This window comes from Cryptosporangium sp. NPDC051539 (assembly GCF_044454545.1).
In the GTDB taxonomy this organism is placed as follows: Bacteria; Actinomycetota; Actinomycetes; order Mycobacteriales; family Cryptosporangiaceae; genus Cryptosporangium.
The window spans coordinates 57672-114699 of the sequence record NZ_JBITDV010000006.1; the positions used below are offsets into that span (position 1 = coordinate 57672).

Consider the following 57028-nt stretch of genomic DNA (forward strand, 5'->3'; position numbering starts at 1 on the left):
GTCCGGCTCCGCGTCCACCGACTCGTCGATCATCTGGACGCCCGGAAGTGACCACTCGACCGTGAAGCCGGCGGGCGGGGTCGCGTCCAGCGCGGCCAGCGGGAAGACCGCGTCCGGGCCGACCAGCGTCCGGAGGTCGGCCCAGGCCTGCGGGCCGGTGTCGCCGAGGACGCCGAACGGCGAGACGTCGGGCTGGTAGCGGGCGGCCAGGCCGCAGAGGATCGCGAACTCGCGGTGCGGGCCGGTCAGCGCGGCCCAGGCCGGGTTGTCGAGCGGATGCGGAGCCGAAACGGACGGCTCCGCCGGGTCATCGAGGAGACTCACCGCAGAAGCCTAGCCACGGTCGAGGCCGAGGTGCTCCCGCAGGGTCGTGCCCTCGTACTCGGTCCGGAACACCCCGCGCTCCTGCAGCAGCGGCACGACCCGGTCGGCGAACTCGTCGAGGCCGCCCGGCGTGATGTGCGGGACCAGGATGAACCCGTCGCTGGCGTCCGCCTGCACGAGCGTGTCGATCTGCTCCGCGATCGTCTCGGCCGACCCGATGAAGTTCTGCCTGCCGGTGACCTCGACCACCACCTCGCGCAGCGAGAGCTTCTTCTCCGCGGCCAGCGCCCGCCACTGGTTCGCCACCGCGACCGGATCCCGGTTCATCCGGACGCTCGCGCGCCCCTTCGAGATCGTGCTCTCACCGACGATCGGGTCGACGCTCGGCAGCGGGCCGTCCGGGTCGTAACCCGACAGGTCCCGGTTCCAGAGCTGCTCGGCGAACTTGATCGCGGTCGCGCCGCTGACCTGCTGGCGCCGGACGACCGCCGCCTTCTCCTGGGCGTCGGCATCGGTGTCGCCGAGCACGAACGTCGCCGCCGGGAGTACGACGAGCTGGTCGTGGCGCCGTCCGTACTTCGCCAGCCGGCCCTTCACGTCGGCGTAGAACGCCTGCCCGGCTTCGAGCGTGCCGTGCCGGCTGAAGATCGCGTCGGCGGTGGCGGCGGCGAACTCCCGCCCCTCGTCCGAATCGCCGGCCTGCAGGATCACCGGACGGCCCTGCGGGGAGCGGGGGACGTTGAACCGGCCGGAGATGTCGAACTGTTCGCCGTGGTGCCGGAAAGTGCCGGCTGAGGCGTCACCCAGGAACACACCGGAGTCCTGATCGGCGACGATCTCGCCGCCGCGCCAGGAGTCGAACAGCTCGGCCGCGGTGGCCAGGAACTCCTTGGCCCGTGAGTACCGCTCGGACTCGGGCAGGAACCCGGCGCGGCGGAAGTTCTCGCCGGTGAACGCATCCCAGGACGTGACGACGTTCCACCCGGCGCGCCCGGCCGAGAGGTGGTCGAGCGACGCGAACTGGCGGGCGACCTCGTAGGGCTCGTTGAACGTCGAGTTGATCGTGCCGGTCAGGCCGAGACGATCGGTGACCGCGGCGAGCGCGGCCAGCACCGTGAACGTGTCGGGGCGGCCGACGACGTCGAGGTCGTAGATCCGGCCGCCCTGCTCGCGCAGGCGCAGCCCCTCGGCCAGGAAGAAGAAGTCGAACTTGGCCCGCTCGGCGGTCTGCGCCAGCCGGACGAACGACTCGAACTCGATGTGGCTGCCGGCCGCCGGGTCGCTCCACACCGTGGTGTTGTTGACGCCGGGGAAGTGCGCCGCCAGGTGGACCTGCTTCGTCATGAGGCTGCCCCCGCATACCGGTTGGCGGGACGGGCCAGACCGAGCAGCCCGCGGAGTGTGCCGGCCCAGGGGTCGTCCCCAGCCGGATAGGCGCGGCGGAACGCGTCCGCACGCTGAAGTTCGGGAACGAGGCCGCGGGTGATCGCGGTGAGGTCGGCCGGGATCGACCCCGGCCGGAGACGGAAGCCGGAGAGGCCGGCCGCCTGCCACTCGCGGAGCAGGTCGGCGAGGCCGGCCGGAGTGCCGGTGAAGATCCGCGCGTCGGACGTGTACTCGGCCCCGGCGCGCTCGTCCAGGCGGGCCTTGCGGTCGGCCGCCGTACGCGGGTCGGAGTCGAGGAAGACGACCAGGTCGGCGAAGACGTGCAGCGTCTCGGAGCCCCGGCCGGCCGCGGCCTGTTCGGAGCGGACTTCGTCGACGATCGCGCGGGCCGAGCCGGCGTCGGACGGGGTGACGTAGACGACGTCGGCGCTGCGGGCGGCCAGCCGGTACGGGATCGTCGCGTGCGCCAGCGCGGTGACCAGCGGCTGGCCCTGGGGCGGGCGCGGGGTGATCGACGGGCCCTTGACGCTGAAGAAGCGGCCGGCGAAGTCGATGTAGTGCAGTTTGTCGCGGTCGACGAACCGGCCGGTGGCGGCGTCGCGGATCTCGGCGTCGTCCTCCCACGAGTCCCACAGTCGGCGCAGCACCTCGACGTAGTCGGCGGCCTCGTCGAACAGGTCGGTCAGGGCGCCGGGATCGTCCAGGGAGATCGGCGGGATCGTGCGGCGTCCGAAGTGGGTGGCCTCGTGGGACCGCGCGGAGACCTGCACCCGGACGCCACCGCGGCCGGAGCTGACGTAATCGAGCGTGGCGATCGCCTTGGAGGCGTGGAACGGCTCGGTGTGGGTGACGGTCGTGGTCGGGACCAGCCCGACGTGGCGGGTCAGCGGCGCGACGCGGGCCGCGATCAGCACCGCGTCGAGACGGCCGCGGACCTCGTCGACCCGGTCGTCCGGCGGGTCGAACCCGGTCGTCTGCAGGCCGAGACCGTCTTCGATCGTGAGGAAGTCGAGCAGGCCGGTTTCGGCCTCGCGGGCCAGATCGGCCCAGTAGCCGGCGGTGAACAGCTCGGTCGGACGCGCATCGGGCTCGCGCCAGGCGGCAGGATGCCAGCCCGCACCGTCTAGCGCGACCGCTAAGTGCAGAGGTATGGACAACGGAGGAGCCCTCCTCGGCGCGGGAGTACCTGCCTCCGACACTAACCGCGGATCGGGACTTCGTCCAATCCCTATCGGTTAACTAGGTTTTGGGCGACCAGATCACGACGCCGAGGCACATCTCGTCGGCGGTGCCGTCGCCCCAGACGACGTACCGGGGCTTGAGCGACCGCAGAGCCGGCAGCTTCCGGCGGAGCGTCGCGTCGTGGGTGCAGGTGACGCGCAGCGTGTCACCCGGCTTGATCGCGGCCGGAGTCGCGAGCGGCCGGGCGGCCTGGTTGTCGAAGTCGTATTGCGGGACGTCGAGCAGCGTCTTCGCTCCGGGCGTCCCGGGGTTCAGCTCGACCCGGATCGACTTCCCGAGCAGGTGCATGTGCCCGGCGACCGCGTAGATCGTCCCGGCGGTGCGGATCTCGTGGTCGCAGCGCTGGGTCGGGTTCGGGACCGGCGGCCGCCCGGCGTTGCAGAGCGCGTTGAGGCCCGCGACCGTGCCGCCCGCGTCGTCGCCGAAACGGTGGATCACGTCGAGGACGGCCTTCTCGCGGTCGCAGAGGTTGCCGGTCTCGCCGGTCGGGCAGGCGAGCTCGATCGGTGCGGTGAGCAGCCGGGTCTTCAGCGGGACGAGCGGCGTCTTGGTATCGGCCAGCCGCAGCCGGATGCTCGAGCGGTCGGTGCCGGCGGACCGGCCGCCGGTCGCGAGCAGGCTGTAGTGGACCTGCATCACCAGGCGGCTGCCGGGGGCCAGCGGATAGCCGGTGCCGGGCGTGGTGAGGCTCTCCCCGGCGCCGGGAGCCCAGGCCGCGACCCAGGCCGCGCCGCCGGACAGCTGTGCGCCGGGGTCGTTGCCGCCGATGCCGCTGCCGCCGAAGCAGCGCCAGCCCTCGCCGGGCTCGGCGGCGTCCAGTTGCCGGGCCTCGGCCACCTGCTCGGGCGCGACCCGGAAGAAGATCGCGTGGTGGACGATGTCGGCGTTCTGCGGCAGGAACTGGCTTCCGGTGAGGTAGGCGGCCGACGTCAGCCCCGGGTCGACGAGGAAGCACCGGTACTCGTCGGTGCCGCCGCCGGTCGGCTGCGGGGTGTAAGGCGCGGGCATCGTCAGGGCCTCGAAGTGCTCCCCGGTCCGGAGCGGAGACGGCGGCGGGGCGGAGGTGGTGGCGTGGTGGGTGACCGTGGCCGGCGGCGCATCGGCCACCGACCGGGGCTCGCTGCAGGCGGCCAGCAGGAGCAGGACTGCCAGCGCGCCGATCACCCGCCGTCTCATGCCGGAGACGGTACTCGTGCGTACCGGGATAGGTCGGGTGAAGCGGGGAATCCGACGCGCCGGGTAGATTACGACCTACCCGACCAAATATAGGGTGGAATGGGTGGCGATGAGCGACAAGACCCGATTCACCGAGCGTGGCGTCGAGGAGTTCCTCACCGGGCCCGAGATCGTCTCGACGTTCACCTGGGAAAACGCCCCGCAACTGCTGCATGTCGGGCTGACCGACCTGTACTCCGGCGGGATGCACGGAGGCAAGCTGGCGACCGTGTCGACGGTCTGGCTGCCCGCGAACCGGGCCATGGGCGAGAACATCGCCGAGTACGAGACGCTCGTCAGCGGGCTGGCCGAGCACCACGACGACCTGTCGCGGATCTACCGGTGGAGAGGCCGGGCCGAGGCCGAGGTCGGTCACTCGTCGGTCGTCGAGTCGACGAGAGACCAGCTGATGGCCGCCCACTCGTACGTCGAGATCCACATCGTCGACCGGGACCACACGTACCGCATGGAAAACCCGTCGTGACCTGAGCGCCGGAAATCAGGGGATCAGGACGACCTTGCCGGTCACCGTGCCGGACTCGGCCAGGCGCAGGGCATCGGCCGCGTCGGCCAGCGGGATCCTGGCCGCGACCTGCGGGGTGATCGCGCCGTCGGCGAGCAGGCGGAACACGTGTCCGAGGTCCTCACGGACCCGCGCCTGGAACGCGGCCCGGCGGCGACGGCCGGCCCAGATGTTGAAGAACGTCGCCCGGCGGGTGTCGGGCCGCACGTTCCACCAGGCGAGTTTCCCGATCAGCAACAGCACCGGCAGCCGCGAGTTGCCCGGGTCGTCCCTGGTCGCCGCCGACCCGTACGAGACCAGCGCCCCGCCGCGTCCGAGCAGCCGGAGCGAATCGGTGAGACCCGGGCCTCCCACGTGGTCGAACACCGCGTCGACGCCGTCCGGCGCCAGCTCGCGGACCCGCGCCGGAACGTCGCCCCGGTAGTCGAGCGGCTCGGCGCCGAGCCGGGCGATCGCCTCCTGGTTGCGGGCCGAGCCGGTTCCGATCACCCGGATCCCCGCGTGCCGGGCCAGCTGCAGGAGCGTCGAGCCGACGCCGCCGTTCGCGCCGTGCACCAGGATCGTGCCGCCGCGGCGCACTTTCGCGACGCGGTGCAGCATCTGCCAGGCGGTGATGCCGTTGACCACGACGGTCTCGGCGTCGGCCGGGTCGAGGCCGTCCGGAACGACGACCAGGTCACCGGCGTCGACGATCGCGTCGCTGGCCCAGCCGCCGATCTTCGTGAGCGCGGCGACGCGACGGCCGGTCATCGCTTCCTCGACGCCCGGGCCGGTCGCGGCCACGGTGCCGACGAGGTCGTAGCCCGGGGTGAACGGGAACGGGGGCTGGTCGTAGTACTTGCCCCGGCGCATCTGCTGCTCGGCGAACGAGACGCCGCTCGCCTCGACGGCAACCCGGACCTGCCCCCGGCCGGGCGCCGGCACCGGCCGCTGCTGCACGACCAGCCCGTCCGGCTCGACGATCCCGGGCAGGATGACTTCGGTCATGGTGCGGGTGGTCCTCATCGTGTGCTCCCTCCGTGAAAGAGTGGTCGGTCACTCACCCTTCTAAGAGTGATTGAACACTCACACCTGCCGGGTGTCAACCGCGGGGCCGGGCTCGCGAATCGGTACCGGGCGCCGGGCGGGTGTCGCAGGATGGAGGCAGCCGGCACCGGGGCCTGGAGGACGCATGACGCGGACCACGACCGACACCGACCCGCTCGACGTGGGGCTCGACCCGGCACGCCTGGAGAAGCTGGACCGGCACTTCGCCCGGTACGTCGACGACGGACGGCTGCCGGGCTGGTCGATGCTGGTCAGCCGGTACGGGAAAACCGCTCACGCCTCCACGTACGGCTACCGCGACGTCGAGGCGGGCACCCCGGTCGAGGACGACACGCTCTTCCGCATCTACTCGATGACCAAACCGGTCACCACGGTCGCGGCGCTGATGCTGTACGAGGAGGGCGCGTTCGAGCTCACCGACCCGGTTTCCCGCTACCTCCCGGCGTTCCGCGACATGCGCGTCCTGGCCGGCGGAACCGCGGCCCGCCCGGTCCTCGTCCCGGCGACCGAGCCGATTCGCGTCTGGCACCTGCTCACCCACACCGCCGGGCTCACCTACGGCTTCCACCACGTCGACGTCCTTGACGAGATCTACCGCAACGCGGGCTTCGAGTGGGGGAGCCCCCGGGGCCTCGACCTCGCGGCTTGCGTCGACGCCTGGGGTGAGTTGCCGCTGGCGTTCCAGCCCGGCACCGAATGGAACTACTCGGTCGCGACCGACGTGGTCGGCCGTCTGGTCGAGGTGATCTCCGGCCAGTCGCTCGACGAGTTCTTCGCGGAGCGCATCCTGGGCCCGCTGGGCATGACCGACACCGGGTTCCGGGCGCCCGACGCCGGCCGCCTCGCCGCGCTCTACACGCCCGACGGCCAGGGTGGGAAGGCCGTCCGCAACGAGCGGATGGGCCGGGCGATCCTCGACGAGCCCCGTTTCCTGTCCGGCGGCGGCGGGCTCGTCTCCACCCGCCACGACTACCACCGCTTCGCCCGGATGCTGCTGCGCGGCGAGCTCGACGGCGTCCGCCTGCTGGGCGACCGGACCGTGCGTTTCCTGTCCTCCAACCACCTGCCCGGCGGTGCCGACCTCGCGGCCTTCGGCCGCCCGCTCTTCGCCGAGACCTCCTACCAGGGTGTCGGCTTCGGGCTCGGCGTCTCGGTCCTCCTCGACCCCGTTTCCACGCGGACGCTGGGCAGCGCCGGCGAATTCGGGTGGGGAGGAGCGGCCAGCACGGCATTCTGGGTCGACCCGGCGGAGCAGCTCGTGGTCGTGTTCCTCACGCAGTTGCTGCCGTCCAGCACGTACCCGATCCGCAGCCAGCTCCGGCAGCTCGTCTACTCCGCGCTGGTCTGAGGGGGCCGCCAGCGGGCACGGCCGAAAGCGGCGGCCAGGCCCAGCGGCACGGTCGCGACGGCGGCCACCGCGAAGATCGCCCGGTAGCGACCGTCCTGGGCCGGACCGGCCGCGAGCAGGGCGGCGATCGCGCTGCCCAGGAACAGCGAGGCGGCGAACAGCGAGACGACGGTCGCGCGCGCGGACGGCAGGACTTCGGTGGCCCAGGTCTGCATCGTCGAGTGCAGCCACGCCCAGGCGAGTCCGAGCAGGAACGCGGTGACGGCCGCCACCGCCGGTACCTGGCTCACCGACACGACGACGCAGGCGACCCCGGCGCCGGCCGCACCCAGCGCGGGCAGCTGCCAGCGTCCGAGCCGGGTCGAGAGGACGCCGGCGAGCCGGGCGAACAGCAGCACGGCCAGGCCGTAGACCGCGTTGACCGACCCGGCCAGCGCGGGCCCGACGCCGGTCGCCTCGACCGCGGCCGGCAGCAGCGTCAAAACACCGAGCAGTATGACGCCGTCGCCGAACGCGAGCAGCAGCACCAGCCCGCTCACGCGCGAACCGGCCACCTGGCGGGCGGCGGCGGCGAACCGCTGGTCGCGGCGGCTCACCCCGGGCGGTGGCAGCGTCCGGAGCACGAAGACCAGCAGGAGGGCCGCGACGCCGGTGACCAGGAAGGCCGCGCGCCACGTGAGGGCCTGCGCGATGAGGCCGGCACCGGCGGCTCCGGTCGCGATGCCGAGCGCGCTGCCGGACATGAGGTTCGTGATCTCGCGCTGCCGGTCGGCCGCGGGCACGGTGTCGCCGAGGTACACCAACCCGGCCGGGATCGCCGCGCTGAAACACGCCCCGGCCAGGCCCCGTGCCAGGGCGAGTGCGAGCGGCCCGTCGGCCAGCGCCGACACCCCGGTGGCGACCGAGGCCACACACAGCGCCACGCGCATCGTCCGGATGAGACCGAAGCGGTCGGAAGCGATGCCCCAGACCGGCTGCATCAGGCCGTAGGCCAGGAAGTAGACGCTCGCCGCCTGCACGACCTGCGCCAGCGGAGCGTGGATGTCGTGCGCGATCGCGACCAGCATCGGCGGCATCGCGAACCGGTCCAGCGTGCTGACGAACGCGGTCGCCTGTAACAACCGCCGGGTGGCGGTCGGCGACGAAGCGACGGTCAGCTCAGCCACGTCCGAATAGTACGTGTCCGGACCTCGATGGACCCCGAGCGCGCCCGGGGTCACGCTCCGGTCAGGCGTTGATCTCGTCGCGCCAGGCGACCCACTCGCGGAGCGCGGAGAGGTCGTAGTCCGGGCCGCCCAGACCGACCGTGAAGAGCGAGACGCCGAGGTCGCGGAGCTGCCCGCCGATCTCGGAAGGCTTGCCTTGCACGCCGCAGGAGATCTCGATCTCCGCCGGGTCGCGGCCGACGTCGGCGCAGTGCTGCCGGAGGATCCCGACCTTGCGCTCGATCGTGGGAACGTCACCGAAGCCGTGCCAGATGTCGGCGTGCTTCGCGACGAGACGCAGCGTCTTCTTCTCGCCGCCGCCGCCGATGAGCACCGGGATGTGCCGGGTCGGGGCCGGGTTCAGCTTCGCCAGGCGCGACTCGATCCGGGGGAGTGCCCCGGCGAGGTCGTCGAGGCGCCCGCCCGCGGTGCCGAACTCGTAGCCGTACTCGTCGTAGTCCTTTTCGAACCAACCCGAGCCGATGCCGAGGATGAGCCGGCCGTCGCTGATGTGATCGACGGTACGAGCCATGTCGGCGAGCAGCTCGGGGTTCCGGTAGCTGTTGCACGTGACCAGCGCGCCGATCTCGACGCGAGAGGTCTGCTCGGCCCAGGCCGCGAGCATCGTCCAGCACTCGAAGTGCTTGCCCTCGGGCTCGCCGTAGAGAGGGTAGAAGTGGTCCCAGTTGAACACGATGTCCGCGCCGATCTCCTCGGCCTCGGCGGCGGTGCGGCGAATGGTTTGGTAGTCAGCGTGCTGGGGCTGGAGTTGCAGCCCGACGCGAACGCGCTTGGTGCTCATGATCCGAGCCTAGACACCCGTTCTCGGTTGGCCCGGGAGCATGATGGTGCGTTTCAGCCGGCACACTCCGAGACCGCGATCCGCACCTGCTGGTTGACCGCGTCGAGGTCGAGGTCGGAGCTGGAGAGGTAGGCCTGGCGGGTGGCTTCGGCGAGCCGTTGGTACCGCGCCTCGGTCTGGGCGGCGGCTGCGCTGAGTTCGCCGGCCCGGTAGAGCCGGGAGCCGTCGGACTGCACGAAGTTCTCGGTCGTGAACGCCGGGAGGCCGCGGACGATCGTGCACGCCTCGGCGGCGTCTTTCGCCGGGCCGTCGGACGTGCCGGTGAGCAGGGAACCGCCTACCCAGACACCTCCTACGAGAAATGCGCCGCAGGCCAGGCCGATAAGTGCGGCGAGGAGTGGACGGCGCGGGGTCGGTTGCTTCAGTGGCCGCTGTGGCGGGGCGGCGGGCCACTCGATCGGCTGCAGGGGCATCGAGTCGGCTGGAGCGAGCTCCGTCGCTTCGAGGCTGGTCATGGCCGTTCTCCCCTCGTCGACGGTGGGTGGAATCAGGGACTGTTGAGTGTTCATGCGCTATCCAGAATAGGAATGCTCTGGCCTCGGTATTGCCTCGGGAGTCAGCTAATTAAGGCTCTCTTAAGTATCCTTAATGTGGAATTCCGTCGTCGGAGACAGCAAGTTTGAATGAGGTTCAAAACGCCATTCAAGGACATTCGGTAATATCTTCCACCAGCGGCCGCACCGAGCCCGGCCCAGCCGGCCGGCCCCGCCCGGGGGCGCGGCCGCGTCCGCGCACCGGGCGTCCGCGCACCGGGCGTCCGCGCACCGGGCGTCCGCGCACCGGGCGTCCGCGCACCGGGCGTCCGCGCACCCGGCGTCCGTACGGCGGGTGCGCAGACGCCCGGCGGGCGGCGGTTATTCGAAGCGGAGGACCAGACGGCCGCGGGTGCCGCCGGCCTCCAGCCGGCGGTGGGCCTCGACCGCCCGGTCGGCCGGGTACGTGTCGGCGACGCGAAGCGTCAGTGAGCCCTGCTCGGCGAGCTTCCGCAGCTCGTCGAGCTTCTCCAGCTCCTCGGCGTACTTCCGGACGACGACCGGCATGACGCGCAGGCCGCGCTCACCGTCGCCGGCATAACCCCGGACGGTCGTCACCGCACCGCCGTCGCGCACGGCGGGCAGGACGGCGGCGTTCAGGAGGGCTCCGTCGGCCAGCCCGTCGACGCCGTCCGGGTACTGGCCGCGGAGGCGTTCCGCGACGTCGGCACCGCGTGCGACCACCACGTCCGCGCCGAGTTCGCGGACCAGTGCCTCGTCGGCGGGCGAGGCGTCCGCGACGACGGTCAGGCCCGCGGCCTTGGCGAGCTGGATCACGTACCCGCCGAACGCACCGGCCGCGCCGGTCACCGCGAGCACCTGCCCGGGGCTGAGCTCCATCAGGTCGAGCGCCTGCCGCGCGGTGAGCCCGTTCATCGGCAGAGTCGCCGCCTCGGCGTCGCTCGCACCGGCCGGGACGTGGGTCACCGACCGCTCGGGCAGCACCAGGTCCTCGCGGTAGCCGCCGTGCCGGCCCGACGGGACGACGATGCCCATCACCCGGGTGCCGGGCGTGAGGTCGGCGCGTACGCCCGCACCGACCTCGGTCACGACACCGGCGACGTCCATGCCCGGCACGTCGGCGACGTCGGCCGGGCGGTCGGCGTCGGTCCGCAGCCCGGCGCGCACGCCGGTGTCGGTCGGATTGACCGCCGCCGCGGTCACCCGCACCCTCACCTGGTTCGGCCCCAGGGGTTCGGCCGGGAGGTCGAGCGTCTGCAGGACCTCGGGGCCGCCGTAGTTCGTCACACCGATTGCACGCATACCCCCTAGTACTACTAGCTCGGGATCGGCGCGGGTGCGCCCCGGGGGGCCGTCGACGTGGCCAACGCGCCGAACGACGCGACCAGCAGAACGTTGACGACCACCGCGAGCCATCCGACGTTCGCGATGTGCGCGACCGGCCACGTCACCGCGGCCAACGCCACCGCTACCGCGACCCAGGCCGCGCCGACGCGACGCAGCCGCAGGCCGACGGCGACGAGCAGCAGCGACAGCGGGAAGCACAAGCCCAGGATCTTGATCAGCACGGCCGCGCCGCTCGCGTCGTTCAGGTCGGTGTCGCCCAGCGACGTGTGGATCGTGTTGAACCCGTACCCGATGTTGCCGGCCGCGCCGAGGGCACCCACGACGAGCAGCACCACGGCGAACGCGCCCCGATTCCACTCGACCGCCCGGAACAGCACGAGCACGTAGCCGGTGGCACCGAGCACGTGCAGCACACCGGCCGCCGGGTCGTCCCAGCCCCGCAGGGCGTAGAGCAGGTCGGCGGCCAGGTAGACCACCGGGCCGGCCAGCAACAACACACGATCCTTCACGGGTCCTCCTCCGGAGCAGGTGCCCGCTACGATCGCCGCCGGCACCGGGCGCAGACATCCGGGCCGCCCCTCGCGTACCCGGGGGCCAGCCCTGATCCACGACCGCCGAACACCTGCGACGATGCCGACGTGACGAGCATCAGCACCCTGCGTACCGCGGCCGGCCTGGCCATCCTCGGGCTCGTCACGGCCGGGTTCGTGCTCGGGCCCCACCTCGGCAACCTCCACAACGGGCTGATCGCCGCGTCGTTCGGCGCGGTCGGGCTCTACGTCGTCCGGCGGCGGCCCGCGGTCCGCGAGGGCTGGCTCTTCGTGGCGACCGGCGCCGCGCACGCCTGGATGTTCGCCGCCCGCGAGTACGGGCTGGATGACCGGCCCGGGGCGACCTGGATCGGCTGGCTCGGTGTCTGGCCGCTCCCCCTGGTCCTGGTTCTGGTCGGCGTCACCGTGATGAGCTTTCCGACCGGACGCCTGCCGTCGCCGGGCTGGCGTCCAGTGCTGGGCGTTCTGACCGTGATCGGCCTGGTGCTCGCCACCGTGTCGGCGCTCTGGCCGGTGGAGTACGACCGCACGGCGCTGGTGGCCCCGCACCCGCTGGCCCTGCCCGGCGGGCCGGAAGCCCAGGCGTTCTACGACGTCGCCCGCCCGATCGGGTACCTGCTGTTCCAGCTGGTCTGGGTGGCCTCCCTGGTCGTCCGGCTGCGGCGGGCCCGCGGCGACGAGGCCAGGCAGCTCCGGCTGATCGTGTTCGTCGCCGCCGCCACGGCCGTGGTCATGGTCGGTGGCCTGCTGATCTGGGGCTCGCCGCTGCCCGGCGTGCTGGCGGTGCCGCTGGTGGCGGTCGCGGCCGGGGCGGCGATCCTGAAGTACCGGCTGTACGACCTCGATCCGGTCATCAACAAGGCGTTCGTGTTCGCGGTGATGGCCGCGGTCGTCGTACTGGGTTACTCGGTCGTCGTCACCGGCATCGGCCGGCTCGTCGACGGCTACGGCACGCTGCTGTCGCTGCTGGCCACCGCCGCGGTGGCGGTCGCGTTCGAGCCGCTGCGCCGCCGGGTGCAACGGCTGGCCGACCGCCTGGTCTACGGGCACCGCGCGACCGCGTACGAGGCCCTCGGCCGCCTCTCCGCACACCTGGCGGCGCCGGCCGGGCGTCCGCTGGACGGCATCTGCCTGACGGTCGCGGACGGCGTCGGCGCCCGCGAGGTCGTGCTCTGGGCCGGTCCCGACGACGAGCTGCGGGCGGTATCGGCCTGGCCGGACGCCGCCTTGCCGGCCGGCGTCCGGACGGCGACCGAGCTCGGTGGCGTCCGGATAGTGCACGACGGTCGCTTCCGCGGCGTCCTCAGCCTGGCGAAGGAACAGCCGCTGTCGGCGGCGGAGAGCCGCCTGGTGGGCGAACTCGCCGCGCAGGCGGGCCTGATCCTGGAGCTGCAAGGGACCGCGCAACGGCTGGTCGCCGCAGGCGACGCGGCCCGCAGACGGCTGGAACGGGACCTGCACGACGGCGCGCAGCAGCACCTGGTGACGGCCTCGCTGGAGCTCGGCCGTCTGGTCCGGCTGGCCGAGGAGTCCGGGAACCCGGACCTGACCGGGCGGGCCGAGGCCGCTCGCGCGCAGCTGCTCGCCGCGACCGCGGAGCTGCGCGAGATGGCCCGCGGCCTGCATCCCGCGGTGCTGACCCAGGACGGCATCGAGGCCGCGGTCGGCTATCTCGCCGACCGGTCCGCCGTCGCGGTGCGGGTCGCGGTCGACGTCGGCCGCCGGCTCCCGCCGGAGGTCGAGGCGACCGCCTACTTCGTGGTCAGCGAAGGCCTCACGAACGCCGCCAAGCATGCGGACGCCACGGTCGTCCACGTCCGGGTCACGCTCACCGACCCCGGCCTGCGGATCGACGTCGAGGACGACGGCGCGGGCGGCGCCGCGATCAAGCCCGGCAACGGCCTCGAAGGCCTGTCCGACCGGCTGGCGACGCTGGGCGCGCGGCTGGCCGTCGACAGCGGTCCCGGCGGTACCCGGCTCGGGACGGTGATCCCGTGCGGGTGACGCTGGCCGACGACTCGGTGCTGCTGCGCGAGGGCGTCGCGCGGATCCTCGCCGAGACCGGGTTCACGGTCGTGGGACAGGCCTCCGACGGCGACGGTCTGCTCGAGCTCGTGCGGCGCGACCCGCCGGACGTGGCGGTGATCGACCTGCGGATGCCGCCCGGGTTCTCGGCCGAGGGCATCGACGCGGCGGTGGCCATCCGGGAGGAGGCGCCGCAGGTGGGGCTGCTGCTGTTGTCGCAGTACGTGGAGGTGCACCACGCGCTGCGGCTGATCACGCAGTTCGACGGCGGGGTCGGGTACCTGCTCAAAGACCGGGTGTCGGACCTGACCTCGTTCGCCAACGACGTCCGGCGGATCGCGCACGGCGAAACCGTGATCGACCCGGAGCTCGTCACGCGGCTGGTGCGCCGGCGGCGGGAGTCCGATCCGCTCGACGACCTGACCGCGCGCGAGCGGGCGGTGCTCGCGCTGATGGCCCAGGGGATGTCGAACGCGGCGGTGGCCGCGGAACTGCACCTGTCGGTGAAGACCGTCGAATCGCACATCTCGGCGATCTTCGTGAAGCTCGACCTGGCCCCTGACGACCGCGAACACCGTCGCGTCCGCGCCGTGCTCACCTTCCTGCGCGCCTGACGGCCCGCACCGCCCCGGTCAGGTCGGCCACCGCGGCGGCCGAGACTCCGACCACCAGCACGGTGGACGCCGAGCCGCGCGCCGCCGGCGCCGCCCACGCGCTCGGGTCCCACCACGCTCGGCAGGGCGCGATCGTTCGTTCCCGGGCGAACCGTCGCCGCACTACGGTCGGGGGCATGGAGGATCGGGCCGTGGAGATCGCTGACGTGGACGTGGCGTTCGCCGCGCGGCTGTTCGCGGACCCGTCGCGGTCGGCGATGCTGACCCTGCTGCTCGACGGCCGCGCACACCCGGCCGGTGTGCTGGCCCGCGCGGCCGGGATCGGGCGTCCGGCGGCCAGCGCGCACCTCAAGCGGCTGGTCGAGGCCGGGTACGTCGAGGTGGTCCGGCAGGGACGGCACCGCTACCACCGGATCGCCCGGCCCGAGGTCGCGCTCGCGGTGGAGTCGCTCGCGGTGCTCGCGCCGCGGGTGGCGGTGCGCAGCCTCAAGCAGAGCCGGTCCGCGCGACGGCTGGCCGCCGCGCGAACCTGCTACGACCACCTGGCCGGCCGCGCCGGCGTCCGGCTGCGGGACGCGCTGGTCGACCACGGCGTGGTCGACCCCGACGGTCCGGTGCCGTCCGCGGGGGCGGCCCGCCTGGCCGAACTCCACATCGATCCGGACGCTCTGCAGCGTGGCCGCCGCGCGCTCGTGCGGGACTGCCTCGACTGGACCGAGCGCCGCCCGCACCTGGCCGGGGCGCTCCCGGCGGCGTTGCTGGTGACGTTCGTGGAGCGCGGCTGGATGGTGCGCCGGGACGGCCGCCACGTCGACGTCCCGGACGAGGGCTGGGCGGCCCTGAGCGCGTGGCTGGGCTGCACGGCCCGGTGCCACGCGCTCGTGGAGCCGCTGGCGTCGTAGCTCAGCCCGGCAGGATCTCCAGCACGGCGCCGTAGCCGTCCGCGGCCGGACGCCCGGCCAGCAGGGCGGCGAGGGACTCCCGCGGGGTGGTGCCGTGCTCGGCCGAGTGGGCGGCTACGGCGGCAGCCACCTGGGGCGCGGCGAACGACGTGCCGGTCCAGGACGCCCAGGGGTCGGCGCCGAACGCCGCCGGGCGGCCGCCGGAGATCGCGCGGTGGCCCTCGACGAACGTGGAGACCACGTCCTCGGCGACGGCCGAGCACTCCACCCAGTCGCCGTGGTTCGACCACGGGGACGGCGCGGAGGCGGCGGTGAGCCCCGCCACCGCGGCCACGTCCGGGAACGCGGCCGGCCAGCACGGGCGGTCTTCACCGTCGTTACCCGCGGCGGCGACGACCAGCGTGCCGGGGTGACGCTCGGCGAGCAGCCCGAGCGCGGCCTCGAACGCGATCGGAGGCTCGTCGCCGATCGTGCGCGTGCCCAGCGACAGGTTGAGCACGTCGGCGCCGTCGTCGGCCGCGCGGAGCATCGCGGCCGCGACCCGGGCGTCGCTGCCGGCACCGTCCGGGTCCATCACCCGGTACGCGCGGACCGTCGCGGCGGGGGCCACCTGCTGGACGAGGCCGGCCACGAACGTGCCGTGCCCGGTACCGGCGGCGAGCGTGTCCGTGGGGTCGGCGTCGCCGGAGACGCCCGCCAGCCAGCCGTCGCCGCGCGGCCGGGCGTCCACCCCGGTGTCGAGGACGGCCACCACGCACGGCGCGGACGACTCCGGCCGGAAGCGCGGCCCGCCGGAGGTGGGTAGCGGGCCGCTCAGCGCCTTGATGTGGCCGCGGCCCATCGGGCGCGGGCCGTCCAGCGCCTTGATGTAGCCGGCCATCGGGGCGACGTGATGGGCGGTGACCGGGACGCCGCGCCGGGCCGCGTCCGCGAGCACCTCGGCCAGGTGCGTACGGAGGGCGGGGCCGGTGAAGCGGACGACCCGGCCGTCCAGGCCGGGCACCAGGCCGGCGCGCAAGCCGTGTGCGGTGGCGAACCGGCGCACGGCGGGTGCGGTCAGATCCCGGTGGCGCACCAGCAGTTCGCCGGGGACGACGAGGACCTCGGAGCCGAGACCGTCGGGGAGAACCAACCGGTCGAGTGAGGGAGCAACCGTCATTTCGAGGGTGGTGGTCATGCCGCCCAGGGTCCTCGCGCGAGCCCGGCCGGGATAGGGCTCGCGGGCGGTCAGTGCCGCATGATCCAGATCGGGAGCGGATCGGCGAGCGTCGCCACGACCTCCCAGCCGCCGCGCCGGTAGAACTCGACGTTCGCGGGCTTGCTGGTCTCCAGGACGGCCGGCAGGCCGTCGGCCGCGGCCCGGTCCAGGCCGGCGCCCATGACCGCGCGCGCCCAGCCCCGGCCGCCGTGTCCCGGCCGGGTGCCCAGCACGCCGAGATACCAGAACGGCCCCGACGGCAGGGCGTCGTGCACCGCGGTGTCGTACGCGTGCATCCGGGCCGAGGTCTCCTCCGGCAGGGCCGGAGCCGTGACGGGGAGTGCGCCGCCCGGCGGCTCCCAGATCGCGGTCGCCGCACCACCGGCGACCGTCCAGATCGTGTTCCGGCCCACCCGCTTGTCGAAGAGGTGCCCGAAGAACGCCGCCGCTTGCGCCGGGTACCGCTCCGGATCAGGGAAGAGATACCGCAGCACGGGGTCGTCGCGGAACGCGGCCACCAGCGAGGCGACCACCTCCGCACGGTCGAGCGGGGTAGCGACGGTCACGGGTTCCATGCCTCCCATCCTGCGGGTGGGGGCAGTGCTGGCCCTGAGCCGCCCCACCCGAACGGACCCTTGCCGGAAACGACCGGCGACCGCACGCTGGATCGGCCACACGCGACGAGCCGGGTCGTCCAAGGGGGAAACATGCTGGTACGGGACGTCATGGCTAGATTTCCGGCGTGCATTCACCTGGGCGCCGACATCCGCCGTGCCGCCGAACTGGTCAGCATTTCGCAGGTCAGCGAGTTGATGGTGCTGGATCACGACGACGAGTTCGTCGGTGCGTTGTCGGAGGGCGACCTGATCCGTGCGGTGCTGCCGACCTATGACGAGAGCATGCGCGCGGGCGGGTCCCTGAACGACGCGTTCGGCGATCTGGCCCGCAAGGCCCGGGACCTGGCCGGGCGTCCGATCGACCCGCTGGTCGTGCGGAACGCGATCACGCTGCGCCCGACCGACGAGGTGGCCCGCGCTGCGGTCGTGATGACCGAGAAGCAGATCCGGCGCCTGCCGGTCGTCGAGGGCCGCAAGCTGGAAGGGACCGTGGCCCGGTCCGACATCTGCCGCGCCGTCATCTACCACGCCTGATGGCGTCCGTTCGGCTGGTCTTCACGAACCGGCGGACCGGCACTGCCGCCGAGCACACCGGCGACCTCCCGCTCACGATCGGCCGGGACGCGGCGCTCAGCGCGGTCGCGCTCGACGACCGGTCGGTTTCGCGCCGCCACGCCCGGCTCGAGCTCGACGGCAACGAGCTCGTCGTCGTCGATCTGAAGAGTTCGAACGGGACGTTCGTCAACGGCGAACGGGTCACGCGGCACGTCCTGCGTGACGACGACGTGCTGATGCTCGGCAGCAGCGAGGTGACCTGGTCGATCGAGCACGACTCCGACCGGACGATCCTCGCCGACCGGACGATCCTGGCGCCGTTCCGGGTGCCCTCGCGCGCGACGACCGGGCCGATCCGGGTGGTCTCCCCGGCCCGGCGGGTCGTGGAGGCGGCCGAGGTCCACAACCGCACGCAGGGCCACGAGCTGGACGGGTTCCTTTCGATCGAGCACGGTTTCCTGCCGGTCGAGCCCCCGCTGCTGGCGCTCCCGCCGTCGCACCGGCCGTGGGACGCGCTCGTCGACCGCCTGCCCGAGCTGTACGCGAACCTCGGCATGCGCCGCGAGCTCGAGCGGATGCCGGTGCTCGACGCGTCGCGCGAGGCGCTGCCCGATCCGTACCTGCTCCGGGCGTCGGCGATGCTCGGCGTGTTCGCGCACGCGTACCAGTACGTGCAGACCGATCCGCCGGAGGCGCTGCCGCCGAGCATCCTCAACCCCTGGCGGCAGGTGTCGCGGCGGCTGGGCAAGGACCTCCCTTCGGTGTCCTACGTCGACCTGTTCTTCTACAACTGGAAACTCCGCGACCCGGCCGGCCCGCGACGGCTCGACAACCTGGAGCTGCTCGTCCCGGCCTGGCGCAATCGGGCCGAGGCGATCTTCTACCTGGTCACGACCGAGTTCGCGATGGAACTGACCCCGCTGCTCGGTGCGATGCTCCAGGCCCAGGACGCGGTACTCACCGAAGACCGCGACGCGCTCACGGCCGCACTGCTGGTCATGCTCGAACGGCTGCAGCACGTCACGCAGGAGATCTATCCCCAGCTCGACCCGAACCCGCTGTCGTCCTCGCACCTCGACCTGGTGATGTGGGCGAAGACCGTCGGGACGTCCGGGGTGCCGATCTTCGACGGCGCTCCCAGCCCGGCCGGCACCGCGCAGCCGCAGATCCACGCGCTCGACGCGTTCTTCGGACGGTCGTCGTACGCGACGACGGTCGGGCAGCAGAGCCTGTCACTACGCAAAGCCATGCCCCGGCACTGGCGCGAGCTGATCGACGCGCTCGGCCAGGTGTCGGTGCGGGAGTTCGTCGACCGCCGGGGCAACACCGACCTGCGGGGGCTCTACGCGGCGGTGTTCGACGCCTACGTCGGCGACCGGGGCTGGATGGGCCTGCACCGGATCAAGGCCTACGGGTTCCTCGAGGTCGCGTTCAAGGTCGGCCGGTCGGTCACCACCGGCGCGAAGTTCACCGGGCTGTTCCGCGACAAGACCTGGGAGGCGATCGACGCCGAGCTGGCCGAGGTCCGCGACGAGCGCTGGCCGGCCGCCAACCAGCAGGTCTACACCGGGCGGGTCCGCCGCGGCCTCACGACGACGGATCCGGACTCGTCGGCCTGGACCACCCACCTGCGGCTGGACGTGACCGGGCAGGGCATCCGCTACCGGCCCGGCGACCGGCTCGGCGTGCTGCCGGAGAACGACGACGCGCTGGTCCGCGCCACGCTCCGGGCGCTGCGGGCCACCGGAGACGAGATCGTGCACCTGACCGCCGACTGGCGTGAGGCGATCCGGTTCCGCCCCGGGTTCGAGGACGGCGCCGAGGTGCTCCCGCTCAGCACCTTGCTGACGTTCGGCCGGATCCGTCCGGTGGAGCGGACCACCGCGAAGCGTCTGCTGGCGTTCTCGGCCGCCGGGACGCTCGAGCGGATCGTGTCGGCGCGGATGGAAGACCAGTGGGAGCTCTGGGATCTGCTCGACCTGGTCCGCTCGGCCGGGTACGACGTCACGCGGCTCTGGTCGGCCGGTCCGGACGAGGCGGAGAGCATCTGCCGGGTCGTGCCGCCGGAGGTGTTCCGGCTGTACTCGATCGCGTCGGCGGTTCCGGAGGGCGACCCGGCAGAGACGATCGACCTGGTCGTCGGCGGGCTCACCTACGACACCCCGCGCACGACGTACTCGTACGAGCGGCACCGCGCGGGCAGCGCTTCGCACTTCCTGCGCCGGATGACCAGCGAGGTGCGCTACCGCGACAAGCCGCTGTCGCTGACGATCGTGCCCACGCCGCGGTTCCGGCTCCCGGCCGACCCGGCCACGCCGATCGTCATGTTCGCGGCCGGCTCGGGCATCGCGCCGTTCCACGGTTTCGCCGCGGCCCGGGCGTCCGGGCCGGGCCCGAACACGCTGTTTCTCGGGCTCCGGCGGCCGGAGGACTTCGTGCACCCGGCCGTCTTCGAGGAACTGGCCGCCGCCGGGCGCCTGGAACTGCACGCCGCGTTCTCCCAGGCCGACAAACGGTTGCGGTTCGACGTCGGCGAATACGTCGTGGAGGACGGGACCCGGCAGCGCGTGGACCGGCTGATCCCGGCGGAGGCCGAAGGCCTGCGGGCCGCTGTACGGTCCGGCGGTCACTTGTACGTCTGCGGGAGCGCCGGCTTCGCCGGCTCGGTGCTGTCCGCGTTGCGGAACATCCAGGTGGACGTCCGGCAGCTGATCGCCGAAGGGCGGCTCGGCCTGGACATCTTCACCAGCTACCGCGGGCACGCGCAGCAGGGGGAGCGGTACGACATCTCCACGCTGATCGACCGGAACAGCCCGGAAACGGGCTACTGGATGGTCGTGAGCGGGAAGGTCTACGACGTCTCGGAGTTCATCCATCTGCACGTCGGCGGGCCGCAGATCATCCGGCACTACGTCGGGATGGACGCGACCAGCGCGTACCAGGGCGTGCTGCACCACGTGAACTCCGAGGTCGACGCCCAGCTGAGTCTGTACGAGCTGGGGCACGTGCGGCGGCTCTCGTTCGGCGACCGGTGGGGCGTGGTGCTGTCGGCCGAGGGGCTGCGGTTCGCACCGCTGGAGAGCCTGTTCACGGCGTGGGTGCGGTACGTGTACCTGGTCGTCGCGATGCAGAACGCGCTGGCCAACGACTACGGGTTCGCCTCGGCCGAGGCGACGGCCGGTGAGCGCGGTGCGACCGCGTTCAAGTTGCAGTTCCTCGTCGAGGCGCACCGCCGATTCCTGGGCAGCTACCTCGACGGGTTGCTGGACGACGACCTGACGTCGCTGTGGCAGGCCACGGTCGGTTTCTGCGCGCCGGAAGAAGACGTGCGGGAGCTGGCGGAGTCGCTGAAGTCGCTGCGGGACGACCCGGCGTACCGGTTGGCGCGCGAGTCGGTCACGTACGTCCGGGGGCTGCTGACCGGCTCGGTCGGTGCGGCCGAGCTCCGCATGATCGAGGGCCTGGCCCGCGGATACGCGGAGGCCGATCAGGGCGTGCTGCAGGCGCTGAAGGCGGCCCTGCGGGACGGGATCCTGGCGTTCGAGCAGCACGAGGAGTCGGTGATCGAGAAGGCCTCGGACCGGTTGGTGGCCGCGATCCGGGGCGCGGTGGGAGTGGTGGGCGACTACTACCGGCGGGTGGCCGCGCTGACCTCGGCCCACGGGCTGACGCTCGAGTCGCTGCCGGCCGGGCTGGTGGAGGAGCCGATCCCGGCCGACCGGGGGATCCCGGGTCATGGGACGCCGCTGGGCCCGACCGGGACGGCCTGACACGATTTGGACGTGCTGCGGATCGAGATGTTCGGCGGGTTCCGGGTGCTCGTCGAGGGCGCGGCCGTCCCGCCGGAGGCCTGGTCGCGCCGGGCGCCGACCGCGCTGGTGAAACTGCTGGCGCTGAGCCCCGGCCACCGGCTGCGTCGCGAGCAGGTGATGGACGCGCTCTGGCCGGAGCTCCCGCCGCCGGCCGCGGCCGCCAACGTGCGCAAGGCGCTGCACGCGGCGCGGCGGAACCTCGGCGCCGACGCGATCCTGTCGGTGAACGACCTGCTGTGCCTGCCGTCCGCGGGCATCGCGGTCGACGTCGGCGAGTACTGGTCGACGGGGGCCGAGGCGCGCCGCGGGCGGGACGTGGCCCGGTACGGCACGGCGGTCGAGCTGTACGGCAGCGGGTTGCTGCCGGAGGACCCCTACGAGGACTGGGCGACGCCGTACCGGGACGAGTTGCGCGAGGACTGGCTGGCGCTGGTCGGGGAGTACGCGGGCCTGCTCGAAGCGGGCGGGGACCTGAACGCCGCGGCCCGCGCCGTCCAGCGGCTGGTCGCGGCGGACCCGCTCGACGAGGACGGGCACGCGTGGCTGATGCGGCTGCACGCGCTGGCCGGGCGACGCGACGAGGCCCAGCGGCAGTTCGTCCGGCTCCGTGAACTGCTCGCGTCGGAGCTCGGAATCGAGCCGTCGGTGCGGACGCAGCGGTTGTCCGAGGAGATCCGGGCCGGTGAGGCGGCCGAGCCGTCGCTGACGTCGGACCTGTGGGAACGGGTGGGCGATCTGCGGGTGCAGTCGGGCGATCCGGCCGCGGGCGTGAAGGCCTACGGCCAGGTTCCCCCGACCGGGCGGATCCATCGGAAGACCGCGGCCGCCTGGCTGATGCTGCACCACGCCGACGATGCGGTCGCGCACCTGGATGCGGCCGACCGGCTCGGGCCGGACCCCGCCGAGCGGGGGCGGCTGGCCCAGCTGCGGGCCAACGTGGCCTGGGAGCGCGGCGACCTGGCCGGTGCGCACGGGTACGCCTCGGAGGCGCACCGGATCGCCGCCGAGCACGGGGACACCGACGACCTCGCGGCGGCGCTGGAGGCGCTGGCGTTCGTCTCACACATGCAGGGGGCCTGGCGGCCGGAGCTGCAGGGGCGGATCGAGGCGCTCGCCGGCGACTCGCTCGGGGCCCGCGTCGCCCGGTTCTGCGACTTCAACCACTGCCTGAGCCAGTTCCAGCTCTACGGGACCGGCGACGACGTGGGGGCGTACGCGCGGCAGACGCTCTCCGTCGCCGAACGGGTCGACGCGGTGCCCGCGCAGGCGTTCGCCTGGTGTCTGCTGGGGGAGTCGCTGCTGCTGCAGGCCCACTGGGACGAGGCGGCGGCGTGCCTGGAACGCAGCTGCGCACTGTACGAGCCGCTGGGGAGCCGGTCGGTGGCGTTGCCGTGGCTGCGGCGGGCGGAGCTGGCCGCGTGCGTCGGTGACCACGCCGAGGCGTCGGCGTATCTCAAACGGGCGACCGCGATCGCGACCGTGACGCCGATGGCGCGGCACGCGTGGGCGCGTCTGCACGCCACCGCGGCGCTGGCGGCCGTGGAGCGCGGTGAGCCCGAGGCGGCGATCCGGTCGGTGCGGGCGTCGCAGAGCGCGGCGGCGCGCTACGGCGAGTGCGCGACGTGCAGCGCGCAGCTGAATCCGGTCGGGGCGCAGGCGTTCGCGCTGCTCGGCGACCCGGAGCAGGCGGCGGTGCTGGCCGCGGCGGCGGCGGGCTTCGCCGCGGCGTTCCCGACGCCGGCCTGGACCGCGATGGCGGATCTGGCGGCGGGGTGGGCCACCGGTGCGGACGACCGCTTCCTCGCCGCGGGGGCCGGGTTCGAGCAGGCCGGGCACGTGTACTGGGCCGCCCGGGCGCGAGGGAACGTTCAGGGAACGGGCCGTTCGTAACGTCTTTTCCGACGGCGGGACCGAGGGTCCCCGGACGAAGGAGATGACATGAGCGTGACGATCGGCGACGTCGCCCCGGACTTCATCGCGGCGACCACGGAGGGCCCGATCGGGTTCCACGACTGGATCGGCGATTCCTGGGCGATCCTGTTCTCCCACCCGAAGGACTTCACCCCGATCTGCACCACCGAGCTCGGCTCTCTGGCCGCGCTCAAGCCCGAGTTCGACCGCCGGGGCGTCAAGATCATGGCGCTCTCGGTCGACTCGGTCGAGAAGCACGCCGCCTGGTCCGCCGACATCGAGGAGACCCAGGGCACGGCCCCGAACTACCCGATGATCGGCGACGCCGACTTCGTCGTCTCGAAGGCCTACAGCATGCTCGGCGCCGACGTCAGCGGCGACCCGTCCGACCGGACCGCGGCCGACAACCAGACCGTGCGCGGCGTCTACGTGATCGGCCCGGACAAGAAGATCAAGCTGATCCTGCTGTATCCGATGACCACCGGCCGCAATCTGGACGAGATCCTGCGGGTCGTCGACTCGCTCCGGCTGACCGCGGAGCACCAGGTCGCGACGCCGGTGAACTGGCAGCCGGGTGACGACGTGGTGATCGCCGGTTCGGTCTCGAACGACGCGGCGAAGGACCTGTTCGGCACGTGGAAAGAGCCGAAGCCCTACCTGCGCGTCGTTCCGCAGCCGGCCGGTTCGCGATGAGGGTCCTCATCCTCGGCGCCGGGTTCGGGGGCCTCGAGCTCTCGGCCCGGCTCTCCGACGCACTCGGCGACGAGGCCGACGTCACGCTGATCGACCGGGCCGACGGGTTCGTGTTCGGTTTCTCCAAGCTCGACGTGATGTTCGGCCGTACCACCGCCGAGGCGGTACGGCACTCGTACCGCGACCTGACCAAGCCGGGCGTCCGCTTCGTGCGGACGACGATCCGGGCGATCGACCCGGTGCACCGGCGGGTGTCGACCGACGCCGGAACGTTCGACGGTGACGTGCTGGTGGTCGCGCTCGGGGCCGACCTCGATCCGGGCGCCACCCCGGGGCTGGTCGAGGCCGGCCACGAGTTCTACACGGTGCCCGGTGCGTTCGCGATCCGGGACGTCCTCGAGGCGTTCGACGGCGGGCGGGTGATCGTCGGCGTCACGTCGACGCCGTTCAAGTGCCCGCCGGCGCCGAGCGAGACCGCGTTGATGCTGCACGACTACCTGGAGGCTCGCGGCCTGCGCGAGAAGTCGGAGATCGCGCTGGTCATGCCGCTGGGTGCGCCGATCCCGCCGTCGCCGGAGGCGTCGGAGTCGCTGCTCGGACGGTTCGCGGCCCGGGGGATCAGCTGGCATCCCGACCGGCTGGTCCGATCGCTGGAGCCGAATCTGGCCGTGTGCGCCGACGGCACCGAGATGCCGTTCGACTTGTTCCTCGGCGTGCCGGTGCACCGGGCGCCCGCGGTGGTGCGGGATTCCGGGATGTGCGTCGACGGCTGGATCCCGGTCGATCCGCTCACGCTGGAGACGGCGTACGAGGGGGTGTACGCGGTGGGCGACGTCACCAGCGTCGGCACGCCGAAGGCCGGGGTGTTCGCCGAGGGGCAGGCGTCCGTGGTGGCGTCGCGGATCCTCCGGGCCGGTGGCGGCGAGACCTACGGCGGCACCGGAATCTGCTTCATCGAGTTCGGCAACGACGAGATCGGGCGGGTCGAGGTGACGTTCCGGCGGGGTGAGCGTCCGACCGGGCGCTTCGATGACGCGTCGTCGCTGTACCGGGAGGACAAGTCGCAGTTCGGCGCCGTTCGCGTCCGGCGGTGGTTCGGCTAGTCACGTGGCGGGTCGTCACATCTCGTCCCCGGCCGGTGTCTGAATGCTGGACCCGACCGAGGAGGAGTCATGACGCGTAGCGTCGGAGCGGTGACCGACCCGTTCGTCGCTCATCGGAGCCTGCTGTTCACGGTGGCCTACGAGATGCTCGGCTCCGCCGCCGATGCCGAGGACGTCGTCCAGGAAACGTGGCTGCGCTGGACCGACGTGGACGTGAGCGACATCCGCGACCCGCGGGCCTACCTGGTGCGGATCGTCACCCGGCAGTCGCTGAACCGTCTCCGGACGCTCTCGCGTCGGCGCGAGGACTACGTCGGCGAGTGGCTGCCCGAGCCCCTGCTGACCAGCCCCGACGTGGCGGACGACGTCGAACTCGCGGAGAGCGTCTCGGTCGCGATGCTGACCGTGCTGGAAACGCTCGGCGCGGTCGAACGCGCGGTGTTCGTGCTGCGCGAGGTGTTCGACGTCCCGTACGACGAGATCGCCGAGGCGGTCGGGAAGACGCCAGCCTCCGTGCGGCAGATCGCCCACCGCGCCCGCGATCACGTGGCGGCCCGCCGTCCGCGGGTGCGGGTCAGCCGGGCCGAGCAGGACGCCGTCGTCGAGCGGTTCCTCTCCGCCGTTCGCGGCGGCGACCTCCGGGCTCTTCTGGACGTACTGGCTCCGGACGTCGTCGTGGTCGCCGACGGCGGCGGAATCGTCACCGCGGCGCGTCACCCGGTCGTCGGGGCACAGCGCGCGGCCGCGTTCCTGGCGATGCTGTCGAAGGTGGCGAATTTCTCGATCGAGGTGACCCTGCTCAACGGCGCTCCGGCGGTCCGGATCGAGGTGAACGGGGCCCTCGACACGGTGGCGAGCCTGCTGGTCGAGGACGGCCGGGTGTCGCGGGTCTTCGCGGTCCGCAACCCGGAGAAGCTCTCGCGGCTGGAGGAGGAAGCTCACCTCAGCCGCTAGGTCGCAACGGAACCCTCGACTGTCAGCTCGAGCAGGGCGACCGGAGCGACGCGGTGAAGGTCCTCCAGTACATGATCACCTGCTACGGACGGCACCTGAACCCCGACGGCTCGCTCCGCGTCCAGCGCGACGGCGACTTCGGGTCGATCACCAAGAGCGCGGCCCCGGTTCCGCTGCTCGCTCCCGCATCGATTTCAGCCCGGAGCCCGTTCGTGACCGTCCCGGTCGCGGTCCGGTCGGTCTCATGCGCCGGCAGCAGCCGGCAGAGCGCGAGCATCGACCCGGCGTTCCCCGGCCGGCGGGCGACGACCAGCGCGCCGGCGCACCACGAATGTGCCGTACCGTCGTTCCAGCGTTCCTACGTAGTCAGTCGGACCGCTGACGGTTCCGCTTCCGTGAGTGCCGGGCCGTGACGCTGCTTCCGGCGGATCAGCAGCCAGACGATCCAGCCGGCCGTGATGATGAACCCCAGGCTGACGAGCCGGTACAGCACGACCGCGGCGATCGCCGTGCTCGTGGTCAGTTCCCCGGCGACCAGTCCGACGATCAGCGCGCCGTCGACGACGCCGAGGTTTCCGGGAACGAGCGGAATGCTCGCTGCCGCCATGCCCGCGCAGTACGCCAGGACCAGATGCGCCGCGGTGATGTCGGGCGCCCCGACCGCTTTGCAGCAGAGCCAGAGGCACAGCGCGTCCAGCAGCCAGTTCGCCAGCGCGAAGTACGACGCGATCGCCAGGTCGAGCGGCCGGATCCGCACCGCGGTGAGCTCGCGCATCATTCTGAGCACCCGGCCGTCGCCGTCGGCCGGCCGGTGCCGCACCCGCGCGATCACGGATTCGAGGCCGCGCGCGACCGTCACCAGCCAGCGCGGATGGCGGGCCATCGCGCGGACGGCGAGGGCCAGGGCCAGACCGACGACCAGGTAGGTCACCAGCGTCCACCACCCGCTGCCGCTGCCGGCCAGGATCGCGCCGGCCGCGCCGATCATCACCAGGGCGACGCTGGAGAGCACACCGCTCAGCGCGATGCACCAGGACGCCGCCCCGGCGGAGGCGCCGTACCGCCGCATCTGCTGGAAGTTGTAGCGGGTCGAGAACAACGGGCCGCCCGGCAGGCTCACCGAGAGCGAGTGGGCCGCGAACGCCAGTGCCACGTGCCGGCCCAGGTGGACGGTGGTGCCGGCGGAGCGGAGGAGGCGCCGCTGCATCCGGGCGTAACCACCCATCGACACCAGCTCGGCGAGGACGGCGAGCGAGACCCAGCCCCAGTGCGGTGCGTGGAGCTGGCTGAACGCGGCGGCCAGCGACGGCCACCCGAAAACGGCCTCGACTATCACGATCACCGCCACGACGACGATCGGCACGACCTTGCGGAGCACGACTCACCCCCCTCGCCCAACTCGAACATTCACGCACTTACCCGGCTTCATAGCCTAAACGACCCCATTTATCAACAGGCGTTGATTTTGAAGCCGACTGTGTTCTACCGTGAGCCCATCAAAATCCACAAGTGTTGAATTCCCCTGAGGGAGAGTTGTCATGGCATCCACCCGGAAGGCGCCGGCCGGGCTCGAAGCGGCCGGCCTCGTCGCGGTGCTCGCGCTGATCGTCGGCCTGATGCTGCTCGCGTTCGGGCTGCCGTCGGTGAAGGGCGGGCCGCACGGGGTCCCGCTCGGGGTCGTCGCGCCGCCGGCGAACGTCGCCGCGGTGACGCAGGCCTTGGATCAGGCCGTGCCCGGCGGCTTCGACGTCCGGACCTACGGCGACGAGCAGGCGCTGCGGGCCGCGATCGGCGACCGGGACGTCTACGGCGGGTTCGTGTTCGGCGCCCGGGCGGGGAAACCGGTCGTGCACCTTCTCACGGCCGGTGCGGCCAGCCCGGCGATCGCGCAGGGCCTCACCGCGGTCGGTACCGCGCTGGGGACGCGGGCCGGAGCGACCGTGATCCAGGACGACGTCCGGCCGCTGCCTGCCGACGATCCGCGCGGGGCCGGGCTGGCGGCGGTCGGTTTGCCGCTGGTGATCGGCGGCCTGCTGCCCGCGGTGCTGCTCACCCGGAGGTTCCCCGGGCGGCCCGGGGTCCGGGTGCTCGCGGCGCTGGCGTTCGCGCTGGTGGAGGGCCCGCTGGTCGCGTCGATCCTGAACTGGTGGTTCGGGTCGATCGACGGGAACGTGCTGCCGGTCGCGGCCGGGCTGTCGTTCGGAATGGCGGCGGTGTCGCTGACCGTGCTCGGGCTGGAGTCGCTGCTGGGCGTCGCCGGACTCGGGCTCGGCGGAGCGCTGTTCGTGCTGCTCGGGAACCCGCTGTCGGGTATCGCGGCCGGCCCGGAGTTCCTCCCGGCCGGCTGGGGGACGTTCGGCCAGCTCATGCCGCCCGGGGCCAGCGCGACGCTGCTGCGCTCCGACGCGTTCTTCGACGGTGCCGGTGCGGCCCGGCCGCTGGTCGTGCTGAGCTGCTGGGTCGCCGGTGCGCTCGTCCTCAACGCGGCGGCCGGCCTGCGGAACCGTCGCCGCGCGGCCACGCCGCCGATCCCGGCCGAGGTCGCCGCGGAACCACGCCCCGCACTCGCGTGACGCCCGGGCCCGCTCCTCGGTCGCGGCCGGATCGCGCGGCGGCGCCGCTGGGCTACCCTCCGGCCATGGCTGACGTGGTGGACCCGGAAACGGCCACTCCCCGGCCTCGGGGCCGGCGGCCGGGGTCGCCCGACACGAGAGCCGCGGTGCTCGGCGCGGCCCGGGTCGCGTTCGCGGAGCACGGCTACAAGAAGGCGACGATCCGTGGCATCGCCCGGCGCGCCGGCGTCGACCCGGCCCTGGTCATCCAGTACTTCACGAACAAGGAAGAGCTGTTCCGGGCGAGCCTCGAGCTGGTACTGGGCCCGTCCGAAGAACTCGAGAAGGCCTTCCGTGACACCGAGGGGACGCCCGGCTTCCGGCTCGCCTCGTTCTACTTCGGGATGTGGGAGACGCCGGGCGTCCGCGAGTCGCTGACCGCGATGGCGCTGAGCGCGGCGTCCGAGCCGGAGGCCAGGCGGGCGGTGAAAGCGCTGATGTCGGGGCGGTTCATCGGCCCGATCGGCGCGGTCATCGGCGCGGAGAAGGCCGCGGAGAGGGTGCCGCTCTGCGCCACCCAGATGCTCGGCATGGCGTTCCTCCGCTACGTGATCCCGACCGACCCGATGCGCAGCATGCCGGTGCAGGACGTGATCCGCCTGGTCGCGCCGGTTCTCGACCGCTATCTCACCGAAGATCTCGACGACTGCCTCACCGTCCCACTCACGCCCCTGACGTGATGCCGAAACGTGACTTGTGCCGGTAAATCCGGGCGAAATAGGATGAAGGCCTGAAGTCGGGGTACAGCTCGTTTACGCACCGATCCAGCGGCGGGGTGGCGCGAGGGGCGAAAAGGTCGATATCTGTGACGCAGGCCGACGCGAGCGGCTGCGTCACGGTGTTTGCGGCACCGCTGCGGGGTCTCGTCGGGGGGAGAGTCCATGGTGGATCAGGGTCCGGTGGCAACGAGGACACGGAACACCTCGGCCGGCAGGCCGACCGCGGCACCGGCCGGTAGACCCGGTTCGACCCGGCCGGCGCAGAGCCGGCCGCCGACCGCCCGCACCGATCAGTCCCGGCCGCCGGCCGCGGCCCGGTCGATCGCCACCCGGCTCCCGGTCGCGCCCTGCGCCCGGCCGATCCCGGTGCTCCGCCGGCCGTGGGCGCTCGCGGCCGCCGACCTGAGCGCACCACCGATGCTGCCGGCGGTGCGGCTGCCGCGGATCGACTTCGTGATCGTGGTCCCGCGTCCGGCCGCGGGTGGTGAACCGGTCACCGATCCGGACGACGACCGGCGGGCTGCCGAGATCGTGTTCGCCAGTGCGGCCTCCGCGCTGGCCGTGCTGCTCACTCTCGCGACCGTGTCCACGCTGCTGCCCGGCGTCGTCGCGGTGGGAGGCCTCGCGCTCGGTTTCCTCGGGCTCAGCGGCGCGTTCGCGGGCTACGCGGGCTGGCGCTGGGTGCGCTGGGTCCGGCACCGCACCGAGCGGCTGCACTGGTCGGTGATCGCGGCGGCCAGCGCCACGATCACCGCGGCCGAACTCTACGGAGCGGCGGGTATCGCGGTGGCGCACTCGGGGTTCTTCGAGCGGCTGACCACGCTGTTCGGGTTCGGATTCGCCGCCGCGGTGACGGTCGCGGTGACCGGGGTGGCGAGCCTGATCACCTATCACCGGGCCAACACCGACGCCCAGCTCAGCCGGTGGGCCCGACGGTTCGCCTAGGGCGTCCGGGGCCGCCGACTTGCCGTACCGGGATAAAGAAAAGAGCGGCGTGCAACATGCACGCCGCTCTTTCCGGTAATTCGTGAATGGACAATCATTCACGAATTACCGACGTCAGGCCGCCGCGTGGTACTTGGCGACGATGTCGGCCGGGATGCGGCCGCGCTCGCTCACCTGCAGGCCATTGCGCTTCGCCCAGTCGCGAATCGCCTGGTTCTGCGCCCGGTCGGCGGCCGGAGCGGACGGCTTCGCCACCGCAGTGGCCCGACCGGCCTTCGCCGAACCGGCCCGACCGGCTTTGCGTGCGGCGTCTACATACCTGGCCAACGCCTCGCGAAAAGCCGCCGAGTTGTCGGCGGACAGATCGATTTCGTAGTTCGTGCCGTCGAGACCGAACGAGACCGTCTCGTCCGCGGTGCTGCCGTCGACGTCGTCAACGAGGAGAACTTGTACTTTGCGAGCCATTGGAACCTCATGGAATGGAGGGGGGATCAAGCGCGGAGCCAACAATACTCTAAGTGAGAAGGATAGCGAGACTTGTTGTTCCGCAAGGCGTGGCGAATTAATGGATGAGGCCATTCGAGAAGGGCTCAACCACGTCCGCAAAAGAACAAAGCGGGCTATGCCCGGGAGCGCTCCCGGGCGGCCGGCGACGCCAGACCGGCGACCGCGACCAGGATCAGCACCAGCAATAGCGCCTTCAGCAGCCCGGCCGCTTCGCCGAGGAACCCGATCGAGGGCGGCCCGACGAGGAACGCGAAGTAACCGATCGTCGCGACGACGCTCACCCGTGCGGTCGCGGTCCGGCTGTCGTCGGCGGCCGCGCTCATACCCACCGGGAACCCGAGCGACGCCCCCAGCCCCCACAGCACGACGCCGACCGTGGCCACCGCCGCGCTCGGTACGAAGATCACGATCAGCAGCCCGGCGGCGGCCAGCCCCGCGGTGGCCCGCAGCACCGGGACGCGTCCGTACCGGTCGAGGAACCAGACCCCGGCGATGCGGCCCGCGGTCATCGCCGTGACGAACACGCCGAAGATCACCGCGCCGGTCGAGTTGGCCACCGAGTGGCCGTCGACCATCGCGAGCGCCAGCCAGTCGTTCGCCGACCCCTCGGCGAACGCCATGCCGAGCACGATCAGCCCGATCAGCAGCGTGCCCCGATCGGTCCACATGCCGAGCCGCTCGCGCCATCCGAGATGCGCGTGTTCCTCGCCCGAGGACGCGGCTCCCAGCGCGTCCAGATGAAGGAAGCGCACGCAGAGCAGAAGAGCAACCACCACCACGACGCCGACACCGGTGAAGTGGGCCGCGGTCGAGACCCCGGCCCACTCGGCGAGCGCGCCGACGAGCGCCCCGGCGATCGTGCCGCCGCTGAAGGCGGCGTGGAACAGCGGCATGACGGTCCGGCCGAGCTCGCGCTCGGCCGCCGCACCCTCGACGTTCATCGCGACGTCGCAGCACCCCATCCCCGCGCCGAGCAGCGCGAGGCCGAGCACCACGACCGGGACCGGCCCGGCCGCGGCCGCACCGATCCCGATGATCGACAGGCCGAGCGACGCCACGATCACCGCGAGCGCGATCGTCCGGCGGGAGCCGATGCCGGCCAGCAGGTGGCTGGCCGACGAGAGCCCGATGATCGACCCGACCGCGATGGCGAAGACGACCCAGCCCATCTGGGCCGTGGTGGCGCCGAGCGCGTCGCGGACCGCCGGAACCCGCGACATCCAGCTGGCGAGCCCGAAACCGTTGAGCGCGAACACCGCGAAGACCGCGTTCCGCCAGGCGACGACCACCGGCCGGTCGAGTGACGAGACGGCCGGGGCATCAGCAGACATCAACGTCCCTTGCGGTGAGGCTCATTTCGGTCACTAGAACAGTAACCGGGATTCAGTGAACGGCGTTATTCATGCTCGGCCCGATGGTCCCGCAGAATCTCGGCGTACCGGCGCCCGCTCGCTTTCATCGTGCGCTTCTGGGTCGCGTAGTCGACGTGCACGAGCCCGAACCGCTTCTCGTACCCGTAGGCCCACTCCAGGTTGTCCAGCAGCGACCAGACGAAGTACCCGGCCAGCGGGACCCCGGCCGCGACCGCTGCGTCGATCGCCTCGAGGTGCTGCTCGAGGAAGTCGATCCGGTCCTTGTCCTCGATGCCGCCGTCGGCGTCGACGACGTCCGGCCAGGCCGAGCCCTGCTCGGTGACGTACAGCCGAGGCGGCCGGTAGTCCTCCCAGACGCGGGTCAGGATCCGGTCCAGGCCCGCCGGATAGATCTCCCAGTCCATCGCGGTGTACCGCGCACCGGGCAGCACGTCGAGCTGCCGGGCGTGCGGCACCGGCCCCTCCGGATCGTCGGCCACGACCCCTCGGAAGTAGTAGTTCACCCCGAGGTAGTCGGTCGGCGCCGCGATCGTCTCCAGGTCGCCGTCGAGGACCGGCGGTTCCGTCCCGTAGAGCTCGACCATGTCTTGCGGGTACCCGCGTCCGTACAGCGGGTCCAGCCACCACCGGTTGGTGTGCCCGTCCGCGCGCGCCGCGGCCGCGGCGTCCGCCTCGGAGTCGGTCGCCGGGTCGACCGGGCTGAGGTTCAGCACGATCCCTACCGACGCCGGGGCGGACGCGGAAGCGCGTACCGCCTCGGTCGCCAGCCCGTGCCCGAGCAGAACGTGGTGCGAGGCGTCGACCGCCTGCCGGAGGTCGGTGAAACCGGGGGCCATCCGGCCCTCGAGGTGCCCGATCCACGCGACGCAGAGCGGCTCGTTGATCGTGCACCAGTCGGTGACCCGGTCGCCGAGCGCGCCGGCGACGACGGCCGCGTAGTCGGCGAACGCCTGCGCGGTGTCGCGGGCCGGCCAGCCGCCCTTGTCCTGCAGTACCTGCGGCAGGTCCCAGTGGTAGAGCGTGACGAAAGGCCGGATGCCCGCGGCGAGCAGTTCGTCGACGAGCCGGTCGTAGAAGGCCAGGCCGGCCGGGTTCACCGGGCCGGTGCCGGTCGGGATCACCCGGGGCCAGGCGACCGAGAACCGGTACGCGTCGACCCCGAGCTCGCGGATCAGCCGGAGGTCCTCCGGCCAGCGGTGGTAGTGGTCGCAGGCGACGTCGCCGGTGTCGCCGTTCGCGATCGCGCCCGGGATCCGGCCGAACGTGTCCCAGATCGAGGGGGAGCGGCCGTCCGTGTCGACGGCGCCTTCGATCTGGTAGGCGGCGGTGGCGACGCCCCAGACGAAATCAGGTGGCAAGTGCTCCAAGGAAGGATCTCTCTCACTTGACGGCACCGGCGGTGAGGCCGGCGACGAAGTACTTCTGCAGGAACAGGAACGCGGCGACGACCGGGACGCTGACGACCAGCGACGCGGCCATGATCTGGTTCCAATAGACGTCGTACTGGGTCGAATAGCCGGACAGGCCGACCGCGACCGTACGGGTGGTCTCGTCGGTCATCACCGAGGCGAACAACACCTCGCCCCACGCGGTCATGAACGCGTAGACGAGGACCGCGAGAATGCCCGGCACCGCGGTCGGGAGCAGGACGCGGAACAGGATCCGCATCGGACCGGCACCGTCGACGCTCGCCGCTTCGTCCAGTTCGCGAGGGATCGAGTCGAAGTAGCCGACGAGCATCCAGATCGAGAACGGCAACGAGAACGTCAGGTACGTGATGACCAGGCCGGTGCGGGTCGCGTACAGCTCGATCCCGGTGGCGTTGCCGATGTTGACGTAGATCAGGAACAGCGGCAGCAGGAACAGGATGCCGGGGAACATCTGGGTGGACAGGACGCTGGCCAGGAAGACACCCCGGCCGCGGAACTTCCACCGGCTGGTGGCGTACGCGGCCAGGATCGCGATCGCGACCGACAGCACCGCGGCCGTCGTCGACACGATCAGGCTGTTGCCCAGGTAGAGGCCGAGCGGGACCGTGTCCCACATGTCGACGAACGCCTCGAACGTGGGGCGGGCCGGGATCCAGCTGAACGAGTCCCGGACGTCCTTGAGCGGCTTGAGCGCGGTCGTCACCATCACGTAGAGCGGGACGACCACGAACAGCGTCAGCAGCGTCAGGAAGACGCGGCGGGACCAGCGCTCGGCCACGGTCTCACGCATCGGACCTCGCCTTCCTCGTCAGGAACAGGTAGATCCCCGAGACGATCGACAGGAACAGCAGCAGCGAGACCGACATGGCCGAGCCCAGGCCGAAGTTCCAGGTCACGAACGAGCTCTCGTAGATGTGGATCGAGATCAGGTCGGCCTGGTTCGGCGCGCTCTTCCCGAACAGGACGTACGGGGTGTTGAAGTCGTTGAACGTCCACAGGAACAGCACCAGCAGCAACACCTGGTTGACCGGGCGCAGCATCGGCAGCGTCACCGCGCGCAGCCGGCGCCAGAAACCGGCGCCGTCCATGTAGGCCGCCTCGTACAGGTCCTGCGGGATGCTCTGCAGACCGGCCATGATGCAGAGGAACGCGAACGGCCACTGCTTCCACACCATCGTCAGCACCAGCGAGAAGAAGCTGTTGCCGCCGATCAGCCAGAACGGCCGGTCGTCGACGAGATGCAGCTGGTCGACGAGCACGTGGTTGAGCGCGCCGGTGTCGCGCTGCAGCAGGAAGCTCCAGGTGATCACCGCGGTGTAGACCGGCAGCGCGTACGGGGTCAGGAACAGCGTCCGGAGGATGGCCCGGCCGCGGAACGGACGCTGCAGCAGAACGGCGGCGGCCAGCCCGATGCCCCAGCAGAGCGCCACGACGAGCACCGTGTAGGCGATCGTCACCCAGAACGAGTGCAGCAGTTCCTTGCCGGTCGCGCTGTTGAAGTCGAGCGAGACCTTGTAGTTGTCGAGGCCGATGAACGGCGCGCCCGACCAGTCCCGGATGTGGAACTGGGTCAGTTCGCGCAGGCTCATCCAGATGCCGGTGAGCATCGGGATCACGTGCACGGCCAGTTCCAGCACGATCGCCGGGACCAGCAGGAGGTACGGCAGCGCCGGGCGCCGTCGGCGTTTCCGCGGTTTGGGCAGTTTTTCCGGTGGCGCCTCGTCCGGCGCGGAGACAGTGGTCGTCATGGGGGAGTCCTCTCCCGGCGAACCGGCCCGGGGCGCGGATCGCGTGCCCCGGGCCGGTCAACCGGTATGCCTTACTTGACCTGATCCTGGGCTGTCTGCAGCTTCTCCTGGATCTCGTCCACCGAGGGGCTCTTGCCCTTGGCGGCTTCGGCGAAGAGGTCCTTCATGAGCCCGCCGACCAGCGTCTCGAACTGGCTCTCGCTCGCGACCTGCGGCAGCGGGGCCGCGGTGGTGGCCAGCGTGTCCTGAATGGTCTTCTGCTCCGGCTTCGCGAACGCCGGGTCCTTGCCGACCGTGGTGATCGACGGCAGCGAACCGTAGGTCTTGTTGAGGAGCGTCTGCTCCTCGTCGCTCGTCATGAACTTCACGAAGTCCAGCGCACCCTCCTGGTTCTTGGAGTGCTTGAAGATCGCGATGTTGATGCCGGCGACCATGCTGTTGACCTTCTTGCCGCTGGCCGGCGGCGACTGCAGGAACGGCACCGGCGCGACGCCCCAGTCGTCCGGGTTCATCTTGCGGAGCTCGAGCTGCGAGCCCACCGCCTGCCAGAGCAGCATCCCGGCCTTGCCGCTGGCGAAGTCGGCCACCGACTGGTTCTGCGCGTACTCGGCGTTGCCCGGGTTGGTGATCTTGTCGGTCCCGATGAAGTCGATGTACCGCTTGATCGCGGTCGCGTTCTCCTTCGTCGCGAACGTGGGCTTGCCGCTCGCGTCGAACCACTGGCCGCCGTACTGCTCCGAGAACGCGAACGCGTGGTGCGAGTTCTCCGAGACGTGGGCGCCCTCGATGGCCAGGCCCCACTTGCCGCCGGTCGTCAGCTTCTTGCCGTCGGCGACCAGCTCTTCCCAGGTCGTCGGCGGGTTCTGGATGCCCGCGGCGGCGAACATCTTCTTGTTGTAGTAGAGGGCGTAGGCGAGGCTGTAGATCGGAACGGCCGTCGGCGGCTTGCCCTCCGCCCCCGCAGCGGCGAGCGCGGCCGGGACGAAGCGGCTCTTGCCGCCGATCTTGTCCAGCGTCTTGTCGTCGAACTGGACGAACGCGTCGGTCGCCTGGAGCGAGGCCGACCAGGTGTTACCGATGTTGACCACGTCCGGGCCCTGACCGCTGGTGGCCGCGGCCAGCAGGCGGTTGAGCAGGTCGGACCAGGGCACGACCTCGAGCTTGACCTTGATGCCGGTCTGCTTCTCGAACTTGGCGAGCTCCGGCTTCAGGATCTCGGCGTCTTTCTCCAGGCTGGTGCTCTGGTTGCTCGCCCAGTACGTCAGGGTCTTGGGATCGCCCGAGCTGCCTGAGTCTCCACAGGCGACCAAGGAGGACGCCAGCAACGCTCCGACGGCAACGGCGGCTAATCGTCGCTTGAACACAAGCTGTCCTTTCACGGGACGCCGACCGGTTCGGCACCGGGTTCCGAGCGCGGTGAGCGGAACCTTGGCCGTACGGCCCGGCGGGACAGAAGAGTTTTGGTGAACGGGACTCTAAGGTGCCGTGCGCCACTTTGTTCACTACTTAATTCAAGGCGTTATTAAAGTGTTGCCATAGGCGGGTGCCGGACACGTACAGTTACGGCCGCACGGGGCCGAGATCCAGGGTGGGACCAGGTGGAACAAAGGCGGGCAACCAACCGGGCGCTGCGCACGCAGAACCGGGCGGCTCTGCTCACGGCGCTCTTCCTCGACGGTCCGCTGAGCCGGCAGGATCTCGCCGAGCGCTGCTGGTTGAGCCAGGCCGCGGTCAGCAACGTCGTCGCCGATCTGATGGACGACGGCCTGGTCACCGAGGCCGGTGCGGTGGAGTCCGACGGCGGGCGGCCACGGATCCTGCTGCGCGTCGCGCCCCGCTACGCGACCGTGGCCGGTGTGGACGTGGGGGAGACACGGGTGCGGGTCGAGCTGTTCGACCTGGCGATGACGCCGCTGGCCAAGGCCGACTACCCGACCGACACGCTCGACCCGGACGTCGTGGTGCGGCACATCCTGACCGGTCTGGCCGCGGTCACCGACGGGTTCACCGACGTCCTCGGCGTCGGCATCGGCGTGTCCGGGCTGGTCGAGCAGCGGCCGGAGGCCGTCGTGCACGCGCAGACGCTGGGCTGGGACGGCGTCCCGCTGGAGCGGATGCTGCGAACGGGCACGGACCTGCCGCTGCACCTGGACAACGGAGCGAAGACCTGGGCGCAGGCCGAGCATTGGTTCGGGGCCGGCAAAGGGGTCCGGCACGCGGCGTTCGCCCTGGTCGGGTCCGGCGTCGGGGCGGCGATCATCGCCGACGGGCAGACCTATCGCGGGTCGTCGAGCAGCGCGGGCGAGTGGGGCCACACCACGCTCGTCTACAACGGGCGGTCGTGCCGGTGCGGGGCACGCGGATGCCTGGAGGCCTACATCGGCGCCGAGGCGGTGATCGAGCGGGCCCGCGAGGCCGGCATCCGGGTCTCGGGCCCGGACGAGGAGTCGCAGGTCGCCGCGGTGCTCGCCGACCCCGCGGCCGGGGAGGTGCTGGCCGAGACCGCGGCCTACCTGGGCGCGGGCGTCGCGAACCTGATCAACCTGTTCAACCCCGAGCGGGTCGTGATCGGGGGCTGGGCCGGCATCGCGCTGGGCGGGCTGCTCCCGGAGATCCGGGACGCCGCCGCCGCGCAGGCGATGCGCCGCCCGTTCGCCCAGACGTCGATCGAGCTGTGCCGGCTGGGCACCGACGCGGTCGCGCTGGGCGCCGCGACGCTGCCGGTCGCGCGGCTACTGGCCGCCGGTGGAATCCGCGACTAGCACTCCATCCACATAGGTCCGCAGTACCCGGGCCGCACCGATGTCCGAGACCGGGCCCTCGAACGGGTCGCGGTCGAGGACGACCAGATCGGCGCGGTTGCCGACCCGCAGCGTGCCGGTGTCGTCGAGGTGGTTCACGTACGCGGAGCCCGCCGTGTACGCGGTCAGCGCGGTGCCGAGATCGAGGCGCTGGGCCGGGAGGAACACCGGGCCGTCCTCGCCGGCGTGCCGCCGGTTGACCGCGACGTGGATGCCCGCGATCGGATCCGCGCTGCTCACCGGCCAGTCGCTGCCCGCCGCGAGCGTGGCGCCGGCCCGCAGCAGGTCACCGAACGGGTACTGGTGGCCGGCCAGGTCACCGCCGAGGAACGGGATCGTCAGGTCGTCCATCTGCGGCTCGTGCGCGGCCCAGAGCGGCTGGATGTTCGCGCTCGCGCCCAGCGTCCGGAAGCGGGGGACGTCGGCCGGGTGCACGACCTGCAGGTGGGCCAGGTGCGGCCGGGTGTCGCGGAACCCGTTCGCGCGGCGGGCGGCCTCCACCGCGTCGAGCGCCTCGCGGACCGCGCGGTCGCCCAGCGCGTGGAAGTGCACCTGGAAGCCCAGCGCGTCCAGCGAGGTCACGTGCGACCGCAACGCGACCGGGTCGACGAAGCTCAGCCCGCTGTTCGCCGTGGCGCACCCGCAGGCGTAGCGGTACGGCGCGGTCATCGCCGCGGTGAAGTTCTCCACGACGCCGTCCTGCATGATCTTGACCGTGGCGCAGCGCAGGCGCCCGACGGTGAGCGCGTCGCGCTTCTCCACGAGTTCCGGGATCTGCTCCGCGCCCCGCTCCCGGTCCCACCAGAGCGCACCGGCCACGGTCGCGGTCAGCAGCCCGTCGCGGGCCGCGGTGGCGTACGCGTCGGCGACGTCCTGGTAGCCGTTCGTCGCCGCGACCATCGCGTCCTGCCAGGCCGTGATGCCGAGCGAGTGCAGCCTGCGCTGCGCCCGGAGCAGCCCGTCGAGCCGATCGGCTGCGGTGAGATCCGGGAGCAGCCTCTCGACCAGCGACATCGCGCCCTCCTGGAGCGCGCCGGCCGGTTCGCCTCCGGCGTCCCGGTTGATCACGCCGTCGGCCGGGTCGGCGGTGTCGCGGGTGATACCGGCCCGTTCCAGCGCGAGGCCGTTCACCCAGGCGCCGTGGTGGTCGCGATTGACCAGGAACGCCGGCCGGTCGGGCAGCACCCGGTCGAGGAGATCACGCGTCGGGACGCCGCCCGCGAAGCTCTCCATCGACCAGCCGCTGCCGACGATCCACTCCAGTTCGGGGTGGGCGTCGGCGTACGCGCGGATCCGGCGCAGGTACTCGTCCACCTCGACGGTGCCGGTCAGGTCGCACTGGCCGAGTTCGATGCCGCCGAAGACCGCGTGCACGTGGGCGTCCTGGAAGCCGGGCAGCAGCAGACGACCGGCGAGGTCCACCACCTCGGTTTTCGGACCGATCAGGCCGGACGGATCGTGGCCCACCGCGACGATCCGGCCGTCGCGTACGGCGAGCGCGGTCGCGCGGGTGCGCGCCGCGTCGACGCGGTGCACCGGCCCGCCGGTGAACACGAGGTCAGCTGTCATCTCACTATCGTGACGGCATGGACCTCGCCGTTGCCCAGCCTCCGCTGGAGTCGTTCGACGTCGAAGCCAACGTCCGGGCGCACGCGGACGTCGTCCGGACGGCGGGCGCGCGGGTCGTGGTGTTCCCGGAGATGTCGCTCACCGGCTACGAGTTCACGGCGCCGCCGCTCGTCGTCGACGACCCGCGGCTGTCCGGTCTGGTGAAGGCCTGCGCCGAGGCCGGGGCGGTGGCGCTCGTGGGTGCGCCGGTCGGGGGGTACCTGGCGATGCTGGCGGTCGACGGGTCGGGCGTCCGGGTCGTGTACCGCAAGCAGAACCTGGGCCGGGCCGAGCCGTACACGCCCGGCCCGGCACCGGCGGTGCTGACCGTGGACGGGTGGCGGCTGGGGCTGGCGATCTGCAAGGACACCGGGATACCCGCGCACGTCGCCGGGACCGTGGCGCTCGGGATCGACGCCTACGTGGCCGGCGTGCTGGAGGACGACGCCGACGTGGCTCCGCGGCGCGCCCAGCGGATCGCCGCGGAGCACGAGGTGTGGGTGGCGTTCGCGAGTTACGCCGGATCCACCGGCGGCGGTTACGCGCACGCCGCCGGCGGATCCGGCGTGTGGGCGCCCGGCGGCGCTCCGGTGGCCCGCGCGGGTGCTTCGCCGGGCGAGGTCGTGCGGGTCACGCTGACCCGGCGGTGATCCTCCGGTCGCGCAGAAACGCGTTCTCGCCCGTCGTCCAGAGGGTGCTGGTCAGTAGGTAGAGCGCGCCCGCCAGGGGGACGGTCGCGGCGAACACGACCGAGACGTAGGGCGTCAGGCTCAGGAGAGCCGGTTGGCCCAGGCGGCGCAGCCGCCGTGCGGCGAGGGTCGCGGTCGCCGCGAACAGCGTCAGAACAACGGCGAAGACCAGGCCGTGGACGCTCAGCAGAGCGCCGTCGAGCCAATGGTCGCCGAGGGGGACGCCGGCCAGATGAGCGTCGAGCAGCGCGTTGGGGTGGCCGCCGACGCTCGGGGCCCGGAAGAGCGAGTAGAGCGTGAGGAAGAACGGGGCCTGGACCAGGAGCGGCAGGAACGTGTGCACGGTCCCGACGCCCTCGGAGCGGTAGAGCGCGGAGACCTCGGTCGCGGCGGTGAGTGGGTCCTTCGAGTGCTTCCGGCGGAGCTTCTCGACGCGCGGGGCGAGCGCGGCCCGGCGTCGTTCGAGGGAGATCTGGCGGAACGTGAGGGGGATCAGGGCCAGGCGCACCAGTGCGGTGGCCAGCACGATCGCGGCCGCGGTGGCGGTGCCGCCGAACACCGGGGTGAGCAGGTCGGTGGCGGCTTGTACGGCCGCGTAGGCGGGGGAGAGGGGGAGGCCGAGTGACATGGGGACCCTCCGGGGCCTTGGTCGGGGTGGGGTGGAGAGCCGCGTAGCCGTTTGCCGCCGGGCGCGGACCGACCCGCGACCGTCGCGGCGCGCAGCGGGCGCGGTTGGGCGGGATGGGGCTGCGCGGGGTTGGGTTCGCGGGGTGGGGTTCGCGGGGTGGGGTTGCGCGGGGTGGGGTTGCGCGGGGTTGGGTTGCGCGGGGTTGGGTTCGCGGGGTGGGGTTCGCGGGGTGTGGTCGTGCGGGGAGCGGTTGCATGGGTGCGGCTGCCCGAGGGCGGGTTTGCGGGCGGGGTTTCGCGGGGTCGGTCGCTCCTGGTCCTGGGCCGGTTTAGGCCGGTTCGGGCCGTGGATCGGCCTGATCGGGCCGTGGGCCGGCACGCTCGCGGGCGCAGCCGGTGCAGCCCGGCAGACCGGTAGCGCGACCTGCTGGCGGGGCGGTCCCTGCTGGCGGGGCGGTCCCTGCTGGCGGGGCGGACCTGGTCGGAGCGGCGGACCTGCTCGGTGGGCTGGACCGGTGGATCCGGCTGGGGCCGACTGCGCGGCCGCCAGGCCGATCAGCGACCCGGCCGACCCGGCCGACCCGGTCGGCGCGGTCGGCGCGGTCGGCGCGGTCGGCGCGGCCGGGACGGCCCGGTCACCGAGCCCGGCGATCACGGCTGTCCGGTCCTACCGGCGGAGTCCGACCAGGGATCCACACCGACCGACCGGATCGCCCGGACCGACCGGGACCGACGGACGTGGACCGCTCGGCCGGACCGTGCTCGGCCGGACCGTGCTCGGCCGGACCGTGCTCGGCCGGACCGTGCTCGCCCGGACCGCGCTCGACCGGACCCGACTGACCGGACCCGACTGACCGGAGCCGATCTGAACGGATCGTGCGGCCGACGGGTGGTTGGCGGGCTCGGTCGGCGGACCCGGCCGGCGAGCCCGGGCTGGGCTCGCTGGGTGCGGGGCCAGCGGACGCTAGGCCGGGTCCGGGGCCGGGTCCGGGGACGCCGGGTCCGGGTCCGGGGACGCCGGGTCCGGGGCGGCGGCGGAAGGCCGGCGAGCGGGCTACGCGGCGGGGGAGGGGGCCCTGGGGCGGGGGCGGCCCTGGGCGTCGGGGTCGCGCAGGCGCGGGGTGCCACCGGACTCGGTCTGGCGAGCGGTGGCGACCAGGCCGGCCCGGACGGGGGCCGGGAGGCGCAGGCGAAGGCTGCGCAGCGCGAGCGCCCCGACGACAGCGACCGCGACGAACGCGAGCACCGCGCCACCGGTCCGGGGCTCCACCAGCAGGAGCAACCCGGTGACGCCGGCCAGCACGGCGCACAACCGCGATGCGTTCACGCCCCGAGCGTAAAGCAGTCCTGCTACTCTATAACCAAATGGTTCTAAAAGCAGGAGGTTTCGTGGGCGCCGTGATCGTGGATCTGACCGTCTCGCTCGACGGGTTCATCGCCGGTGCGGACGACGGGCTCGAGTCGCCGCTGGGCCGAGGCGGAGAGCCCCTGTTCGCCTGGATGACGTCCGGACCGCGCGACCCGGACGACCCCCGGCTCTCGGTCGTCGGACCGAGCCGCCCGATCGTCGACGAGTGGCGCAGCCGGGCAGGTGCGATCCTCAGCGGCCGGCGGACGTTCGACATCGCCCGCGGCTGGGCCGGCGGCCACCCGATCGACGCCCCGATCTTCGTCCTCACCCACGCCGCGCCGACGTCGGGCGAGTGGTCGCCGCGGGTCCGGTTCGCCACCGACGGCTTCGACGCCGCACTCGCGGACGCCCGCGAGGCCGCCGGTGACGGCGTGATCTCGCTGTGCGGCGCCGACCTCGCCCAGCAAGCGCTGCGGGCCGGCGTCCTGGACGAGATCCAGGTGAGCGTCGTCCCGCTGCTGCTCGGCTCGGGCGTACGCCTTCTCGACGGCATCGGCCCGATCACGCTGGAGCAGACCCGCGTCATTCCGTCGGACGGCGTCACCCACCTGAGGTACCGGGTACTCCGCTGAGGGTCGGCCCCGGCCCGCAATAGCTCGCGACCCGAAGCGGCTCGCGACCCGGAGTGGCTCGCGATCCGGAGTGGCTCGCGATCCGGAGTGGCTCGCGACCCGGAGTGGCTCGCGACCCGGAGTGGCTCGCGATCCGGAATCGCTCAGGACCCGGAATAGCTCGGGCCGACGGCGGGGTTGGCCGGGGTATGACCTCTGCCACAGGCATCGACCTGCACGCGCTCCTCGCCGAGAGCAAGATCGGCGTGCTCGCCACGATCAAGTCCGACGGCCGCCCCCAGCTCTCGCCGGTCACCCCGTTCTACGACCGGGACGCCGGCATCCTCTACGTGTCGATGACCGAAGGCCGGGCGAAGACCGCGAACCTCCGGCGTGACCCCCGCGGTGCGCTCGAGGTGACCAGCCCGGACGGTTGGGCCTGGGCGACCGCCGAGGGCCCGGTGACGCTCACCGGCCCGGGCACCGACCCCCACGGTCCCGAGGTCGAGGCCCTGGTCGGCTACTACCGGTCGGCGGCGGGGGAGTACCCCGACTGGGACGAGTACCGCTCGGTCATGGTGTCCGACCGGCGGGTGCTGATGGCGATGAAGGTCGAGAAGGTCTACGGCGCGAAGATCCGATAAATTAGTATTTGTCAAGTTTGCGGTACGGTGTCGGGGTGGCAACACTTCCGATCGCCCGTCCGGATGTCGTCTCGAACGACGACCTGGACGCGGTCGCCCGTGCGGCGGCCGAGACGGTCAACGTTCCGATCGGCCTGGTGACGCTCGTCGACGGCGAGTGGGCGCGATTCGTCGGGGCGCACGGGCTGGCCGGCCCGCTCACGGCATCCCGGCGGATCCTGGTCGGCGAGTCGTTCTGCCAGGACGTCGTGCGCAGCGGTCGGCCGGTCGTCGTGCGCGACACCGGCGACGACCCGCGGTCCGAGCCGACCGGGGCGGCACTGCGCGTGGGCGCGTACATGGGCGTCCCGGTCGTCGCACCGGGCGGCGGGATCATCGGCGTCGTCTGCGTGGTCGACGAGAAGTCCCACGAGTGGTCGCCGGCCGACGTCGCCGCGGTCCGCGGCGTGGCTGCCGCGGCCGGGAGCCTTCCCCGGCTGCTGGCCGACCCGGCGTCCGCCCCGGTCGGCAGCGACGCCGAAGGGCCGCACAGCCTGTTCCTGGAGGCGCTGCTGGACAGCCTGGACACCGCGGTGTTCGCGTGCGACGCGGCCGGTTTCACGATGTTCGGCAACCGTGCGCTGCTGCGGCTGCTCGACCTCGAGCGCGACCTCCCGGCGGACGCTTCCCGGATCGCCACCGACGCCCTGCGCGACGCCGACGGTGGGGTGCTCCCGTTCCACCGGCATCCGAGCGCCCGCGCGCTGGCCGGAGAACCGGTCCGCGACGTCGAACTGCGGTTGCTCCGCGCGGGCCGGACGCCCCGGACGCTGGTCGCGAACGCCGAGCGGATCACGGTCGCGGGCGCGGTGCTGGGCGCGGTCGTCGCGATGCACGACGTCACCGACCAGCGCCGGGCCCAGCGATTCGGCGAGTGCAACCTGGCGGTCTCCCGGGCGCTGGTCGAGGCCGACGGGGTCGCCGATGCTGCCAGGCAGGTCGTGGACGCGGTGGCCCGATCGTTGCGGTGGCCGCACGCGGAGCTCTGGCTGGTCGACTCGGTGTCCGACGTGCTGCGACCGGCCGCCTCCTGGACGGACGGCGAGTTCGACCGCGAGGGCGTGATGTCGGCCCAGCTCGGAGCCGGGGAAGGGCTGGCAGGCACGGTCTGGCGCAGCGGGGAACCGGTCTGGGTGCCGGACGTGTCGACCGAGACGCGGTTCGACGTCGCGGGTGCGGCCCGGCGGCAGCTGCACACCGCGCTCGCGGTGCCGGTGCGCAGCGCGGAGACCGTGGTCGGCGTACTCGCGCTCTACGCCGACACGCTCGACGAAGACCGGGTGGCGCTGACCGCGCACCTGGTCGGGATCGCCGCCCACCTCGGGTACTACCTGGAGCGGCGCCGCTCCGAAGAGCTGGCGCTCGAGCTCGCGCGAACCAAGGACGACTTCGTCGCGCTGGTCGGGCACGAACTGCGGACGCCGCTGACCTCGATCACCACGTACGCGCAGTTGCTGGCCGACGACCCGGACTGCTGGGAGACCCAGGGCGCCCAGCTGATCGGCGTCCTGCGGCGCAACACCGACAGCCTGCAGGCGATCATCAACGATCTCCTCGATCTGGCCGGGCTGGAGTCCGGGCACATCACGATCCGGCCGTCCGGCACCGACCTCGCGGAGCTCACCCGTGAAGCGGTCGAGGCGGTCTGCGCGGCGGCCGAGCGGGCGCTCGGTCACCGTCGAGACCCACCTGCCTCAGAGCGCTCCGCTGCACGGCGACCCGCAGCGGCTGCGGCAGGTGCTCGACAACGTCCTCTCGAACGCGGTGAAGTACAGCCACGAGGGTGGCACGGTGACGATCCGGCTGGCCCAGCAGGCGGGCGTGGCGACGCTCACGGTGGCCGACACCGGCATCGGAATCCCCCCGGAAGAACGCGGCCGGCTGTTCCAGCGGTTCTTCCGATCGTCGACCGCGCGCGATCAGGGCGTGCCCGGAACCGGGCTCGGCCTGGTCGTGACCAGGGCGATCGTCGAGCGGCACGGCGGGCGCATCAGCGCGACCCACGACGAGCCCGGCACGACGATGGTGATCCGTCTACCCATCGGATGACTTCCGCACGGCGCGCGCTCGACCCCGCACGTATTGCGGGACGGCGTGAAAGAAGTGAAGTAAGTTCGCCCGATGGGCTCGAAGTCTGTGCAGATCCCGACGCCGGACGGCATCGCCGACGCCTTCGTCGCCTTTCCTCCCGGCGACGGTCCGTTCCCGGCCGTCGTCCTCTACATGGACGCCTTCGGCGTGCGTCCGGTGCTGACCGACATGGCGCGCACGATCGCCGACGACGGTTTTTTCGTGCTGCTGCCGAACGTCTTCTACCGGAGCGGCCCGGCGCCGCTGTTCGACACGAGCGACCTGGCCGACGACGAGCGGGCGGACGCGGTCTACCTGCAGGCCAAGCCGCTGATCGACGCGCTCTCGCCGGAACTCGTGCACCGTGACGCCCAGGCCTGTCTGGACTTCCTGGCCGCGCAGCCGGAGGTGCGGGACGGGCCGGTCGGCGTCGCCGGGTACTGCCTGGGCGGCCGGCTCGCGGTGCGGACCGCGACGGGGTTCCCCGGACGGGTCGCGGCGGTCGCGAGCTTCCACGCCGGCGGTCTGGTCACCGACGAGAGCGACAGCCCGCATGCCGCGCTGGCGGCGGCGCGGGCCGAGTTCTACTTCGGGCACGCCGACGACGACCCGTCGATGACGTCGGCGCAGATCACGCTGCTCGAGCAGGCGCTCGGTGCGGTGGGCCTCGAGTACGCCTCCGAGGTCTACGAAGGCGCCCGGCACGGGTTCACGATGTCCGACAGCTCCGCGTACGACCCGGTCGGCCTGGAGCGGCACTGGCGCCACCTGCTGGAGCTGTTCGAACGCCGGTTGGTGCGCTAAGCCGGCGCCGTGCTCGCGCGGGTGACCAGCTGGGGCGCCAGCAGGACGCTCGCCGGCGCCGGGGCGTCGTCTTCCAGCTGACCGAGCAGCAGGTCGAGACTGCGCCGGCCGAGTTCGCCGAAGTCCTGCCGCACGGTGGTGAGCGGCGGCAGGAAGTACCCGGCCTCGGGCACGTCGTCGAACCCGACCACGCTGACGTCGTCGGGCACCCGGCGGCCGGCCTCGTGCAGCGCCCGCAGGACGCCGAGCGCGATCGGGTCGTTCGCGCAGAAGATCGCGCTGACGCTCCGGTCGGCAGCCAGGATGCGCCCCTGTTCGTAGCCGAAATCCGCGGTCCAGGCGCCGTGCTCGACCGGCGGCACGATCCGGTCGGCCGCGTACAGCGCGGCCCGCCAGCCGTCGACCCGGTCGCGGGCCTCGGGCCAGTCGGACGGGCCGCCCACGTGGTGCACGGTGGCGTGGCCGAGGTCGAGCAGGTGCCGGGTGGCCAGCGCCGCACCGGCCGCGTTGTCGAACCGGACGCTCGGCACGCTGGTCTCGCCCGCGCCGCCGACGCCGACCCGCCCGAGCCCGTCCGGGATCTGCTCGAGCGCGTTCGCGGCCGACTCCTTCGGCGCGATCGCGACGATGCCCTCGACCGCCTGCGCGCACAGCCGGTCGACGGCCTCCAGCACCGCGGACCGGTCGAGCGAGCGGACGGTGACGACGCTGACGAAGTACCCGGCGGCGCGGGCGGCGTCCTCGATGCCGTACAGCATGGACGCCGGGCCGTAGAGCGTGCTTTCGAACCCGATCAGGCCCAGGATGCCGGAGCGCCGGGTGGCCAGCGTGCGGGCGGCGAGGTTGCGGCGGTAGTTCAGCGCCCGCATCGCCTCGAGCACCCGCGCCCGTGTCTCGTCCCGGACGCTCGGATGGTCGTTGAGCACGCGGGACACGGTCTGGTGGGACACCCCGGCCAGCCGGGCGACGTCCCGCATGATCGTGGTGCGGGGCCGGTCGGAAGGCTTCTCGGGTGCGGCCACGGAACCATCCCCTCCGGCTGTGATCGCTCACATCGTAAAAGTCGCAGCGCGGCGCCCCTGCTCGGGGCGGTCGACTTCGCACGGCAACAGAGTGGTAACGCCCCGGATCCGAACCCTTGACGCGCCGAATGAGAACGGTAACACTCTCCCAACACGGGCGCGTGATCCGCGCCACACCCACTCTTCGAACTGCTCACACGCGAAGCTCACCGCTCAGCACGGCGGAACCGGAGGGATTACCCCACGAAGGGGACGACCGCTGATGTGAGCGGTCACATGGGGCCGTGGTTCGTTCGACTCGGGAGGACGACGTTGTTCAAGAGAGTTTCCGCGGCCATCGCCGCCGGATTATTGGTCGCCGCCGGGCTGGCCGCCTGCGGGGGCGACAGTGGTGGTGGCAAGGACGACGGCAAGATCACGATGGGCTTCGCCCAGGTCGGCGCCGAGAGCGGCTGGCGGACCGCGAACACCAAGAACATCCAGGAGTCGGCGAAGGCGGCCGGCATCGAGCTGAAGTTCTCCGACGCCCAGGGGAAGCAGGAGAACCAGATCAAGGCGATCCGCAGCTACATCGCCCAGAAGGTCGATGTGATCGCGTTCTCGCCGAAGATCGAGTCGGGCTGGGATCAGGTCCTCAAGGAGGCCAAGGACGCCGGCATCCCGGTGATCCTCACCGACCGCGCGGTCGACTCCAAGGACCCGTCGTTCTACAAGACGTTCCTCGGATCGGACTTCGTGCTCGAGGGCAAGAAGGCCGGTGAGTGGCTGGTCACCGACTCGAAGGCGGCCAAGGGCGCGGTCAACGTCATCCAGCTCGAGGGCACCGCGGGTTCCGCGCCGGCCAACGACCGCACCAGTGGTTTCGCCGACGCGATCAAGGCCGACCCGAAGATCAAGATCGTCGCGTCGCAGGACGGCGACTTCAGCCGGGCCAAGGGCAAGGAGGTCATGGAGGCGCTGCTGAAGGCGCACCCCGAGGCCAACGTCCTGTTCGCGCAGAACGACGACATGGGTCTGGGCGCGATGGAGGCGATCGAGGCGGCCGGCAAGAAGCCGGGCGTCGACATCAAGATCGTCACGATCGACGCGGTGAAGGACGGAATGACCGCCCTGGCCAACGGTCAGTTCAACTACATCGTCGAGTGCAATCCGCTCCTCGGCCCGCAGCTGATGGACCTGGCCAAGCAGGTCGTCGACGGCAAGAGCGTGCCGAAGCGCGTCCTCACAAAGGAGTCCGCGTTCGACCAGACCCAGGCGAAGGCCGCCCTGCCGTCCCGGCAGTACTGACCCTTCGCAGGCACTGAGACACCTCTGGCGGGCCGCCCGGATCGGGCGGCCCGCCGGAGCGATCGAACGGAGTATCCCGTGGCGGAACATGAGCCGATCCTGGAGATGACCGGCGTCGGCAAGGTGTTTCCCGGCGTCGTCGCCCTCGCCGACGTCGATTTCCGGCTCTACCCCGGTGAAGTGCACGCGCTGATGGGGGAGAACGGCGCCGGCAAGTCGACGCTGATCAAGGTCCTCACCGGCGTGTACGACATCGACGCGGGCTCGATCGAGCTCGCCGGGGAGGGGGTGCGTTTCACCGGCCCGCTGCAGGCCCAGCGCGCCGGCATCAGCACCGTCTACCAGGAAGTCAACCTCTGCCCGAACCTCTCGGTCGCCGAGAACATCTTCATCGGACGCGAGCCGCGCCGGTTCGGCGTCATCCAGTGGCGCCAGATGCGCCGCCGCTCGGTCGACCTGCTCCGGACGCTGGAGCTCGATCTCGACGTCGGCGCGTTGCTCGGCAGCTACTCGATCGCGATCCAGCAGATGGTCGCGATCGCGCGCGCCGTCGACATCTCCGCGAAGGTCCTGATCCTCGACGAACCGACGTCCAGCCTCGACACGTCCGAAGTCGAGCAGTTGTTCCGGGTGATGCGCCGGCTGAAGAGCGAGGGGCTGGCGATCGTCTTCGTGTCGCACTTCCTCGACCAGGTCTACGAGATCGCGGACCGGATGACCGTGCTGCGCAACGGTCGGCGGGTCGGCGAGTACCCGGTCGCCGACCTGCCGCAGGCGCAACTCATCAGCGCGATGATCGGCAAGGAACTCGCGGTTCTGGAGGAGCTCGAGGAGCAGGACAAGCCCTCGGCCGCCGCGCTCGAGCGCGGAGAGCCGGTGATCACGGCGGAGGGTGTCGGCCGGACCGGCGCCATCGAGCCGTTCTCCCTGACGATCCACCGCGGTGAGGTGGTCGGCCTGGCCGGCCTGCTCGGTTCCGGCCGTACCGAACTCGCGCGGCTGCTGTTCGGCGCCGACCGGGCGGACGCGGGCACGTTCGCGTTCGGAGGGAAACCCGTGACGATGCGGGGCCCGCGGACCGCGATGGACCACGGGGTCGCGTTCTCGTCCGAGAACCGGCGCACCGAGGGCGTCGTCGGCGAGCTGACCGTGCGCGAGAACATCATCCTGGCGATGCAGGCCTCCCGCGGCTGGACCCGCCCGATTCCCCGGGCCCGCCAGGACGAACTCGTCGACAAGTACATCGAGGCCCTGGACATCCGGCCGGCCAACCCCGACGTCGAGGTCCGCAACCTCTCCGGGGGCAACCAGCAGAAGGTGATGCTGGCCCGCTGGCTGATCACCGAGCCGCGGCTGCTGATCGTCGACGAACCCACCCGGGGCATCGACGTCGGCGCCAAGGCCGAGATCCAGCGGCTGCTGGCGCAGCTGTCGGGTGACGGGATGGCGGTGCTGTTCATCAGCGCCGAGCTGGAGGAGGTGCTGCGGCTCTCCCACAAGATCGCGGTCCTCCGCGACCACCGCCTCGTCGACGAGCTCGACAACACCGACGACGTGGACGTCGACCGCATCCTGGCGACGATCGCCAGCGGCGAGGCCGTCGCTCCGAACGGAGCAGAAGCATGAACCGACTCCGAGCGCTCAGCCGGCACCGGCTGTTCTGGCCGGCGGTGGCCCTCGTCGTGCTGCTGGTGAGCAACGTCTTCTTCAGCCCGACGTTCTTCCAGATCCGGCTGCAGGACGGGCACCTGTACGGGTCGCTGATCGACATCCTGCGCGGCAGCACGCCGCTCGTGCTGGTCGCGCTCGGGATGACGCTGGTCATCGCGACCGCGGGCATCGACCTCTCGGTCGGCTCGGTGATCGCGATCTCGGGCGCGTTCGCCTGCCTGCAGATCAGCGACCTGTCGGACCAGAACAGCGTCGGCGGCGTGTTGATCGCGGTCGTGCTCGCCGTCGTCCTCGGGCTGGTCCTCGGCCTGTGGAACGGCTTCCTGGTCGCGGTGGTCGGCATCCAGCCGATCATCGCCACGCTGATCCTGCTGGTGGGCGGCCGCGGCATCGCCCAGCTGATCACCGACGGCCAGATCATCAACGTCCGGTCCGAGCCCTACCGGGCGATCGGTGCGGGGTACGCGCTGACGATCCCGATCGCGGTGATCATCGCGGCCGCGGTGATCGCGGCCACGATCGTGTTCACCCGCCGGACCGCGCTCGGCCTGCTCATCGAGTCGGTCGGCAGCAGCCCCACCGCGAGCCGGCTGGCCGGCATCCAGGCCCGGCGGCTCACGCTGATCGTCTACGTGTTCTCCGGTTTCTGCGCCGGCGTCGCCGGGCTGATCTACAGCTCGAACATCTCCAGCGCCGACGGCAACCAGGCCGGCAACCTGATCGAACTGGACGCCATCCTCGCCGTGGTGATCGGCGGGACGGCGCTCACCGGTGGCCGGTTCTCGATCACCGGGAGCGTGCTCGGCGCCGTGATCATCCAGGCGCTCAACGTCACGATCTACACGATCGGCATCCCGAGCCAGGTGACCCTCCTGTTCAAGGCGGTCGTCGTCGTCGCGCTCTGCCTGGTCCAGTCCCCGACGTTCCGTGCCAAGGTGTTCAAGAGGCGGGCGCCCCGTCCGGCGGAGGTGACGGCGTGACGAGTGTGACGACCAAACCCACGGTCGAGCGTCCGGTGGTCGCCCGGGGACGCCGCTACGGCGTCAACTCCCGGTACGTGCCCGTGCTGGCGACGCTCGTGCTGTTCTGTGTGATGTACGGGATCGGCCTGGCGAACTACGAAGGCTTCAGCGACACCCAGATCCTGCTCAACATCTTCATCGACAACGCGCACCTGCTCACGGTCGCGGTCGGGATGACGTTCGTGATCCTGTCCGGGGGGATCGACCTCTCGGTCGGCGCGGTGCTCGCGCTCGGCACCGTGATCGCGGCGTCGCTGCTCAAGGCCGACTGGAACCCGGTCGTCGTGATCGTGATCGTGCTGGCGGCCGGTGCGCTGATCGGTCTCGCGCAGGGCGCGATCATCCACTTCTTCGAGATCCAGCCGTTCATCGCGACGCTCGCCGGGCTGTTCACCGCGCGCGGCCTGGCCCAGCTGATCAGCACCAAGGCGATCCCGATCACCGACACCTTCTGGACGACGGACGCGACCGAACGGATCCACTTCGGCGGCTTCCGGCTCTCCCCGAGCGCCGTGGTGGCGATCGTCATCGCGATCATCGCGGCGCTCGCGCTCGCCTACACCCGGTTCGGGCGCAACGTCTACGCGATCGGCGGCAACCAGCAGTCGGCCGCGCTGATGGGCTTACCGGTGGGCCGCACCCGGATCCTCGTCTACACGCTGTCCGGGCTGTGCGCCGCGCTGGGCGGCATCCTGTACAGCTTCGAGACGCCCACCGGGCACAGCCTGACCGCCCAGGGCATGGAACTCGACGCGATCGCCGCGGTCGTCATCGGCGGCACGCTGCTGACCGGCGGATCCGGGTTCTTGGCCGGCACCGTGCTGGGTGTGCTGGTGCTCGGCCTGATCCAGACGATCATTACGTTCCAGGGAACGCTCAGCTCCTGGTGGACCCGGATCGTGATCGGCGCACTGCTGTTCGCGTTCATCCTGCTGCAGCGAATCGCCACCCGCCGCGATCCGTAGCCGCCCTCGCCGCGTGGCCGCCGGGGCCGCGCGGCAGAATGTGAACGTTCACAACGAGAAGAGGTACTGCGATGGGCGCCCCCGAGATCTGGTTCCTGACCGGTAGCCAAGGCCTCTACGGCCCGGAGACGCTGGATCAGGTCGCCGACCAGTCCCGGCGGATCGCCGACGAGCTGGGAGCGTCCGGACTGCCGGCGACCGTGGTCTGGAAGCCGGTACTGACCGACGCGAGCGCGATCCTGCGGATCTGCGAGGAAGCCAACGCGGCGGGCGAGGTGATCGGCCTGGTCGCCTGGATGCACACGTTCTCTCCCGCGAAGATGTGGATCGCCGGGCTGGACGCACTGCGCAAGCCGCTGCTGCACCTGCACACGCAGGCGAACGTGGCGCTGCCCTGGGCCGAGATCGACATGGACTTCATGAACCTCAACCAGGCCGCCCACGGCGACCGGGAGTTCGGGTTCATCCAGTCCCGGCTCGGCGTCGCCCGCAAGACGGTGGCCGGGCACGTGTCCGACCCGCGGGTCGGTGCCCGCGTGGGTGCATGGGCGCGCGCCGCGCTCGGGCTCTCCACCATGCGGACGCTGCGCCTGGCACGCTTCGGCGACAACATGCGGGACGTTGCGGTGACCGAGGGCGACAAGGTCGAAGCGCAGCTGAGGTTCGGCGTCTCGGTGAACACCTACGGCGTCAACGACCTGGTCGAGGTCGTCGACGCGGCCACCGACGCCGAGGTCGACAAGCTGGTCGGCGACTACGCCGAGCTCTACCGGGTGGCGCCCGAGCTGCGGGAGGGCGGCGAGCGGCACGAGTCGCTGCGGTACGCGGCCCGGATCGAGGTCGGCCTCCGTACGTTCCTCGACGACGGCGGCTTCCACGCGTTCACGACGAACTTCGAGGACCTCGGCGGCCTGCGCCAGCTGCCGGGGCTCGCCGTCCAGCGGCTGATGGCCGACGGCTACGGCTTCGGCGGCGAGGGCGACTGGAAGACGTCGGTCCTGCTCCGCACGCTCAAGGCGATGACGCCCGGCGGAACGTCGTTCATGGAGGACTACACCTACGACCTGACGCCCGGCCAGGAGCGGATCCTGGGCGCGCACATGCTCGAGGTGTGCCCGAGCATCGCGGCCGACACGCCGAGCATCGAGATCCACCCGCTGGGCATCGGCGGGCGCGAGGATCCGGTGCGGATGGTGTTCGACGCCGCGCCCGGCCCGGCCGTCGTCATCGGAATGGCCGACCTGGGCGAGCGGTTCCGGCTGGTCGCGAACGAGATCGAGGTCGTGGCGCCGACCGAGCCGCTGCCCCGGCTGCCGGTCGCGCGTGCGGTCTGGAAGCCGGCGCCGAGCCTCGCGACGTCGGCCGAGTCGTGGCTGACCGCGGGCGGGCCGCACCACACCGTCCTGTCGTCCGCCGTCGGAGTGGAGGAGCTGACCGACCTGTCGGAGATGGTGGAGACCGAACTGGTCCTCATCGACGCCGACACCACCCACCGCAAGCTCGCGAACGAACTCCGCTGGAACCAGGCCTACTACCGCCTGGCCCGGGGCTTCTGAGACTTCTCTCAGGTTCCGCCCTGGGCGCCCGATTGAGCCGACAAAGGTGTCAAGCGGGTTGTGCCCAGGGTGGAAATGAGGCGCGGCATGACGAGTTACCCGACTACCGGGGCGTCCGGCGCGAACGCGGTGGCGCGGCGCAACGTCCTGGTCCGGTGGCTTGCTGACCGCTCGGTCAAGGTCAAACTCGTGCTGGCCCTCGGCGTCCTCGCGGTGGTGGCGATCGCGGTAGGTGCGGTCGGACTGAAATCCCTGAGCGAAACGAACAAGGACTCGCAGTACCTCTACAAAGAGAACGTGCAGTCGCTGGTCGCGCTCGGCCGGGTCCACCAGGAAGAGATCAAGACCCGGATGCTGGTCAACGGGCATGCCAACGCGCAGAGCCGGGCCGCCCAGGAGAAGTGGGAAGGCAAGATCAAGGACAGCGACGCCGAGCTCGCCCTGTGGGAGCAGAAGTACGAGGCGCTCGGCCCCGAAGACATGGCGACCTGGAACGTCTTCAAGGCCGCCTGGTCGGATTGGCAGGCCTACCGGGACAGCACGCTGCTGCCGCTGAGCCGGGCCAACGACGCGGCCGGGTTCGACAAGGCGGTGACCGGCACCTCGCAGACGCTGGTGGGCAAGGCCGCCGACACGCTCGACGCACTGGAAGCCACCGACACCGGCCTCGCGAAGCAGAGCGCCCAGCGGGCCACCGACGCGTACGAGAACGCCCGGACCACCGTCATCGTGCTGCTCGTCGTCGGACTGCTGATCGCAGGCGCGCTCAGCGTCGTCATCACGCAGTTGATCGTGACGCCGCTGCGGCGGGTCTCCCGCACGCTGGAGGCGATGGCCGGCGGGGACCTGACGACGTCGGCCGACGTCAGCTCCAAGGACGAGGTCGGCCAGATGGCGAACGCGCTCGGCCGCGCGCAGCAGAGCGTGCGGGAGACGATCAGCGCGCTCTCGCTCAGCGCCGACACGCTGGCCGCCAGCGCGGACGAGCTCTCTTCGGTCAGTCAGCAGATCGCGAACAGCGCGGAGGACGCGTCCTCGCAGGCCGGTGTGGTTTCGGAGGCCTCGGAGGAGGTCTCCCGCAACGTCCAGACGGTCGCCGCCGGGTCCGAGGAGATGGGATCGGCGATCCGGGAGATCTCGCAGTCGGCCAACGACGCGGCCGGTGTCGCCTCGCGTGCGGTGGACGCCGCCGCGACGACGAACGCGACCGTCGCGAAGCTGGGCGAATCGTCGATCGAGATCGGCAACGTGGTCAAGGTGATCACGAGCATCGCCGAGCAGACGAACCTGCTGGCGCTGAACGCCACGATCGAGGCCGCGCGGGCGGGCGAGGCGGGTAAGGGCTTCGCGGTCGTCGCGAACGAGGTCAAGGATCTCGCCCAGGAGACGGCGAAGGCGACCGAGGACATCTCGAAGCGGGTCGAGGCGATCCAGGCCGACACCGACTCCGCGGTCTCCGCGATCGAGGAGATCTCCGGGATCATCGCGCAGATCAACGACTACCAGATGACGATCGCGTCCGCGGTCGAGGAGCAGACCGCGACGACCAACGAGATGAACCGGAGCATCAGCGAAGCCGCACAGAGCTCCTCGCAGATCGCCGCGAACATCTCCGGTGTCGCCGGAGCGACCTCGCGGACGTCCGGCAACGCCGGTGACGCCCGCCAGGCCGCCGACCGCCTCAGTGCGATGTCGACCGACCTCCGGGCGCTGGTCGGACGCTTCCGCTACTAGGCCGGGTCCGGCCCGTGCGGTGCTGCGGGGCCTCGCGATAGCGACGCCCGCGCGGCAGGCCTACTCTGTCCGGCGTGCCGGAGCCGAAGGTTGTGGAATTACTCGTCCACGGGGTCGGCGGAGCCACGCCGAACGAACAGCTCGACGACCCGTCACCGGCCAGAGTGTCCGGTGACGGGACCGTCGGCTTCTACCGCCACAAAGGACCCCTGCCGAGCGAGAACCTCGACGTCGTGAGCGAGAGCAGCGCGGCGGCCCGGGCCGGCGTGGTGCAGGAGGCCTACTGCTGGGGTGGCCTCAACTCGGCCACCGCGAGCCGCGCCGCCTGGATCCTGCTGGTGCCGTTCACGCTCGTCAACGCGGCCTGCTGGATGCGCTCGGCGGGCCCGGCCGACCGGCTCGGCCGGGCGGGCAAGGCCCTGCACGAGGGGGCCGCGCGCCTGCTCGCGTTATCTCTGACCGGCCTCTTCCTGCTGGCCGCGGGTGGCGTCGCCACCGACATGATCGGCTGGCAGTGCGCCGGGCGGGCGGAGTGCGGCAGCCGCTGGTCGGTGCTGGAGTTCCTGTCCCGCCCCGACAGCTGGGCGCACCCCGCCGGGCGCCGGCTGGCCCTGACCGCGATCGTCCCGCTGATCGTGCTCGGCGTGCTCTGGTACCTGGCCCGCCGCAGCTGGGTGGCGTACGAGAGCGTCCGCTTCCGCGTCGACGTCGCCGAGGGCGACAGTGGCCTGTCCGCGCCCGGCTTCTGGGAGGGCGAGTTCCAGGTCGGGCGCCTGCGGACGCTGCACGTCTCCCTCGGTGTGGTGACGGTCGCGCTGATGCTGACCGTTCCGGCTTTCACGGTGGACGCTTCGCCGGGCTGGGGTGCGGCGGTTTTCGGTGCCGTGCTGGTGGTGCTGGGGTTGCTGGTCGTGGCGACCGCGGTGCAGGGCAGCACCCGGGGTTTCCCGGGCGTCGGCGTGCTGCGGTCGGCGTCGTTCGCGGTGCTCGCTGCGTCCGTGGTCTACGTGCTGGCGCCGCACGAGTGGCCGGGCGCCGGCCACCGGCTCCCGGGCTTCGGCACGCTGCTGATGCTCTGGGTGGCGGCCCAGCTCGTCTTGATCGGGGCGTTGTTCGTCGCCGCGATCCTGACCGGGCGTGCGAGCCGCGGGCAGATGCTGCGCGGGTTCGTCGCACCGGTGTTCGCCGCGGTCGGGACGTTCTCCGGCGTGGCGTACTCGGCCGCGCTGCTGACCCGGATCTCGGACTGGCTCGGCTCCACCCGG

The 57028-nt window shown here is 71.8% G+C and carries 51 protein-coding genes and 1 pseudogene (2 of these 52 only partly in view); 29 read left to right on the forward strand and 23 right to left on the reverse strand.

Annotated features, from left to right (window positions below; all coding sequences use genetic code 11):
• The 4 genes from ACIBZJ_RS19430 to ACIBZJ_RS19445 all read right to left on the reverse strand — a co-directional run.
• Window positions 1-324, reverse strand: the beginning of a protein-coding gene (locus ACIBZJ_RS19430; protein WP_395931373.1) for a GNAT family N-acetyltransferase. It extends 393 nt beyond the left edge of the window; 324 of the gene's 717 nt are visible here — the first part of the coding sequence; the start codon lies at window positions 322-324; its stop codon lies off the left edge, out of view.
• Between the two features lie 9 nt (window positions 325-333).
• Window positions 334-1668 (reverse strand): NtaA/DmoA family FMN-dependent monooxygenase, encoded by a 1335-nt coding sequence (locus ACIBZJ_RS19435; RefSeq protein WP_395931374.1) that lies wholly within the window; start codon window positions 1666-1668, stop codon window positions 334-336.
• On the reverse strand, window positions 1665-2867 hold the full coding sequence (locus tag ACIBZJ_RS19440; RefSeq protein ID WP_395931375.1) for an LLM class flavin-dependent oxidoreductase: 1203 nt from the start codon (window positions 2865-2867) through the stop codon (window positions 1665-1667). The genes ACIBZJ_RS19435 and ACIBZJ_RS19440 overlap by 4 nt, the downstream gene beginning before the upstream one ends.
• Before the next feature lie 82 nt (window positions 2868-2949).
• Window positions 2950-4128, reverse strand: a complete 1179-nt coding sequence (locus ACIBZJ_RS19445; RefSeq protein WP_395931376.1) for a monooxygenase — start codon at window positions 4126-4128, stop codon at window positions 2950-2952.
• A 109-nt stretch (window positions 4129-4237) separates the two neighbouring features.
• Here ACIBZJ_RS19445 and ACIBZJ_RS19450 point away from each other — a divergent pair, with 109 nt between their 5' ends.
• Window positions 4238-4651 (forward strand): hypothetical protein, encoded by a 414-nt coding sequence (locus ACIBZJ_RS19450; RefSeq protein WP_395931378.1) that lies wholly within the window; start codon window positions 4238-4240, stop codon window positions 4649-4651.
• 15 nt (window positions 4652-4666) lie between these two features.
• Here the strand turns inward: ACIBZJ_RS19450 and ACIBZJ_RS19455 are convergent, their stop codons facing one another.
• Entirely contained in the window at window positions 4667-5695 is a 1029-nt protein-coding gene (locus ACIBZJ_RS19455) for a medium chain dehydrogenase/reductase family protein (RefSeq protein WP_395931380.1), read from the reverse strand.
• A gap of 166 nt (window positions 5696-5861) precedes the next feature.
• Here ACIBZJ_RS19455 and ACIBZJ_RS19460 point away from each other — a divergent pair, with 166 nt between their 5' ends.
• A complete protein-coding gene (locus ACIBZJ_RS19460; RefSeq protein ID WP_395931382.1) occupies window positions 5862-7085 on the forward strand; it encodes a serine hydrolase domain-containing protein in 1224 nt (407 codons plus the stop codon).
• Here the strand turns inward: ACIBZJ_RS19460 and ACIBZJ_RS19465 are convergent.
• The 5 genes from ACIBZJ_RS19465 to ACIBZJ_RS19485 all read right to left on the reverse strand — a co-directional run bounded on the left by ACIBZJ_RS19465 (window position 7067) and on the right by ACIBZJ_RS19485 (window position 11502).
• Entirely contained in the window at window positions 7067-8251 is a 1185-nt protein-coding gene (locus ACIBZJ_RS19465) for an MFS transporter (protein WP_395931384.1), read from the reverse strand. The genes ACIBZJ_RS19460 and ACIBZJ_RS19465 overlap by 19 nt on opposite strands.
• A gap of 61 nt (window positions 8252-8312) precedes the next feature.
• A complete protein-coding gene (locus ACIBZJ_RS19470; protein WP_395931386.1) occupies window positions 8313-9092 on the reverse strand; it encodes an LLM class F420-dependent oxidoreductase in 780 nt (259 codons plus the stop codon).
• Between the two features lie 53 nt (window positions 9093-9145).
• Complete coding sequence (locus ACIBZJ_RS19475; RefSeq protein ID WP_395931388.1) at window positions 9146-9607, reverse strand: hypothetical protein; 462 nt, start codon at window positions 9605-9607, stop codon at window positions 9146-9148.
• Between the two features lie 399 nt (window positions 9608-10006).
• Window positions 10007-10948 carry an NADP-dependent oxidoreductase gene (locus tag ACIBZJ_RS19480; RefSeq protein ID WP_395931390.1) on the reverse strand — a complete coding sequence of 314 codons (942 nt, stop codon included), beginning with the start codon at window positions 10946-10948 and terminating at the stop codon, window positions 10007-10009.
• A gap of 14 nt (window positions 10949-10962) precedes the next feature.
• On the reverse strand, window positions 10963-11502 hold the full coding sequence (locus ACIBZJ_RS19485) for a hypothetical protein (RefSeq protein ID WP_395931392.1): 540 nt from the start codon (window positions 11500-11502) through the stop codon (window positions 10963-10965).
• A gap of 129 nt (window positions 11503-11631) precedes the next feature.
• On the opposite strand from ACIBZJ_RS19485, the gene ACIBZJ_RS19490 reads away from it, so the two are divergent.
• From ACIBZJ_RS19490 to ACIBZJ_RS19500, 3 genes are all read left to right on the forward strand, one after another.
• Complete coding sequence (locus ACIBZJ_RS19490) at window positions 11632-13548, forward strand: histidine kinase (RefSeq protein WP_395931394.1); 1917 nt, start codon at window positions 11632-11634, stop codon at window positions 13546-13548.
• Window positions 13539-14183 (forward strand): response regulator transcription factor, encoded by a 645-nt coding sequence (locus ACIBZJ_RS19495; protein ID WP_395931396.1) that lies wholly within the window; start codon window positions 13539-13541, stop codon window positions 14181-14183. The genes ACIBZJ_RS19490 and ACIBZJ_RS19495 overlap by 10 nt, the downstream gene beginning before the upstream one ends.
• Before the next feature lie 176 nt (window positions 14184-14359).
• Window positions 14360-15085, forward strand: a complete 726-nt coding sequence (locus tag ACIBZJ_RS19500; RefSeq protein WP_395931398.1) for an ArsR/SmtB family transcription factor — start codon at window positions 14360-14362, stop codon at window positions 15083-15085.
• Between the two features lies 1 nt (window position 15086).
• Here ACIBZJ_RS19500 and ACIBZJ_RS19505 read toward each other — a convergent pair whose 3' ends face one another.
• Both ACIBZJ_RS19505 and ACIBZJ_RS19510 read right to left on the reverse strand, forming a co-directional pair.
• On the reverse strand, window positions 15087-16262 hold the full coding sequence (locus tag ACIBZJ_RS19505) for a S8 family peptidase (RefSeq protein WP_395931400.1): 1176 nt from the start codon (window positions 16260-16262) through the stop codon (window positions 15087-15089).
• 50 nt (window positions 16263-16312) lie between these two features.
• Complete coding sequence (locus ACIBZJ_RS19510) at window positions 16313-16858, reverse strand: GNAT family N-acetyltransferase (protein ID WP_395931402.1); 546 nt, start codon at window positions 16856-16858, stop codon at window positions 16313-16315.
• A gap of 132 nt (window positions 16859-16990) precedes the next feature.
• Here ACIBZJ_RS19510 and ACIBZJ_RS19515 point away from each other — a divergent pair, with 132 nt between their 5' ends.
• From ACIBZJ_RS19515 to ACIBZJ_RS19540, 6 genes are all read left to right on the forward strand, one after another.
• On the forward strand, window positions 16991-17434 hold the full coding sequence (locus ACIBZJ_RS19515; protein ID WP_395931404.1) for an HPP family protein: 444 nt from the start codon (window positions 16991-16993) through the stop codon (window positions 17432-17434).
• On the forward strand, window positions 17434-21225 hold the full coding sequence (locus ACIBZJ_RS19520; RefSeq protein WP_395931406.1) for an FHA domain-containing protein: 3792 nt from the start codon (window positions 17434-17436) through the stop codon (window positions 21223-21225). Before ACIBZJ_RS19515 ends, ACIBZJ_RS19520 begins: the two co-directional genes overlap by 1 nt.
• A gap of 12 nt (window positions 21226-21237) precedes the next feature.
• Window positions 21238-23157, forward strand: a complete 1920-nt coding sequence (locus ACIBZJ_RS19525; RefSeq protein ID WP_395931408.1) for a BTAD domain-containing putative transcriptional regulator — start codon at window positions 21238-21240, stop codon at window positions 23155-23157.
• 48 nt (window positions 23158-23205) lie between these two features.
• A complete protein-coding gene (locus tag ACIBZJ_RS19530; protein ID WP_395931410.1) occupies window positions 23206-23871 on the forward strand; it encodes a peroxiredoxin in 666 nt (221 codons plus the stop codon).
• On the forward strand, window positions 23814-24974 hold the full coding sequence (locus tag ACIBZJ_RS19535; protein WP_395931412.1) for an NAD(P)/FAD-dependent oxidoreductase: 1161 nt from the start codon (window positions 23814-23816) through the stop codon (window positions 24972-24974). The genes ACIBZJ_RS19530 and ACIBZJ_RS19535 overlap by 58 nt, the downstream gene beginning before the upstream one ends.
• Window positions 24975-25043: 69 nt before the next feature.
• On the forward strand, window positions 25044-25928 hold the full coding sequence (locus ACIBZJ_RS19540; RefSeq protein ID WP_395931414.1) for an RNA polymerase sigma-70 factor: 885 nt from the start codon (window positions 25044-25046) through the stop codon (window positions 25926-25928).
• 358 nt (window positions 25929-26286) lie between these two features.
• Here the strand turns inward: ACIBZJ_RS19540 and ACIBZJ_RS19545 are convergent, their stop codons facing one another.
• Entirely contained in the window at window positions 26287-27306 is a 1020-nt protein-coding gene (locus tag ACIBZJ_RS19545) for a YbhN family protein (protein ID WP_395931416.1), read from the reverse strand.
• Between the two features lie 160 nt (window positions 27307-27466).
• Between ACIBZJ_RS19545 and ACIBZJ_RS19550 the strand changes: the two genes are divergently transcribed.
• The 3 genes from ACIBZJ_RS19550 to ACIBZJ_RS19560 all read left to right on the forward strand — a co-directional run bounded on the left by ACIBZJ_RS19550 (window position 27467) and on the right by ACIBZJ_RS19560 (window position 30204).
• On the forward strand, window positions 27467-28501 hold the full coding sequence (locus ACIBZJ_RS19550; protein WP_395931418.1) for an ABC transporter permease: 1035 nt from the start codon (window positions 27467-27469) through the stop codon (window positions 28499-28501).
• 65 nt (window positions 28502-28566) lie between these two features.
• A complete protein-coding gene (locus ACIBZJ_RS19555) occupies window positions 28567-29220 on the forward strand; it encodes a TetR family transcriptional regulator (protein WP_395931420.1) in 654 nt (217 codons plus the stop codon).
• A gap of 219 nt (window positions 29221-29439) precedes the next feature.
• Complete coding sequence (locus tag ACIBZJ_RS19560; protein WP_395931422.1) at window positions 29440-30204, forward strand: hypothetical protein; 765 nt, start codon at window positions 29440-29442, stop codon at window positions 30202-30204.
• A 114-nt stretch (window positions 30205-30318) separates the two neighbouring features.
• On the opposite strand, the gene ACIBZJ_RS19565 is transcribed toward ACIBZJ_RS19560, so the two are convergent.
• The 6 genes from ACIBZJ_RS19565 to ACIBZJ_RS19590 form a co-directional block, all read right to left on the reverse strand.
• On the reverse strand, window positions 30319-30669 hold the full coding sequence (locus tag ACIBZJ_RS19565; protein WP_395931424.1) for an Lsr2 family protein: 351 nt from the start codon (window positions 30667-30669) through the stop codon (window positions 30319-30321).
• Between the two features lie 155 nt (window positions 30670-30824).
• Window positions 30825-32042: an MFS transporter gene (locus ACIBZJ_RS19570; protein WP_395931426.1), complete on the reverse strand. Its 1218-nt coding sequence runs from the start codon at window positions 32040-32042 to the stop codon at window positions 30825-30827.
• 65 nt (window positions 32043-32107) lie between these two features.
• Window positions 32108-33451 carry a GH1 family beta-glucosidase gene (locus ACIBZJ_RS19575; protein ID WP_395931428.1) on the reverse strand — a complete coding sequence of 448 codons (1344 nt, stop codon included), beginning with the start codon at window positions 33449-33451 and terminating at the stop codon, window positions 32108-32110.
• 13 nt (window positions 33452-33464) lie between these two features.
• Complete coding sequence (locus ACIBZJ_RS19580; RefSeq protein ID WP_395931430.1) at window positions 33465-34304, reverse strand: carbohydrate ABC transporter permease; 840 nt, start codon at window positions 34302-34304, stop codon at window positions 33465-33467.
• A complete protein-coding gene (locus ACIBZJ_RS19585; protein ID WP_395931432.1) occupies window positions 34297-35262 on the reverse strand; it encodes a carbohydrate ABC transporter permease in 966 nt (321 codons plus the stop codon). Before ACIBZJ_RS19585 ends, ACIBZJ_RS19580 begins: the two co-directional genes overlap by 8 nt.
• A gap of 71 nt (window positions 35263-35333) precedes the next feature.
• The gene (locus ACIBZJ_RS19590) at window positions 35334-36626 is read right to left on the reverse strand and encodes an ABC transporter substrate-binding protein (protein WP_395931434.1); all 1293 of its coding nucleotides are present in this window, start codon (window positions 36624-36626) and stop codon (window positions 35334-35336) included.
• 234 nt (window positions 36627-36860) lie between these two features.
• Between ACIBZJ_RS19590 and ACIBZJ_RS19595 the strand changes: the two genes are divergently transcribed.
• Window positions 36861-38024: an ROK family transcriptional regulator gene (locus ACIBZJ_RS19595; RefSeq protein WP_395931436.1), complete on the forward strand. Its 1164-nt coding sequence runs from the start codon at window positions 36861-36863 to the stop codon at window positions 38022-38024.
• Here ACIBZJ_RS19595 and ACIBZJ_RS19600 read toward each other — a convergent pair.
• Entirely contained in the window at window positions 37995-39632 is a 1638-nt protein-coding gene (locus ACIBZJ_RS19600; RefSeq protein ID WP_395931438.1) for an amidohydrolase, read from the reverse strand. The genes ACIBZJ_RS19595 and ACIBZJ_RS19600 overlap by 30 nt on opposite strands.
• A gap of 17 nt (window positions 39633-39649) precedes the next feature.
• On the opposite strand from ACIBZJ_RS19600, the gene ACIBZJ_RS19605 reads away from it, so the two are divergent.
• On the forward strand, window positions 39650-40321 hold the full coding sequence (locus ACIBZJ_RS19605) for a carbon-nitrogen hydrolase family protein (protein WP_395931440.1): 672 nt from the start codon (window positions 39650-39652) through the stop codon (window positions 40319-40321).
• On the opposite strand, the gene ACIBZJ_RS19610 is transcribed toward ACIBZJ_RS19605, so the two are convergent.
• The gene (locus ACIBZJ_RS19610) at window positions 40302-40988 is read right to left on the reverse strand and encodes a YidC/Oxa1 family membrane protein insertase (protein ID WP_395931442.1); all 687 of its coding nucleotides are present in this window, start codon (window positions 40986-40988) and stop codon (window positions 40302-40304) included. The two genes, ACIBZJ_RS19605 and ACIBZJ_RS19610, sit on opposite strands and share 20 nt — an antisense overlap.
• Before the next feature lie 514 nt (window positions 40989-41502).
• Here ACIBZJ_RS19610 and ACIBZJ_RS19615 point away from each other — a divergent pair.
• A complete protein-coding gene (locus ACIBZJ_RS19615; protein WP_395931444.1) occupies window positions 41503-41841 on the forward strand; it encodes a hypothetical protein in 339 nt (112 codons plus the stop codon).
• A 200-nt stretch (window positions 41842-42041) separates the two neighbouring features.
• On the opposite strand, the gene ACIBZJ_RS19620 is transcribed toward ACIBZJ_RS19615, so the two are convergent.
• Entirely contained in the window at window positions 42042-42314 is a 273-nt protein-coding gene (locus tag ACIBZJ_RS19620; protein WP_395931446.1) for a DUF6412 domain-containing protein, read from the reverse strand.
• 62 nt (window positions 42315-42376) lie between these two features.
• Here ACIBZJ_RS19620 and ACIBZJ_RS19625 point away from each other — a divergent pair, with 62 nt between their 5' ends.
• The 5 genes and pseudogenes from ACIBZJ_RS19625 (at window position 42377) to ACIBZJ_RS19645 (ending at window position 46506) form a co-directional block, all read left to right on the forward strand.
• Window positions 42377-42970, forward strand: a complete 594-nt coding sequence (locus tag ACIBZJ_RS19625; protein ID WP_395931448.1) for a dihydrofolate reductase family protein — start codon at window positions 42377-42379, stop codon at window positions 42968-42970.
• A gap of 188 nt (window positions 42971-43158) precedes the next feature.
• Window positions 43159-43593, forward strand: coding sequence for a PPOX class F420-dependent oxidoreductase (locus tag ACIBZJ_RS19630; RefSeq protein WP_395931450.1), 435 nt, complete (start codon window positions 43159-43161; stop codon window positions 43591-43593).
• Window positions 43594-43628: 35 nt separating this feature from the next.
• Window positions 43629-45200 (forward strand): annotated as a pseudogene (locus ACIBZJ_RS19635) (GAF domain-containing protein); the annotation flags it as partial.
• A gap of 196 nt (window positions 45201-45396) precedes the next feature.
• Complete coding sequence (locus ACIBZJ_RS19640) at window positions 45397-45681, forward strand: sensor histidine kinase (protein WP_395932279.1); 285 nt, start codon at window positions 45397-45399, stop codon at window positions 45679-45681.
• 174 nt (window positions 45682-45855) lie between these two features.
• On the forward strand, window positions 45856-46506 hold the full coding sequence (locus tag ACIBZJ_RS19645; protein WP_395931452.1) for a dienelactone hydrolase family protein: 651 nt from the start codon (window positions 45856-45858) through the stop codon (window positions 46504-46506).
• On the opposite strand, the gene ACIBZJ_RS19650 is transcribed toward ACIBZJ_RS19645, so the two are convergent.
• Complete coding sequence (locus ACIBZJ_RS19650; RefSeq protein ID WP_395932281.1) at window positions 46503-47483, reverse strand: LacI family DNA-binding transcriptional regulator; 981 nt, start codon at window positions 47481-47483, stop codon at window positions 46503-46505. The two genes, ACIBZJ_RS19645 and ACIBZJ_RS19650, sit on opposite strands and share 4 nt — an antisense overlap.
• Window positions 47484-47840: 357 nt before the next feature.
• On the opposite strand from ACIBZJ_RS19650, the gene ACIBZJ_RS19655 reads away from it, so the two are divergent.
• The 7 genes from ACIBZJ_RS19655 to ACIBZJ_RS19685 form a co-directional block, all read left to right on the forward strand.
• Window positions 47841-48815: an ABC transporter substrate-binding protein gene (locus tag ACIBZJ_RS19655; protein WP_395931454.1), complete on the forward strand. Its 975-nt coding sequence runs from the start codon at window positions 47841-47843 to the stop codon at window positions 48813-48815.
• A gap of 78 nt (window positions 48816-48893) precedes the next feature.
• Entirely contained in the window at window positions 48894-50441 is a 1548-nt protein-coding gene (locus ACIBZJ_RS19660; RefSeq protein WP_395931456.1) for a sugar ABC transporter ATP-binding protein, read from the forward strand.
• Window positions 50438-51466, forward strand: a complete 1029-nt coding sequence (locus ACIBZJ_RS19665) for an ABC transporter permease (RefSeq protein WP_395931458.1) — start codon at window positions 50438-50440, stop codon at window positions 51464-51466. Before ACIBZJ_RS19660 ends, ACIBZJ_RS19665 begins: the two co-directional genes overlap by 4 nt.
• Window positions 51463-52473: a galactofuranose ABC transporter, permease protein YjfF gene (gene yjfF, locus ACIBZJ_RS19670; RefSeq protein WP_395931460.1), complete on the forward strand. Its 1011-nt coding sequence runs from the start codon at window positions 51463-51465 to the stop codon at window positions 52471-52473. The genes ACIBZJ_RS19665 and yjfF overlap by 4 nt, the downstream gene beginning before the upstream one ends.
• Window positions 52474-52544: 71 nt before the next feature.
• Entirely contained in the window at window positions 52545-54029 is a 1485-nt protein-coding gene (gene araA / locus ACIBZJ_RS19675) for an L-arabinose isomerase (protein ID WP_395931462.1), read from the forward strand.
• Between the two features lie 87 nt (window positions 54030-54116).
• The gene (locus tag ACIBZJ_RS19680) at window positions 54117-55763 is read left to right on the forward strand and encodes a methyl-accepting chemotaxis protein (RefSeq protein WP_395931464.1); all 1647 of its coding nucleotides are present in this window, start codon (window positions 54117-54119) and stop codon (window positions 55761-55763) included.
• Window positions 55764-55837: 74 nt separating this feature from the next.
• Window positions 55838-57028: the 5' portion of a hypothetical protein gene (locus ACIBZJ_RS19685; protein WP_395931466.1), read on the forward strand. 1068 nt of this gene lie beyond the right edge of the window; only the first 1191 of its 2259 coding nucleotides appear in the window; it begins with the start codon at window positions 55838-55840; its stop codon lies beyond the right edge, outside the window.

Coding starts and splice junctions, on each gene's coding strand:
- ACIBZJ_RS19680 (WP_395931464.1), top strand. CDS start 54,117: ATGACGAGTTACCCGACTACCGGGGCGTCCGGCGCGAACGCGGTGGCG.
- ACIBZJ_RS19460 (WP_395931382.1), top strand. CDS start 5,862: ATGACGCGGACCACGACCGACACCGACCCGCTCGACGTGGGGCTCGAC.
- ACIBZJ_RS19570 (WP_395931426.1), bottom strand. CDS start 32,042: ATGTCTGCTGATGCCCCGGCCGTCTCGTCACTCGACCGGCCGGTGGTC.
- ACIBZJ_RS19630 (WP_395931450.1), top strand. CDS start 43,159: ATGACCTCTGCCACAGGCATCGACCTGCACGCGCTCCTCGCCGAGAGC.
- ACIBZJ_RS19470 (WP_395931386.1), bottom strand. CDS start 9,092: ATGAGCACCAAGCGCGTTCGCGTCGGGCTGCAACTCCAGCCCCAGCAC.
- ACIBZJ_RS19530 (WP_395931410.1), top strand. CDS start 23,206: ATGAGCGTGACGATCGGCGACGTCGCCCCGGACTTCATCGCGGCGACC.
- ACIBZJ_RS19450 (WP_395931378.1), top strand. CDS start 4,238: ATGAGCGACAAGACCCGATTCACCGAGCGTGGCGTCGAGGAGTTCCTC.
- ACIBZJ_RS19515 (WP_395931404.1), top strand. CDS start 16,991: ATGCTGGTACGGGACGTCATGGCTAGATTTCCGGCGTGCATTCACCTG.
- ACIBZJ_RS19610 (WP_395931442.1), bottom strand. CDS start 40,988: ATGTCACTCGGCCTCCCCCTCTCCCCCGCCTACGCGGCCGTACAAGCC.
- ACIBZJ_RS19605 (WP_395931440.1), top strand. CDS start 39,650: ATGGACCTCGCCGTTGCCCAGCCTCCGCTGGAGTCGTTCGACGTCGAA.
- ACIBZJ_RS19510 (WP_395931402.1), bottom strand. CDS start 16,858: ATGGAACCCGTGACCGTCGCTACCCCGCTCGACCGTGCGGAGGTGGTC.
- ACIBZJ_RS19565 (WP_395931424.1), bottom strand. CDS start 30,669: ATGGCTCGCAAAGTACAAGTTCTCCTCGTTGACGACGTCGACGGCAGC.
- ACIBZJ_RS19555 (WP_395931420.1), top strand. CDS start 28,567: ATGGCTGACGTGGTGGACCCGGAAACGGCCACTCCCCGGCCTCGGGGC.
- ACIBZJ_RS19540 (WP_395931414.1), top strand. CDS start 25,044: ATGACGCGTAGCGTCGGAGCGGTGACCGACCCGTTCGTCGCTCATCGG.
- ACIBZJ_RS19455 (WP_395931380.1), bottom strand. CDS start 5,695: ATGAGGACCACCCGCACCATGACCGAAGTCATCCTGCCCGGGATCGTC.
- ACIBZJ_RS19650 (WP_395932281.1), bottom strand. CDS start 47,483: ATGCGGGACGTCGCCCGGCTGGCCGGGGTGTCCCACCAGACCGTGTCC.
- ACIBZJ_RS19665 (WP_395931458.1), top strand. CDS start 50,438: ATGAACCGACTCCGAGCGCTCAGCCGGCACCGGCTGTTCTGGCCGGCG.
- ACIBZJ_RS19645 (WP_395931452.1), top strand. CDS start 45,856: ATGGACGCCTTCGGCGTGCGTCCGGTGCTGACCGACATGGCGCGCACG.
- ACIBZJ_RS19580 (WP_395931430.1), bottom strand. CDS start 34,304: ATGCGTGAGACCGTGGCCGAGCGCTGGTCCCGCCGCGTCTTCCTGACG.
- ACIBZJ_RS19475 (WP_395931388.1), bottom strand. CDS start 9,607: ATGACCAGCCTCGAAGCGACGGAGCTCGCTCCAGCCGACTCGATGCCC.
- ACIBZJ_RS19445 (WP_395931376.1), bottom strand. CDS start 4,128: ATGAGACGGCGGGTGATCGGCGCGCTGGCAGTCCTGCTCCTGCTGGCC.
- ACIBZJ_RS19505 (WP_395931400.1), bottom strand. CDS start 16,262: ATGACCACCACCCTCGAAATGACGGTTGCTCCCTCACTCGACCGGTTG.
- ACIBZJ_RS19520 (WP_395931406.1), top strand. CDS start 17,434: ATGGCGTCCGTTCGGCTGGTCTTCACGAACCGGCGGACCGGCACTGCC.
- ACIBZJ_RS19585 (WP_395931432.1), bottom strand. CDS start 35,262: ATGACGACCACTGTCTCCGCGCCGGACGAGGCGCCACCGGAAAAACTG.
- ACIBZJ_RS19550 (WP_395931418.1), top strand. CDS start 27,467: ATGGCATCCACCCGGAAGGCGCCGGCCGGGCTCGAAGCGGCCGGCCTC.
- ACIBZJ_RS19600 (WP_395931438.1), bottom strand. CDS start 39,632: ATGACAGCTGACCTCGTGTTCACCGGCGGGCCGGTGCACCGCGTCGAC.
- ACIBZJ_RS19435 (WP_395931374.1), bottom strand. CDS start 1,668: ATGACGAAGCAGGTCCACCTGGCGGCGCACTTCCCCGGCGTCAACAAC.
- ACIBZJ_RS19500 (WP_395931398.1), top strand. CDS start 14,360: ATGGAGGATCGGGCCGTGGAGATCGCTGACGTGGACGTGGCGTTCGCC.
- araA (WP_395931462.1), top strand. CDS start 52,545: ATGGGCGCCCCCGAGATCTGGTTCCTGACCGGTAGCCAAGGCCTCTAC.
- ACIBZJ_RS19480 (WP_395931390.1), bottom strand. CDS start 10,948: ATGCGTGCAATCGGTGTGACGAACTACGGCGGCCCCGAGGTCCTGCAG.